At 62.8% G+C, this 56,190-nt stretch carries 51 protein-coding genes; 27 read left to right on the forward strand and 24 right to left on the reverse strand.

Annotated elements, in window-relative coordinates; genetic code table 11:
- Positions 1-122: 122 nt before the first annotated feature.
- Together ACQ4V8_RS13415 and ACQ4V8_RS13420 are read right to left on the reverse strand one after the other, a co-directional pair.
- Entirely contained in the window at positions 123-527 is a 405-nt protein-coding gene (locus ACQ4V8_RS13415; protein ID WP_010397010.1) for a hypothetical protein, read from the reverse strand.
- Positions 528-611: 84 nt separating this feature from the next.
- Complete coding sequence (locus ACQ4V8_RS13420) at positions 612-839, reverse strand: hypothetical protein (protein ID WP_010397012.1); 228 nt, start codon at positions 837-839, stop codon at positions 612-614.
- Positions 840-860: 21 nt separating this feature from the next.
- On the opposite strand from ACQ4V8_RS13420, the gene ACQ4V8_RS13425 reads away from it, so the two are divergent.
- Entirely contained in the window at positions 861-1,016 is a 156-nt protein-coding gene (locus ACQ4V8_RS13425; RefSeq protein WP_157998716.1) for a hypothetical protein, read from the forward strand.
- Here the strand turns inward: ACQ4V8_RS13425 and ACQ4V8_RS13430 are convergent.
- The 7 genes from ACQ4V8_RS13430 to ACQ4V8_RS13460 all read right to left on the reverse strand — a co-directional run bounded on the left by ACQ4V8_RS13430 (position 1,013) and on the right by ACQ4V8_RS13460 (position 10,008).
- Complete coding sequence (locus ACQ4V8_RS13430; protein ID WP_010397014.1) at positions 1,013-1,921, reverse strand: LysR family transcriptional regulator; 909 nt, start codon at positions 1,919-1,921, stop codon at positions 1,013-1,015. The genes ACQ4V8_RS13425 and ACQ4V8_RS13430 overlap by 4 nt on opposite strands.
- 198 nt (positions 1,922-2,119) lie before the next feature.
- Positions 2,120-2,647 carry a 4'-phosphopantetheinyl transferase family protein gene (locus tag ACQ4V8_RS13435; protein WP_128089317.1) on the reverse strand — a complete coding sequence of 176 codons (528 nt, stop codon included), beginning with the start codon at positions 2,645-2,647 and terminating at the stop codon, positions 2,120-2,122.
- Positions 2,647-6,702: a Pls/PosA family non-ribosomal peptide synthetase gene (locus tag ACQ4V8_RS13440; RefSeq protein ID WP_070346987.1), complete on the reverse strand. Its 4,056-nt coding sequence runs from the start codon at positions 6,700-6,702 to the stop codon at positions 2,647-2,649. The genes ACQ4V8_RS13435 and ACQ4V8_RS13440 overlap by 1 nt, the downstream gene beginning before the upstream one ends.
- 148 nt (positions 6,703-6,850) lie before the next feature.
- Positions 6,851-7,558 carry an anaerobic ribonucleoside-triphosphate reductase activating protein gene (locus tag ACQ4V8_RS13445; RefSeq protein ID WP_436571698.1) on the reverse strand — a complete coding sequence of 236 codons (708 nt, stop codon included), beginning with the start codon at positions 7,556-7,558 and terminating at the stop codon, positions 6,851-6,853.
- Entirely contained in the window at positions 7,548-7,748 is a 201-nt protein-coding gene (gene nrdD, locus ACQ4V8_RS13450; RefSeq protein ID WP_070346986.1) for an anaerobic ribonucleoside-triphosphate reductase, read from the reverse strand. Before nrdD ends, ACQ4V8_RS13445 begins: the two co-directional genes overlap by 11 nt.
- Positions 7,745-9,493 (reverse strand): ribonucleoside triphosphate reductase, encoded by a 1,749-nt coding sequence (locus ACQ4V8_RS13455; RefSeq protein WP_436571642.1) that lies wholly within the window; start codon positions 9,491-9,493, stop codon positions 7,745-7,747. The genes nrdD and ACQ4V8_RS13455 overlap by 4 nt, the downstream gene beginning before the upstream one ends.
- A 287-nt stretch (positions 9,494-9,780) precedes the next feature.
- A complete protein-coding gene (locus ACQ4V8_RS13460; protein ID WP_436571643.1) occupies positions 9,781-10,008 on the reverse strand; it encodes a hypothetical protein in 228 nt (75 codons plus the stop codon).
- 160 nt (positions 10,009-10,168) lie between these two features.
- Between ACQ4V8_RS13460 and ubiU the strand changes: the two genes are divergently transcribed.
- From ubiU to ubiT, 3 genes are all read left to right on the forward strand, one after another.
- Positions 10,169-11,206 carry a ubiquinone anaerobic biosynthesis protein UbiU gene (gene ubiU, locus ACQ4V8_RS13465; RefSeq protein WP_436571644.1) on the forward strand — a complete coding sequence of 346 codons (1,038 nt, stop codon included), beginning with the start codon at positions 10,169-10,171 and terminating at the stop codon, positions 11,204-11,206.
- A gap of 115 nt (positions 11,207-11,321) precedes the next feature.
- On the forward strand, positions 11,322-12,218 hold the full coding sequence (ubiV, locus tag ACQ4V8_RS13470; RefSeq protein WP_010397031.1) for a ubiquinone anaerobic biosynthesis protein UbiV: 897 nt from the start codon (positions 11,322-11,324) through the stop codon (positions 12,216-12,218).
- 20 nt (positions 12,219-12,238) lie between these two features.
- A complete protein-coding gene (gene ubiT, locus ACQ4V8_RS13475) occupies positions 12,239-12,787 on the forward strand; it encodes a ubiquinone anaerobic biosynthesis accessory factor UbiT (protein ID WP_436571645.1) in 549 nt (182 codons plus the stop codon).
- 44 nt (positions 12,788-12,831) lie between these two features.
- On the opposite strand, the gene ACQ4V8_RS13480 is transcribed toward ubiT, so the two are convergent.
- Positions 12,832-13,095, reverse strand: a complete 264-nt coding sequence (locus tag ACQ4V8_RS13480) for a heavy-metal-associated domain-containing protein (protein ID WP_010397035.1) — start codon at positions 13,093-13,095, stop codon at positions 12,832-12,834.
- A gap of 301 nt (positions 13,096-13,396) precedes the next feature.
- Between ACQ4V8_RS13480 and ACQ4V8_RS13485 the strand changes: the two genes are divergently transcribed.
- From ACQ4V8_RS13485 to ACQ4V8_RS13535, 11 genes are all read left to right on the forward strand, one after another.
- Entirely contained in the window at positions 13,397-14,809 is a 1,413-nt protein-coding gene (locus ACQ4V8_RS13485) for a TolC family protein (RefSeq protein WP_436571646.1), read from the forward strand.
- Positions 14,809-15,795 carry an HlyD family secretion protein gene (locus ACQ4V8_RS13490; RefSeq protein WP_436571647.1) on the forward strand — a complete coding sequence of 329 codons (987 nt, stop codon included), beginning with the start codon at positions 14,809-14,811 and terminating at the stop codon, positions 15,793-15,795. The genes ACQ4V8_RS13485 and ACQ4V8_RS13490 overlap by 1 nt, the downstream gene beginning before the upstream one ends.
- 3 nt (positions 15,796-15,798) lie before the next feature.
- A complete protein-coding gene (locus tag ACQ4V8_RS13495) occupies positions 15,799-16,980 on the forward strand; it encodes an ABC transporter permease (protein WP_436571648.1) in 1,182 nt (393 codons plus the stop codon).
- A complete protein-coding gene (locus ACQ4V8_RS13500) occupies positions 16,977-18,134 on the forward strand; it encodes an ABC transporter permease (protein ID WP_070347045.1) in 1,158 nt (385 codons plus the stop codon). Before ACQ4V8_RS13495 ends, ACQ4V8_RS13500 begins: the two co-directional genes overlap by 4 nt.
- Before the next feature lie 169 nt (positions 18,135-18,303).
- On the forward strand, positions 18,304-19,884 hold the full coding sequence (locus tag ACQ4V8_RS13505; protein ID WP_436571649.1) for an AAA family ATPase: 1,581 nt from the start codon (positions 18,304-18,306) through the stop codon (positions 19,882-19,884).
- Positions 19,881-20,366, forward strand: a complete 486-nt coding sequence (locus ACQ4V8_RS13510) for a hypothetical protein (RefSeq protein ID WP_070346981.1) — start codon at positions 19,881-19,883, stop codon at positions 20,364-20,366. The genes ACQ4V8_RS13505 and ACQ4V8_RS13510 overlap by 4 nt, the downstream gene beginning before the upstream one ends.
- Before the next feature lie 9 nt (positions 20,367-20,375).
- The gene (locus ACQ4V8_RS13515) at positions 20,376-21,347 is read left to right on the forward strand and encodes a hypothetical protein (protein ID WP_436571650.1); all 972 of its coding nucleotides are present in this window, start codon (positions 20,376-20,378) and stop codon (positions 21,345-21,347) included.
- Complete coding sequence (locus tag ACQ4V8_RS13520) at positions 21,344-23,125, forward strand: VWA domain-containing protein (RefSeq protein ID WP_436571651.1); 1,782 nt, start codon at positions 21,344-21,346, stop codon at positions 23,123-23,125. The genes ACQ4V8_RS13515 and ACQ4V8_RS13520 overlap by 4 nt, the downstream gene beginning before the upstream one ends.
- 87 nt (positions 23,126-23,212) lie before the next feature.
- Positions 23,213-23,806 (forward strand): hypothetical protein, encoded by a 594-nt coding sequence (locus ACQ4V8_RS13525; protein WP_436571652.1) that lies wholly within the window; start codon positions 23,213-23,215, stop codon positions 23,804-23,806.
- On the forward strand, positions 23,803-25,182 hold the full coding sequence (locus ACQ4V8_RS13530; RefSeq protein ID WP_436571653.1) for a capsule biosynthesis protein CapK: 1,380 nt from the start codon (positions 23,803-23,805) through the stop codon (positions 25,180-25,182). The genes ACQ4V8_RS13525 and ACQ4V8_RS13530 overlap by 4 nt, the downstream gene beginning before the upstream one ends.
- A complete protein-coding gene (locus ACQ4V8_RS13535) occupies positions 25,179-26,213 on the forward strand; it encodes an AAA family ATPase (protein WP_436571654.1) in 1,035 nt (344 codons plus the stop codon). The genes ACQ4V8_RS13530 and ACQ4V8_RS13535 overlap by 4 nt, the downstream gene beginning before the upstream one ends.
- Positions 26,214-26,404: 191 nt before the next feature.
- Here ACQ4V8_RS13535 and ACQ4V8_RS13540 read toward each other — a convergent pair whose 3' ends face one another.
- The 10 genes from ACQ4V8_RS13540 to ACQ4V8_RS13585 form a co-directional block, all read right to left on the reverse strand.
- Positions 26,405-27,691, reverse strand: coding sequence for an O-acetylhomoserine aminocarboxypropyltransferase/cysteine synthase family protein (locus ACQ4V8_RS13540; protein ID WP_010397062.1), 1,287 nt, complete (start codon positions 27,689-27,691; stop codon positions 26,405-26,407).
- A 94-nt stretch (positions 27,692-27,785) separates the two neighbouring features.
- Positions 27,786-28,697 (reverse strand): carbohydrate kinase family protein, encoded by a 912-nt coding sequence (locus ACQ4V8_RS13545; protein WP_436571655.1) that lies wholly within the window; start codon positions 28,695-28,697, stop codon positions 27,786-27,788.
- Positions 28,694-30,337, reverse strand: coding sequence for an alpha-amylase family glycosyl hydrolase (locus tag ACQ4V8_RS13550; RefSeq protein WP_436571656.1), 1,644 nt, complete (start codon positions 30,335-30,337; stop codon positions 28,694-28,696). Before ACQ4V8_RS13550 ends, ACQ4V8_RS13545 begins: the two co-directional genes overlap by 4 nt.
- Before the next feature lie 2 nt (positions 30,338-30,339).
- On the reverse strand, positions 30,340-31,230 hold the full coding sequence (gene malG, locus ACQ4V8_RS13555) for a maltose ABC transporter permease MalG (protein WP_010397069.1): 891 nt from the start codon (positions 31,228-31,230) through the stop codon (positions 30,340-30,342).
- A 9-nt stretch (positions 31,231-31,239) separates the two neighbouring features.
- Entirely contained in the window at positions 31,240-32,751 is a 1,512-nt protein-coding gene (gene malF, locus ACQ4V8_RS13560; protein ID WP_082261107.1) for a maltose ABC transporter permease MalF, read from the reverse strand.
- A gap of 128 nt (positions 32,752-32,879) precedes the next feature.
- Entirely contained in the window at positions 32,880-34,100 is a 1,221-nt protein-coding gene (gene malE, locus ACQ4V8_RS13565; RefSeq protein ID WP_010397072.1) for a maltose/maltodextrin ABC transporter substrate-binding protein MalE, read from the reverse strand.
- Between the two features lie 109 nt (positions 34,101-34,209).
- Positions 34,210-35,295, reverse strand: coding sequence for an ABC transporter ATP-binding protein (locus ACQ4V8_RS13570; protein ID WP_010397075.1), 1,086 nt, complete (start codon positions 35,293-35,295; stop codon positions 34,210-34,212).
- 84 nt (positions 35,296-35,379) lie between these two features.
- The gene (locus tag ACQ4V8_RS13575) at positions 35,380-37,017 is read right to left on the reverse strand and encodes an alpha-amylase family glycosyl hydrolase (protein ID WP_010397077.1); all 1,638 of its coding nucleotides are present in this window, start codon (positions 37,015-37,017) and stop codon (positions 35,380-35,382) included.
- Between the two features lie 280 nt (positions 37,018-37,297).
- Positions 37,298-38,311 (reverse strand): substrate-binding domain-containing protein, encoded by a 1,014-nt coding sequence (locus ACQ4V8_RS13580; protein ID WP_010397078.1) that lies wholly within the window; start codon positions 38,309-38,311, stop codon positions 37,298-37,300.
- 286 nt (positions 38,312-38,597) lie between these two features.
- Positions 38,598-39,818: a maltoporin gene (locus ACQ4V8_RS13585; RefSeq protein ID WP_196856043.1), complete on the reverse strand. Its 1,221-nt coding sequence runs from the start codon at positions 39,816-39,818 to the stop codon at positions 38,598-38,600.
- A gap of 790 nt (positions 39,819-40,608) precedes the next feature.
- Between ACQ4V8_RS13585 and ACQ4V8_RS13590 the strand changes: the two genes are divergently transcribed.
- The 8 genes from ACQ4V8_RS13590 to phaP all read left to right on the forward strand — a co-directional run bounded on the left by ACQ4V8_RS13590 (position 40,609) and on the right by phaP (position 48,305).
- Complete coding sequence (locus ACQ4V8_RS13590) at positions 40,609-41,709, forward strand: patatin-like phospholipase family protein (protein WP_010397081.1); 1,101 nt, start codon at positions 40,609-40,611, stop codon at positions 41,707-41,709.
- A gap of 88 nt (positions 41,710-41,797) precedes the next feature.
- Positions 41,798-43,444, forward strand: coding sequence for a methyl-accepting chemotaxis protein (locus tag ACQ4V8_RS13595; protein WP_010397083.1), 1,647 nt, complete (start codon positions 41,798-41,800; stop codon positions 43,442-43,444).
- A gap of 172 nt (positions 43,445-43,616) precedes the next feature.
- Entirely contained in the window at positions 43,617-44,084 is a 468-nt protein-coding gene (locus ACQ4V8_RS13600; RefSeq protein WP_010397085.1) for an SRPBCC family protein, read from the forward strand.
- A 158-nt stretch (positions 44,085-44,242) separates the two neighbouring features.
- On the forward strand, positions 44,243-45,154 hold the full coding sequence (locus ACQ4V8_RS13605; protein ID WP_436571657.1) for a creatininase family protein: 912 nt from the start codon (positions 44,243-44,245) through the stop codon (positions 45,152-45,154).
- A gap of 55 nt (positions 45,155-45,209) precedes the next feature.
- Positions 45,210-46,481: a YncE family protein gene (locus ACQ4V8_RS13610; RefSeq protein WP_010397089.1), complete on the forward strand. Its 1,272-nt coding sequence runs from the start codon at positions 45,210-45,212 to the stop codon at positions 46,479-46,481.
- A 146-nt stretch (positions 46,482-46,627) separates the two neighbouring features.
- Entirely contained in the window at positions 46,628-46,999 is a 372-nt protein-coding gene (locus ACQ4V8_RS13615; protein WP_222838461.1) for a VOC family protein, read from the forward strand.
- 27 nt (positions 47,000-47,026) lie between these two features.
- Positions 47,027-47,368, forward strand: coding sequence for a hypothetical protein (locus ACQ4V8_RS13620; RefSeq protein WP_436571658.1), 342 nt, complete (start codon positions 47,027-47,029; stop codon positions 47,366-47,368).
- 274 nt (positions 47,369-47,642) lie between these two features.
- The gene (gene phaP / locus ACQ4V8_RS13625; RefSeq protein ID WP_070346971.1) at positions 47,643-48,305 is read left to right on the forward strand and encodes a TIGR01841 family phasin; all 663 of its coding nucleotides are present in this window, start codon (positions 47,643-47,645) and stop codon (positions 48,303-48,305) included.
- 128 nt (positions 48,306-48,433) lie between these two features.
- On the opposite strand, the gene ACQ4V8_RS13630 is transcribed toward phaP, so the two are convergent.
- Both ACQ4V8_RS13630 and ACQ4V8_RS13635 read right to left on the reverse strand, forming a co-directional pair.
- Positions 48,434-49,453, reverse strand: a complete 1,020-nt coding sequence (locus ACQ4V8_RS13630) for an alpha/beta hydrolase (protein ID WP_196856038.1) — start codon at positions 49,451-49,453, stop codon at positions 48,434-48,436.
- Positions 49,454-49,558: 105 nt separating this feature from the next.
- Positions 49,559-50,449: a LysR family transcriptional regulator ArgP gene (locus tag ACQ4V8_RS13635; RefSeq protein ID WP_010397096.1), complete on the reverse strand. Its 891-nt coding sequence runs from the start codon at positions 50,447-50,449 to the stop codon at positions 49,559-49,561.
- A gap of 204 nt (positions 50,450-50,653) precedes the next feature.
- Here ACQ4V8_RS13635 and ACQ4V8_RS13640 point away from each other — a divergent pair, with 204 nt between their 5' ends.
- Positions 50,654-51,259, forward strand: a complete 606-nt coding sequence (locus ACQ4V8_RS13640) for a LysE/ArgO family amino acid transporter (protein ID WP_010397097.1) — start codon at positions 50,654-50,656, stop codon at positions 51,257-51,259.
- A gap of 18 nt (positions 51,260-51,277) precedes the next feature.
- On the opposite strand, the gene ACQ4V8_RS13645 is transcribed toward ACQ4V8_RS13640, so the two are convergent.
- Positions 51,278-52,720 carry a coniferyl aldehyde dehydrogenase gene (locus ACQ4V8_RS13645; RefSeq protein ID WP_436571659.1) on the reverse strand — a complete coding sequence of 481 codons (1,443 nt, stop codon included), beginning with the start codon at positions 52,718-52,720 and terminating at the stop codon, positions 51,278-51,280.
- Between the two features lie 147 nt (positions 52,721-52,867).
- On the opposite strand from ACQ4V8_RS13645, the gene trxC reads away from it, so the two are divergent.
- Together trxC and ACQ4V8_RS13655 are read left to right on the forward strand one after the other, a co-directional pair.
- Positions 52,868-53,320: a thioredoxin TrxC gene (trxC, locus tag ACQ4V8_RS13650; protein ID WP_070346969.1), complete on the forward strand. Its 453-nt coding sequence runs from the start codon at positions 52,868-52,870 to the stop codon at positions 53,318-53,320.
- Between the two features lie 225 nt (positions 53,321-53,545).
- Positions 53,546-53,860, forward strand: a complete 315-nt coding sequence (locus ACQ4V8_RS13655; RefSeq protein WP_436571660.1) for a hypothetical protein — start codon at positions 53,546-53,548, stop codon at positions 53,858-53,860.
- 13 nt (positions 53,861-53,873) lie between these two features.
- Here the strand turns inward: ACQ4V8_RS13655 and ACQ4V8_RS13660 are convergent, their stop codons facing one another.
- On the reverse strand, positions 53,874-55,043 hold the full coding sequence (locus ACQ4V8_RS13660; protein ID WP_029496322.1) for a multidrug effflux MFS transporter: 1,170 nt from the start codon (positions 55,041-55,043) through the stop codon (positions 53,874-53,876).
- Positions 55,044-55,234: 191 nt separating this feature from the next.
- Between ACQ4V8_RS13660 and epsC the strand changes: the two genes are divergently transcribed.
- Positions 55,235-56,173 carry a serine O-acetyltransferase EpsC gene (gene epsC, locus ACQ4V8_RS13665; RefSeq protein ID WP_280720850.1) on the forward strand — a complete coding sequence of 313 codons (939 nt, stop codon included), beginning with the start codon at positions 55,235-55,237 and terminating at the stop codon, positions 56,171-56,173.
- Positions 56,174-56,190 lie beyond the last annotated feature (17 nt).

The raw sequence follows: 56,190 nt of genomic DNA on the forward strand, positions 1-56,190 counted from the left end.
AGCTGATCATCGGCGCCATGATGCGCAAGCTGGTGCACGTGGCATTCGGCGTGCTCAGGTCAGGAAAAATATTTGATCCGACCTTGCACGCCGCTTGACGGGGATAACAGTATCTACTCGGCTCACACTGCGCCCAGCAAATCGTTTTCATTCAAGATCGCAAACGCGATTTGCGGATGCGCGGCCAGGCAGCGGCGCACCGCTGCCGGAATGGCGGCGCGCGTCTTGCGGCACAGGCCGGGCCGCTCCAGCAGGCGGATCTGGAAGCCGCGCACGGTGCGCACTTCGCCGCTGCCCGGCGTGATTTGTAATTCCACGCCCAAGTTGCTCTTCAACAGCAACTGCAGCTTTTGCAGCTGCGCATGGGTGGCGATGCCCTCGATGTGCGCCAGCAGGCGTTTTTCTTCCGTCAGGTTCAGGCGCAGGATGGCAAGGTCTGCCTGCGCATCGTCGAGCAGGCGCTGGCGTTCGCAGTCGCACAGCTGCGGCGGACACTCTTTGCGGACTTCAAAATCGACGCTACGCATGCGGGTGTTCCAGTGACATTCCAGTGATATTCCATAGGCGATGGCGGATGAATCAAGTATCGTCCGCCATTTGGCGCGTGTCAATCAGCGCGGGCTGACGATCAGGCGCCAGCGGATAGCACCTTGCTCGCTGCTGTGCTGGTGATGGTTTTGCGGCGGCATGACGTGGCCTTGCGTCGACACGATTTCATGCGCGCAGCCATCGCAGCGGTAAATGCCTGAATACGGTACGGCATCGCCTGGCGAGGTCAGTTCATCGAAGCGCGGGTGCATCGAGCGGGCCACGTAGCTGGGGTTTTTGTAGTCGGCCATGGTATCGCCTGGAAGTGGGTAATGGTCCATTCTGGCACACAATCGCGCGCGGCCTTGAGCGCGCGTCTTGGCGTGCTTGCCAGTCCGCGTCCCGTTTTCCTGGCCGGCAGCATCGATGCTGGCGCTGTGACGAAGGCGCTGCGCAATGTGGATGCGGCGCTGTACGCGCAAGCTTAAGCGACCGTTGTCAAGGCGTTCATCTCGCGCACGAACGCTTGCGTAAATGCAGCGACCATGCCGCTGGCCGCGCGCGGCGAGATCAGGCCCACGGCGCAATGCGATTGCTCATCGGGCAGTGCAATGAATCGCACGCCCGGCGGCGCCAGCAAACGCATGCTGTCGGGGACGATGGCGATGCCCATATCGGCCTCGATCAGGTTTAGCTGCGAGGTCTTGCGCGACAGGGCGCGCGCCGCCTTTGGAAAGAACCCCTGCGCCAGGCACAGGCTCGCCACCAGGTAGCTGAGGCCGCCGCGGTCCTTGTGCGGGATCGAGACGAACGCTTCGTCGCGCAGGGCGGCAATGGTCGTGCGCTCCAGTGTGGCCAGTTTTGAGGCCGCTGACACGGCCACCACCAGCTTTTCCGCATACAGTTCGTGCACGACGATATTTGCATGCTTGCGTAGGGTCGGTAGGCGCACCAGGCCCAGGTCGGCGCGGCCTTCCTCGATATCGGCTGCCTGGTTTTCCGACGAGCCCTTTGAGATATCCAGCGTAAGGCCTGGAAACTGCGCCAGCAGCCGGTTCAGCACCGCGCCTATGGCCGGCGTGAGGGTGACGGAGCTCGAATGGAGCAGGCGGATGATGCCTTGCGCGCCTTGCCCTACATGGCGGGTCTGGCGCACGGTTTCGTCGATCTCGTCGAGAATGCGTCTGGCGCGATCATAAAACACCTGTCCTGCCGGTGTGAGTTCGATATGGCGCGCGTCGCGCGTCAGCAGCAGCGCCTGCACCTCGTTTTCCAGTTCCTTGATTTGCCGGCTCAGGGCAGACTGCGCGATGTACAGTTTTTCCGCTGCGCGCGAGTAGCTGCCCGCATCGACGACTTCGACAAAATAGCGGAACTGTTTAAGGGAAATCAATCGTATGCCTTTTCGAGATCGGTGACTGCCGGATTTGATATTCGCTTTGCGCCGGCGTTCAGGCTACAGTGGATTGCTCTGCTGTCATTGCGAAGGAAAGATCATGCTGGAATTGCTCGGGGTGCTGGGATTACTCGTCAGTATTATCGCAAAACTGATTTTCGTCCAGATCGGCGCGGCGGGAAGTGACAAGGAAGATTAACAGGCCAGGCTTGCCACGTAGGGGGCTGGCACGGGTAAAGCCTGCAAACGGCACGAGGGCGTGGCTCCTTGCCACTCGGCCAGCTCTTGGCCGGAGTATTTGAGCGCCGCTTCGCGCGCCGTCCAAGCCCGTGCCAGCGCTGCCGGGCGCAGGGTGGCGGGGCAGGCGGCCAGTTCCTGCGCCACCTGCGGTCCCAGGTAATCGCGCGCCAGATTCGCCCAGTCGGCAATGTCCTGCACGCGCATCACGTCGATACCGACAGGGCCATGCAGATGGACGGCGGCCAGCGACAGTCCCTCGTCATGGCTGAACGACAGGCCCGCCGTGCGTCCTGCCAGCAGCAAACGGGAAGGGGCTCCTGGCGTTGACTCCACCGAGATCGCCTCGATGTCCATCTTTTGCCACCGCGCCGCCGCTGCGCGCACGGCGGCGCGGATGCGCTGGCGCGCTTCGGCGCGCGGCATGACGGCGGCGATGCCGATCACCAGCACGCCGTCGCCCGGCCAGAGCAGCGTTGAATCCATCAGCTGCGCAGGGGTGCGGCCGGGCAACCGGCCCAGTTGCTGCCAGCGGGGATGTGTTCGCCCTTCATCACCAGGGTCAAGGGACCCAGGCGCGCATTGTCGCCCACTTTGGCGCTGTACAGCACGGAGCTGCGCGGGCCCATGTAGACGCGCTCGCCGATTTCCACGTGGTCGATCTTCATCACGCGGTCTTCAAACAAATGCGTTTGTGGGCAGGTGAGGGCGTTCAATTCGCTGTAGTGGCCGATGTGCACGCAGTCGAATTCCGTGATGTCGGTCGTGTCCATGTAGACGCCACGGCCGATCTTGCAGCCGAACAGGCGGAAAGCCAGCGGCAGCCATGGCGTGCCGCGCAGGTAGCGCATGAAGTTGGGCACGGCGATGCCTTCATACAGGTTGGTCACGCCTTCTGAAATCCACACGAAGGGCGTCCACATGGGCGCCGCGTGCTTGCGGTAGCGTCCCAGCAGTAGCCATTTGAACAGCACCACGACCAGGAAATTGCCGATGCCATAGGCCAGGCCGGCGATGGTCAGGTCGCCCACCACTTCGCCCCAGCGTCCGGCGCCCGCAATCGGCATCACGTCCAGTACCAGGGTATAGCCGACGGCGATCACCACCGCGTGCGGCGCGACGATACGGAACGCTTCGATCAGGCTGCGGCCCAGGCGGCGCAGCATGGACGGCTTGAACGTCAGGTGTTCCGCATAGCCGGCGACCTGTTCGCGCGCGGGCAGGTGCATCGGAGGAGAACCGAGCCAGGTATCGCCGCTATGCATCTGCGCATTGCGCGGCGCATGCGTGTGCACGCCGATCAGCACGTGCTCGGGCAAGGTGGTGCCGTCCGGGATATAACTGCCGTTGCCAACAAAGCTGCGGTGCGAGATGACGGTGGGGCGCATGGTCATCCAGCCGCCATCGATCTGCTCGTCGCCCAGCATGACGGCGTCGGCGATGAAGGTATCGTCGCCCAGGGTCAGCATGTCGGGCACCACGCCCAGCGCCGTGGAAATCTCGGCGCCCTTGCCCACCTTGGCGCCCAGCAGGCGGTACCAGTACGGGGCGTACACGGTGGCGTAGATGCCGTGCAGCACATTCAGACTCGACTCCTGGATATGGCTGACCAGCCACTTGGCACAATAGATATTGCTGTGCACGGGCGAGCTGCCCGGCTTCAAACGGGGCAGCGCGCCCCAGCGGATGGCGGCCGACAGCAAGGCCGTCAGCACGATCAGCACGGCGCTGGCGGGGAAGGCCAGCAGGAAGTAGCGCGCCAGTTGGGTCGTCACGTCGCGTCCCTGCAACCACGGCATCATTTCGCGTTCGTCGAACCAGTCGATCAGCACGAAGCTGGGGAAGACAGGCATGAAGAACAGCACTGCGATCAAGACCATGCCAAAGCAGAAGAACAGGGTTTCGCCCGTCAGGCGCAGGCGCGAGACGGCGGGGCGCGGCGGCTGGCTGGCAGGATCGTAGGGCCCGATGTCGCGCGCGGGCGAACCCGTATAGATACGGCCGTCGGGCACGCAGGCGCCATCGGCCAGCGCTGATTGACCCTCCAGGTGGCCGAAGGCGCCCACCGTGGTATTGCCTTCCAAAATCGCATAGGAACTGATGCAGGCGTCGTCGCCGATGCGGATGCGGCCCAGCAGCAAGCGGCCCCGTTCGACGCGGGCGTTTTCAAAGTTGACGGCATTGCCCACGCTGACGTTGTCGCCGATATCGAGCAAGTCGGGCGCGCGCAGGGTCATCGAGCCGATGACCACTTCCTTGCCCACTTTCGCGCCCAGCGCGCGCAGCCACCAGCTGTTCAGCGACGAACCGCTGAGTAGATACGCGGGCGCCGATTCGACCAGGCGGTCGGCCAGCCACCAGCGGTAATACGTGACGCCCCATAGCGGATAGCTGCCCGGTTTCAGACGCCCGGCGATCAGCCACTTGCCGGCAATCGCAATGACAAATTCGGCCAAAGTCGCCAGCAGGAATACGCCGATGGAGGCGGCGATGGCGCGCGGCACGGTGTCTCCCGTGTCACCGGTGAAGAAGTGATAAGTGAAAAACGGTGCCATCCACTGCGCCATGCGCAAGGTGACCAGGCCCGGCACGGCTGCCGCCTGCGCCGCGCCGCAGATCCAGCGCTTCCATGTCGACGGCGGCGTCCAGTCCGCTTCCGGCGTGGCCAATGCGGGCACCTCATTGAGCGCGGCGGCGATCTTGCCGATTTGCCGGTTCTGGTAAATGTCGCGCACCGTCATGTGGGCGTAGGCCGGATCGGCGCGCAGGGCGGACGCCAGGCGGGCGGCCAGGAAGGAATGGCCACCGAGGTCGCTGAAGAAGTCCAGCTGGCGCAAAATTGCCTGGCCCGGGAAGAGCTTGGCCAGGGCCGCAAACAGGGCCACTTCGGCCGGTGTTTCCGGCGCGTCCGATGCACTCACTTCAGCTGTCGGCGGTGCGGACAATGGCATAGTTTTCAAGGCTTTGCGGTCGATTTTGCCGGAAGTGAGGCGCGGCATCAGCGCCAGCAGCTCGAAGCGGCCCGGCACCATATATGGCGGCAAATGCAGGTTCAAGGCCGCGCGCAGGGTTTTCGCCGCCAGCGCGTCGTCGGGGGCATCGTCGCTGCCGACGATGTAGGCCACCAGCTGGTCGATGCCATCATCCTTGCGCAGCAACACGGCCACCGTGCCCACGCCCGCCTGCTGCGCCAGCACGGCTTCGATTTCGCCCAGCTCCACGCGAAAGCCGCGTATTTTGACCTGGTCGTCGGCGCGGCCCAGGCACAGCACCTGGCCATCGGCATCGATGCGCGCTAGGTCGCCCGTGCGGTACAGGCGCGCGTCATCTGCGTTGGTCGCCCATGGATTGGGCAGAAATTTTTCCACTGTCAGGTCGGGCCGGCCCAGGTAACCCTCGGCCAGGCCGGGGCCGATGATGCACAGCTCTCCCGTTTCGCCGCGCGCCAGCAGGGCCAAGCGACGGTTTTCACCGGGCTCGGCCACCTGCAGCACCAGCAAGCCATAGTTGGGCAGCGGCGTGCCGATGGTGACGGGTTCGCCGGGGCGCAGGCGCGCCAGGCTGCACGATACGGTTGCCTCGGTGGGGCCGTAGGTATTGAACATGGCGCGGCCCGGGCGCGACCAGCGCTCGACCAAGGACTCGGGGCACATCTCGCCGCCCAGGTTGATCAAGCGCAAACTGGGCACGTCCTCGGCGAACAGGGCCAGCAATGTCGGCACGGCGTGCAGCACGGTGACCTTGTTTTCGGCCAGGGCGCGCGGCAAGGCTTCCGGGTCACCCGAGATATCCTTGGGCCCCAGCCACAGGGTGGCGCCCACCAGGTAGGCGATCCAGATTTCTTCGAAGGACATGTCGAAGGCGACGGAAAAGCCCTGGTAGACGGTGTCGGCTTGCGTCACTTCCAGCACGGCGTTTTCGCTGCGCAGGAAGTGGCAGATGCTGCGCTGATTGATCAATATGCCCTTGGGCTTGCCCGTCGAGCCGGACGTGTAGATCACATAGGCCGGGTGTTCGGGCAGGACGCTGCCGCGCGTGGGCAGATGTTCGCCCGGCATGATGGGCGCCAGCAGGCTTTCCGCCGTCCACACGGGACGCTGGACGCCAGCATCAAACAGGCGCGGCGCGAACTGCGCGCAGCTGATGACGCCAACGCCATTGGCATCGTCCAGGCATACTTGCAGGCGCTCGACTGGCGTGTCTTCGTCGACGGGCAGCCAGGCGGCGCCCGCCTTGGCGATGGCCGCCTGCATCAGCAGCAAATGGGGGCCGCGCGGCAGCCACAGGCCCACGATGTCGCCGGGCTTGACGCCAGCGGTCACCAGGCGCGACGCGGCCAGGCCGGCCTGTGCATCGAGTTCGGCGTAGCTGATGCGGCGCTCGCCGGCGATCAGGGCGATCTGTGCGGGGCAGCGGCGGGCCGTCGCCTCGAGCAGGTCGGCCAGCACTTCCTCGCGCAGCAGATCCGGTCGCGGCGGGCCGTACAGAATGTCGGCGTGGGTGGAAGGGATGCCTGGCTGGACTGCGGTGAACTCGTTCATGGATGACGCTTATCTGTGATGCGGTGTAAAGAATCTGACGCGCTACGCGTGGTGCGCAGCACAGTTGATACCTTACAGTACGCCAGGCATTTTGGTGTTGTGTAAAGCATAATTTTGCCGGACTTTGCAAAATTATGTGCTTATCGGCTCAACTGCCATGATGACGGAATGTAAATCGCGCAAACATGGCGCCGATGTGCGCCAAAGTGCTCGCCGCCGGATAGCCGTGCAGGGGGCGGCTGGCCAGCGACGCGTCCGCACAGCCTTCGGCGCGAAACTGCTGCAGCACGTAGTTGTCGACGCCTCTGGCGGCCAGGGTGGTGGCCAGGGCCAGCAACTGTGCATCGGGCAGCAAGTCCGGGTGGGCGGTGGTGCGGCATTCGTAAGCGACGCCGCTGGCAAGGATGGCGTCCAGGCAGGCGCGCGCCGGATCACCGCTGCCCGCTACGCCCGTCACAAGACGATAGTGGGCAAACGGCGTCTTGATGTCGAAGCCCACCCAATCGAGCAGGGGCAGCACTTCCTGCAGGCGCTGCGGATAAATGCAGGCCGTGTGCAGGCCGATGTTGAAACCGAGCGCCTTGACGTCACGCATGGCGCGCGCCAGGCCCGGGTCCATGCACGCTTCGCCGCCGCTGAAGACGACGGCGTCGAGCAGGCCGACGCGGCGGCGCAGCCAAGCCAGCACGTCGCGCCAGGACATGGCGCCCTCGGGCGTGCGCCGCTGCAAATGGGGATTGTGGCAATAGCGGCAACGCCAGGGGCAGCCCTGCACGAAGACCACGGCCGCCAGCTTGCCCGGATAGTCGGTGGCGGAAAAGGGCGTGAGGCCCCCCACTTTCAGTTCAACTGCCATCGCGGGCGGGCTGGTCAAGCCGGGCGCTTGCTTGCGTAAAATACTGGCGCTCATGGAATTCGCCCTGCTTGCCGATGTTGAACGAGGCGACGGGGCGGTGATAGCCCATCACCCGGGTCCAGATTTCGCAGCGCTGGCGTTCGCTGTCGAGCAGGCTGATGGCGGGAGTGAAGTCGGGACGTGTATTCATGGCGTTTCCTCGAGTGATGCAGCAGGGTGGGCTTGCTTGCGGGCGATCAGCTCCGCGTCGCAGGTGGGGCAGAATGTATGTTTGCCGGCCAGGTAGCCGTGGCGTGGGCAGATGGAAAACGTGGGCGTGAGCGTGATGTAGGGCAGCGAAAAGCGGCTCAGGGCGCGCTTTACCAGCTCGCGGCAGGCGTTGGCGTCCGAGAGCGCTTCCGTCATGTACAGGTGCAGTACCGTGCCGCCCGTATATTTGCGCTGCAGTGTGTCCTGCATGGCCAAAGCCTCGAACGGGTCGTCCGTGTAGCCCACGGGCAGCTGCGACGAGTTCGTGTAATACGGCTGCTCGGGCGTGCCCGCCTGCACGATGGCCGGATAGCGTTTGCGGTCTTCGCGGGCAAAGCGGTACGTGGTGCCCTCGGCCGGTGTCGCTTCCAGGTTGTACATGTGGCCCGTCTCTTCCTGGAATGCCACCATGCGGGCGCGCACATGGTCGAGCAGGCGTACGGCCAGCGCATGGCCTTGCGGCGTCGTGATGTCATACGCGTCGCTGCTGAAATTGCGGATCATCTCGTTGATGCCATTGACCCCCAGCGTGGAAAAGTGGTTGCGCAGGGTGCCCAGGTAGCGCTGCGTGTAGGGGAACAAGCCTTGCTGCATCAGGTCCTCGATGGTGCGGCGCTTGATTTCCAGGCTGACTTTGCCCAGTTCCAGCAGGCGGTCCAGGTCAGCCAGCAGCGCCACTTCATCGCCGCGCCACAGGTGGCCCAGGCGCGCGCAGTTGATGGTCACCACGCCCAGGGAACCGGTCTGCTCGGCGGAGCCGAACAGGCCATTGCCCCGCTTAAGCAGCTCGCGCAAGTCCAGTTGCAATCGGCAGCACATGGAGCGGATCATGTTCGGCTTGAGTTCCGAATTGATGAAATTCTGGAAGTAGGGCAAGCCGTAGCGTGCCGTCATCTCGAACAGCCGTTCGGCATTCTCGCTATGCCAGTCGAAGTCCTCGGTAATGTTATAGGTGGGGATGGGAAAGGTGAAGACGCGGCCCTTGGCGTCGCCCGCCATCATGATCTCGATATACGCGCGGTTGATCATGTCCATCTCCGCCTGCAGCTCGCCATAGCTGAAGTCCATCTCCTGGCCGGCGATGACGGGAATCTGCTGGCGCAGGTCGTCCGGGCAAACCCAGTCAAAAGTGAGGTTGGTAAACGGCGTCTGCGTGCCCCAGCGCGATGGCACGTTGAGGTTGAAGATCAGCTCCTGCATGCATTGGCGCACGTCTTCGTAGCGCAGGCTGTCCTTGCGGATGTAGGGCGCCATATAGGTGTCGAAGGAGCTGAACGCCTGCGCGCCGGCCCATTCGTTTTGCAGGGTGCCGAGGAAATTGACGATCTGGCCGACAGCGCTCGACATGTGTTTCGGCGGGCCTGACTCAACTTTTCCTGGTACACCGTTCAAGCCTTCATGCAGCAGTGTACGCAGCGACCAGCCGGCGCAATAGCCGGCCAGCATGTCGAGGTCGTGGATGTGCAGCGCCGCTTCGCGGTGCGCCGCGCCCACTTCCGGCGGATACACCTGGTCCAGCCAGTAGTTGGCGATGACCTTGCCCGACACATTGAGGATCAGGCCACCGAGGGAGTATCCCTGGTTAGCGTTGGCGTTGACGCGCCAGTCGCGCCGCTCCAGGTATTCATTGATGGACGCGGCGACATCGACCTGGCCGCGTGTGGGGGAAACTGCATTTGTCACCATGGAACCTCCAATAAACACAACATACGGTGTTTTTTGAAGACTATCGACTAAATGTAGTGATGTCAAAGGTGGCGTGCAAGCGCTGTGCGTATCCTTGATCCAGGTGAAAAAACCACCTCAGGCGGTAATGCCGTTCAGTTAAGGATTTTGGCGTGATTTATGAGCGCCAGTAAATTCGCTAACCCCAGAGGCAAAGAGCTGGGGTCGGACCCTCAGGGTCCGACCCCTGTCCTGGTTCTTGGGCTAAAAATAGCATCACTAACACACTAACTGAACGGCATTACGCCTCAGGCGGTTTTGTTCCAGCGCGTTTCGCGCAGGACCAGCCAGCTCGCGCAAAAGAAGGCGGCGATGCTGGTGACAGAGGTGGGCAGCACCCGGGCGCAGATTTCCAGCGGCGTATAGGTGCTCCAGCTGGCCATGCGCGCCTCGAAGATGGCGACCTGCTGCAACTGCGGCCGTTGGCGGCGCGCGAACACGGTCAGCAGGAAAATCAGCAGCGCTTTGCGGGGCATGGTGGGCCTTCAAACAGGAGGAAAGATGGGCATTTTACAGCCAGGTCAAGCAAGTTGAAGGTGCGCCAGCCATGCATGTATTCCTTCACCTGCATCAACGACTGGGCAGCATGGGCGGGGCTATAGTGTGCACCTGAGCCGATACAGGACTGAGAACAGCATGATGCTTGAAGCAACCACCGCCCCCTGCGTAGCCGGACCATTGGAACTGGTTTGCCCTGCCGGCAGCTTGCCCGCCCTGAAAGCGGCCGTCGATAATGGCGCCGACACCGTTTATCTGGGCTTTCGCGACGCCACCAATGCGCGCAATTTCGCCGGCCTCAACTTCGACGAGAAGGCCATCGCCGAGGGGGTGCGCTACGCCCACCAGTACGGACGCAAGGTGCTGCTGGCACTAAATACCTATCCGCAGGCGCATAACTGGGCCGTGTGGCGCAGCGCCATCGACCGCGCCGCCGCGTCGGGCATCGACGCCATAATCGTCGCCGATCCAGGTCTGATGGCCTACGCCGCCCAGCACCAGCCGCAGCTGCGCCTGCACCTGTCGGTGCAGGGCTCGGCCACGAATTATGAAGCCATCAACTTCTATCACGAACACTTCGGCATCTCCCGCGCCGTGCTGCCGCGCGTGCTGTCGATGGCGCAGGTGGAACAACTGATCAGCAAGACCGCGGTGGAGATCGAGGTGTTCGGCTTCGGCAGCTTGTGCGTCATGGTCGAAGGGCGCTGCGCACTGTCGTCGTATGCGACGGGCGAGGCGCCGAACACCCACGGCGTATGCTCGCCAGCGAAGGCCGTGCGCTGGCTGGAAACACCGAACGGTCTGGAGTCGCGCTTGAACGGCGTGCTGATCGAGCGCTACGCACCGGCTGAAAACGCCAGCTATCCGACTCTGTGCAAGGGGCGTTTCGACGTCAATGGCGAAGTGTATTACGCGATCGAGGAGCCGGCCAGCTTGAATACCCTGGCGCTGCTGCCGCAACTGATCGCCATGGGCGTGCGTGCCGTGAAAATCGAAGGGCGCCAGCGCAGTCCCGCCTACGTGGCGCAGGTGACGCGCGTGTGGCGTGAAGCGATTGACGCCTGCCGAGAAGGTCATCCGCGCTACGCCGTCAAGCCGGCCTGGATGGCGGCCATGGACAAGCTGGCCGAGGGTCAGCAGCACACTCTGGGCGCTTACCATCGCTCCTGGAAATAGCAAAACCTGCCGCGCATCCCGGGGCGCGGCCCCGTGCTCAAGCACGGCTGCGCTTCTCGGCCTCGCTGCGAGCCGCTCGCTACGGTTTTGTAACTTAAAAGATACTGGAAAAGGCATGCTGAAACTCTCTTTGGGCCCTTTGCTGTACTACTGGCCGCGCGCCACCGTCTTCGAGTTTTACCAACAGATCGCCGGCAGCGCCGTCGATATCGTGTATCTGGGCGAAACCGTATGCTCGCGCAGGCACGAGCTGCGCCTGGCCGACTGGCTCGATATCGCCGACATGCTTGCTGCAAGCGGCAAGGAAGTGGTGTTGTCGACGCAAGCGCTGATCGAGGCGGGCAGCGAACTGGCGATCCTGCGCCGCATCACGGGCAATGGCCGCTATGCGGTCGAGGCGAATGACATGGGCGCTGTGCACTGCATGCAAAAGGATGTCTCCTTTGTCGCTGGCCCTCACCTGAACCTGTTCAATGGCCCCAGCCTGCAACTGCTGGCGCGCTTGGGTGCGCGGCGCTGGGTGATGCCGCTGGAAATGGGACGGGTGGCACTGGCCGAGATGCAGCGCCAGAAACCGCAAGGGCTGGAGACGGAAGTATTCGCCTACGGCCGCATGCCGCTGGCGTTTTCCGCGCGCTGCTTCACGGCGCGTAACCGCAACCTGCCGAAGGACGATTGCGGTTATAGCTGCCTGGAAGAGCCGGACGGGCTGCTGCTGCGCACGCGCGATGAGGTGCCATTCCTCGTGCTCAATGGCACGCAGACGCAGTCGGCGCTGGTCTATAACCTGGTGCGCGAACTCGACGTCATGCGCGACATGGGCGTGGCGGTGGTGCGCATCAGCCCACAGGCCATGCATACGCAACAAGTCATCGCCATTTTCGACCGGGCGCGCCGCGGCCAGGTCAGCGGCGTCGGCGCCCAGGCCCAGCTGGCTGCCTGCCAGCCGGCCGCCGCCTGCGACGGCTATTGGCACGGTCAGCCCGGCATGGAACTACACGCCGCTCATTGAACGCATCGAAAGGAAGCACCATGCAAGATCAACTGGAAAGGTTGCCGGTCCCGGTTCCGGTCCCTGCCAAGCCCGTGACGAGCAAGCCTGCCGCCGCGTACCCCGCGTACCGGCTGCCCGAACCGCTGGCCGAATTGCTGTCCAAGCTACCGCCGTATCCCGCCTCCTGGCTGTTCGTGCAAGGGTTGAATCGCTTGCTGGCACCGCAATTGCCCGACGACGTGCGGCGCAGCCTGGAAGGGCGCAGCCTGCGCCTGCGCTTGCTCGATGCGGGCATCGCCTTCGATTTCGAGTGGCAGGGCACAGTGTTCGTGGCCGAACGTTATGCCGACGTGCCGCACTTGTGCATCGCCGCCAGCGTGCATGACCTGATGCTGCTGGCACGGCGCCAGGAAGATCCGGACACCCTGTTCTTCAGCCGTCGCTTGAGCCTGGAAGGCGATACCGAACTGGGCCTGCTGTTCAAGAACACGCTCGACGCCATCGCGCTGCCGCCGTTCGACTTGCAGGCGCTGAAACCGCGCCGCGTGCTGGCGTATCTGTGCGACCTGGCGGCACGGGAAGGCTGAGCGTAGAAGGGGGCAGGCGCGCGCAGAAAGGCTGGACTCGGCGTTCAGTGACGGCATTGGCCGCAGGCGCCGCTGCAGGACGGCAGTTGTTTCTCATCGGAGGCCTCGGCCATGAAGCCGGCGTCATTAATGGCCACCAGCAGGCGTTCTTGCGTGGCTTGCCGTTCGTCAAATTGTACCGTGGCGCCTTGGCGCGCCAGCGAGACGCACACGGTGGCCACGCCCGTGACCGCTTCGAGCGCGCCCGTCAGCCTGTCGGCGCAGCCTTCGTGATCCATACCAATAATATTCAAGCGCGCTGTCTGCATGGCTTCCTCTTGTTTTTAAATAAATAAACAGCGTAGGCGAGGACTGCACATGCCGTCCAGAGCCGCACGCAAGATTTATAATCTTTTTGCGTTTTTATTGAGCTTGATTAATTGACGCCTTCTCGCGCAGCCTGAAAAATATTGCCTTTTATGCACGCTTGCGCTACTCGATGCGATTTGCGTGCCAGCCACATCAGGCAATAGTGCAGGCTGCAATAGACATCCGTGGATATAATTGTTATTGTGAAAGTATAAACATGGCAAGCCCGTGCTTTCCCCTCATTCACTGACTGGACGCTACATGGGTATATTGCAAGGGCATTTATTATTATTGCTGGCCAGCGCGCTGGGTGCGGCGATGCCCGCGCAGGCACAGCTGCCAGCGGGCGCACCGTTGAGCTTTGACGAAGCGCTGCAGCAAGCAGCAAAGGTTTCGGGCACCGTGCAGGGCGCGGCGCTCGACGTGCGCGCGAAAACATTAAAGGCCGAAGCGCTGTCCAATATCGACGGCCCCTCCGTCGATTTGACGGCATTTCGCGGTCGCTTGTCGACGGACTTCAATATTGATACCAGCGGCTTGGTGGGCGGCATCGAAGCGGTGCTGCCGCCAATGCCCGGCTTGCCCACGCCGCATATCCCCAATTCCCTCAACCGCGCAGTGGTGACGGATCTGACCTCGTTCGGCTTGCTGGGCATGTGGCCCATCTACACTGGCGGGCGCCTCGATGCCGTCAAGGGCCTCGCTTCCAGCCAGACGCTGGCCGCGCAAGCGGAGCGCACGGAAGCGGAAGAACAGTTGGCCACCCTGGTGGCGCAGCGCTATTTCCAGTTGCTGCTGGCCAAGCGGGTGGTGGCCGTGCGGGCCGAAGTGACGGTCGGCGTGACGCAACACCAGCGTGACGCGGCCAGGCTGGAAAAGGGCGGCCTGATTTCGCGCGCGCAACGCCTGCGCGCCGACGTGGCCTTGGACAGCGCTCGCAGCGATGAAGCGCAGGCGCGCAGCGACGCGGAAATCGCGCAAGTAGCGCTAGCCCGTTTGCTCGCCGTCAACACGCTAGTGCGGCCCAGTACGCCGTTGTTCGTCAACAGCTTGCCGGTCGGGAGCTTGCAATCGTTCATTAGCACGGGCATGCGCGAAAATGCGAACTGGAAAAAAATCGACAGCAAGCGCGTGCAGGCTGAGCAAGCCTTGAAGCTGCACGGCAAGGAGTACGCGCCCACCGTGTTTGCCATCGGTAACTACAATCTAAATCGCGGCCAGATGGTGCGCTCGAACTGGGCCATCGGCCTGGCCGTATCCGTGCCGCTGGTGCACCGCATCAATACGGGCAAGATGACCGCCGCCGCCAAGCTCGACCAGGAGCGGGTGGAAGTGGTGGCGCGCCAGGCCGAGCGCGACATTCCCACCCTGATCGAGAAAAACTGGCGCGCGCTGGAAAACGCGCGTATCCAATACCTGTCCACGGCCTCGTCGGTGGAGCTGGCGCGCGAAAATATCCGTTTGCAAACAGTAGCGTTCCAACAAGGACAAGTGACGTCGCTGGAAGTGGTCGACGCGCGCCTGAACCTGGCCAAGGTGGAAACTCAACGCGCGCAGACGGCCTATCACTATGTGATGGGGCTGGCGCAATTGCTCGAAGCGACGGGCGAGACGCAGCGCCTGGGCAGCCTGGCCGCCGCGGCCGATATCCAATTACCTGTGGACAAAGAATAATGAGTACCTCCAAAAAACCATGGGCCTTCGGCACCGCCGCCCTCCTCATTCTCATCCTGGCCTTCGTGGGCTGGGGGCTGTACCAGGCTTTCCAGCCGCAGCGCCTGCCTTTGCAGGGGCAGATGGATGCGCAGGAAGTCAATGTCTCGTCGAAAGTGCCGGGCAGGGTGGGCGAACTGTATGTCACGCTGGGCCAGACGGTGCCGAAAGGCGAACTGCTGTTTCAGCTGACGAGCCCGGAAGTCGATGCGAAGATCGCGCAAGCGACGGCCGCCACGCAGGCAGCCGACGCCGTGGCAAAGAAGGCGCAAGCGGGTGCGCGTCCCGAGGAAGTGCGCGCCGCCAAAGCCAACTGGGAGCGGGCGCAAACGGGGGCGACCATCGCCAAGACTACCTTTAGCCGCGTCAGCAATATGTTCGAGCAAGGCGTGATCGCCGAGCAGAAACGTGACGAGGCGCAGGCGCAATGGCGCGCCGCCGACCAGCTGGCGCAAGCGGCACGCGCGCAATATGACATGGCGCAACAGGGTGCCCGTGCGGAAGACAAGACGGCCGCTGCCGCCCAGGCGCGCCAGGTGGGGGCGGTGCTGACGGAAGCGCAAATCGCGCTGGCGGAAACGAAGATCGCCGCACCGGTGGCCGGGCAAGTGAGCAAGATCCAGATACAGCCGGGCGAACTGGCGCCGCAAGGTTTTCCTGTCATCACCTTGGTGAACCTGGACGATGCCTGGGCCGTGCTGCAGGTGCGCGAAGATGACATGGCGGCGTTTGCCATGGGCAGCACGCATGCGGCCAGCGTGCCAGCCTTGCAGCAGCAAGTCAGTTTCAACGTCAGCTCGGTGGCCGTGCTGCCCGATTTTGCCACCTGGCGCGCTGCCCGTCCGGGCGGTACGGACTTGCGCACCTTCGAGATACGCTTGCGTCCCGCCATCAAGGTCGAGGGCTTGCGTCCGGGCATGTCGGTCGTGTTTCCCCCGCTCCGATAGCCGATGAGCGAGCCTGACAAAGAGCGGCCGACGGCGCTGGCACGCGAATGGGGACGCTTGCGCGGCGACTTCTGGGATGTCGGCATGCTCAGCTGGATTCCCGTGTTGCTATGCGCCATCTTGTGGTTGGTGTTTTCTGCCGGCATCGCGCGCGACTTGCCCATCGTCGTCATCGATAACGATAACTCTGCCTTGTCGCGCCAGCTCACGCGCTGGCTCGACGCTTCGCCCGGCATTGAAGTCACGGCGAAAGTGGCGTCCAGCGATGAAGCCCTGCACCGCCTGCGCGAACGCACGGCGTTCGGCTATCTGCTGATCCCGAATGATTTTGAACAGAAATTGCTGGGTGGCCGCCAAGCCACCGTACAGTGGTTGTACAACGCGCAGTTTTCCTCGCACGCGGGCGCCTTGCTGCGTGATGTGCGCACGGTCAGCACGACCTTGTCAGCCGGCATCGAGATGACGGCGAGGATGAAAAAGGGCATGTCGCCCGTACAGGCGGCGGCCCAGTTCGAACCGATACGCACCACGCTGAATAGTTTGTACAATGAAAATGTCAGCTATGAAGCGTTTTTGACCCTGGCCCTGATGCCAGCGATGCTGCAGATTTTCATCGTCGTCGCCGTCGTCACCTCCATCGGACGCGAGTTGCGCGACGCCACGGTGCCGCAATGGCTGGCCTCGGCCAACGGTAGCTGGCTGGGCGCCGTCGGCGCCAAGCTGCTGTTTCCCCTCATCGCCTACAGCGCGCTGGCGCTGCTGTACTTGCTATTTTTCAGCCTGGCGCGGGACTGGGCCGTAGCGGGCAGCTTGCCGGCCTTGCTGCTGAGCATGTTGTTGCTGGTGCTCGCCTATTGCGCCCTGGCGACCCTGCTGATAGCGGCCACCTTGTCCCTGCGTCTGGCCCTGTCGGGCGCGGCCTTCATCACGGCACCGGCTTTCGCGTTTGCGGGCCAGGCCTTTCCCTTGATGGCCATGCCGGCGCCGGCTCGTGCCTGGGCGCAAGCGTTGCCGCTCACGCATTATCTGCAGCTGCAAACGAAGTACTGGCTGGCCGGCGCGCCGTGGCGCTATGGGGTGCAGGAAATGCTGATACTGGCCGCTATCACCATCGGCTGCGGCGTGCTGGGTGTATTTCTGCTGGCGCGTCGCGCCAATAGCCCGCAAGCATGGGGGCGCACATGAGTAGCTGCTGGTCAGCCTTTCTTGCCACCTGGCGCGCCATGCTGACGGACAAGGGCGCGCTGACGTTGCTGTTTGTCGGCGGCATTATTTACTCTTTCTTCTATCCGCTGCCATACGCGACGGAAATCGTCCAGCGCGTGCCCGTGGTGATCGTCGACCAGGACCGCAGCGCCATGTCGCGCCAGTTGACGCGCTTTGCCATGGCCCATCCGTCGCTGCAGGTGCTGGCCGTCACGCCGGAATTGCCCATCGCGCAAGATTTATTGTGGAGCGACAAGGTCATGGGCGTGTTGATCCTGCCCGATGGCTTGCAGGCAGACGTGCTGGCCGGCCGCACCGCCCACGCGCAGGTGGCCGGCAATGGCTTGTATTTGATGCTCAACAAGGTCGCCTTGAACGGCCTGGCCGAAGTGGTGGGGACCGTGTCGGCCGGTATAGAGCTCAAGCGTTTGGGCGCGGGCACACCGTCCGCCATCGAGGCCAAGCAGCAGCGCTCGCCCATCGTCTTGGCCGCCGTGCCCCTGTTTAACGTCAAGGAAGGTTATGGTGCCTATGTCGTGCCCGGTGTAGCGACATTGATCGTGCAGCAAACCTTGCTGATCGGCATGACCATGCTGTTCGGCACCTGGTTTCAGCACCAGCGTTTTCCCCTCGCGGGCCGACGCACGGCAGGCGGCTACGCAGGCATGCTGCTGGCGTTTGCCTGCGTGGCATTCATCAACTGCTGCTATTTCTTCGGTTTCGTTTTCTGGTTCCAGGATTACCCGCGCGGCGGCAACTTCGGCGGCATGCTCTTGCTGCTGGTGCTGTTCTCGCTGGCGCAAGCGGCTTTCGGCATGCTGCTGGGCATGCTGTTTCGCACGCGCGAACGGGGTACGCAGTTGATGATCGCCACCTCGATGCCCGTGCTATTCCTGGCCGGCCTGACCTGGCCCGTCTCGTCCATGCCCATGGTGCTGCAATGGCTGCGCTGGCTGCTGCCATCGACGGCCGGCATCCAGGGCTTTGTCGCGCTCAATCAAATGGGCGCCTCGCTGTATGACATCGGCCATGAAGTGGCCGGCTTGCTGTGCTTGCTGGTGGCATGCGTGGCGCTGGGCTGGTGGCGCTGGCGCAAGCAGGAGGAAGCCGTTGTTGATTTGAACAAGGCGTAGTGGGAACGATATGCAATAATTTCGTTTCCACATTAAATAACAACGCCTGACAAAACCGTAGCGAGCGGAAGGGAGTTGCGGCCGAGAAGCGCAACTGTACGAATGTACAGTGAGCATCGCAGGCCGTAAATACCGACGCGCAGTAGGTTTTGACAGGCGTTAGCCAATCATGTCCGCCTTTAACTTGTTCCAGCGCCTGTCGCAAGCCCCCACCAAGCCCAAGGCCGCGCCCGCCGCGCGGCAGTTCGACGTGGCGGACCTGTACCAGGGGCCCATCGCGCTGGGAGCGGAAGGCGAGGCGCAAGCGCGGCCTTTCGATGAAAAGCTGCGCCAGGCCTATTTCTGGATCGTCAACCACGCCATCATCAGCCCCCATTACGATATCGAGTACAACGATGGCCCGTCGCAGACGTACTCCGTGGGCGACAGCCGCCGCACCCTGAACTTGCCGTCGGCGCAAAGCTATTCCAGTTTCATCTTGCTGCCGCTGCTGACGTTCGCCACGCGCCGCAAATGCCTGTTCGTCGGCGGGCCGGGGCGGGGCAAGACGGCCAGCGCGCTGCTGATGGGCGTGCTGGCCGGTTCCACCGTCAAGGAGGTGAAACGCGCCATGCAGCACGGCCACCCGCAGATGACGGTGGCCGATTTGCTGGGCAATCCGCTGCCGGCGGACCTGGTCAACGCGCAAAGCATGGACGATATCCGCATCGCCTGGCGCGCCTGGCTGGGCATGCGCGTGAAAATCGTCGATGAATACAACCGCATCCCCACGCGCACGCAAAGCGCGCTGCTCACCGTCATGGGCGACAATTACGCGGAAGTGCTGAACCATATTTACGAATGCCCGGAAGCGGCCTGGTATTTGACGGCCAACGACGACCAGGGCGGCGGTACGTACCAGGTGATCGAAGCGCTGCGCGACCGGGTCGACGTGACGGAGCAGGCGCTGGCTTTCAATCCGCGCTTCCTGAATGAACTGCTGCTGCGCGTGGAAGAAAACGTGCGGCCCGAAGAACTGGTACCGCCCGATATCATCTTCACGGAAGGCGAGGTGGATCAAATTGGCGAATCTATCCGCCAGGTGGGCATACCCGACGCCGTGCGGCGCCGCCTGGAATTTTTCGCCAGCCAGTTCGAGCTGTTCGAGACGGCCGGCGGCCAGTTCGAATACATGACCAAGGATACGGCGCGTCTGGCTGGCGCCGACCGTGGCGCCGCGCAGGCGGCCGACAATGGGCGCGACCGCCTGAAGGACCTGGGCTGCCAGACCTTGAATGGCATCTCCGTGCGCACCCTGATGGCGCTGCTGATCTACGCCAAGGCCATGGCCTACTTCCGCGGTAACGGCGAGGTGGAGCTGGAAGACTTGCGCCAGGTGCTGCCCTTCGTCCTGCATAACAAGCTGCAGCCGGACCCGGACGCGCCCTTTTTCGCGCTGCCGGAAAACGCCGCCTACCGCAGCGACAGGCTGGGCTGGTTGCGTCGCCTGTTCGACTTGTCGAACGATGAATTCAACCGCCTGGACCTGGACCGCGATGATCCGGTGGGCGTGCTGTCGGCCGAATTCGACCTGGGCCTCGATGGCGTCAGCGAGCGCGAGACCCTGGCGCGCCTGAACCGCATCGAAAAGCTGATCGGCGAACGCACCAAGGGGCGCAAACTGTATGGTCCCCTGTATGACGATCTGCTCAAGCTCAAATACCTGCACCAGCGCTATACGAATTACCGTAGCTGGCTGCGTTCGCAATGATTTACGCTCTGAATATGGATCACTGCCGAGGATATCTCTGCGCGCTTGAGAGGCTGAACAGCGAGGCCAGCGACCTGTGCGCAAGCTACGAGCTGCAGCGCCTGCCGGACGCGCCCGACCTGCTCACGGCGCTGGGCATGCGCGTGGAAGAGCATGCCTTGCACGTCATCGAGCCCGCGCGCGACTTGCCGGCGCCCCTGTGGCACCTCAAGGTGGCGCCGTGCGGGCGCGCACAACTGGAGCAGGTATGCCAGCGCTGGTTCTTCTCGTCGGCCCACATGCAGACGGCGCCGCCGGGCCGTTTTCGCGCCTGCCTCGTCGACGCATTCCTCGAAGCGCTGGACATGTCGCTGGCCGGATTCACAGTGCATGTCGTGAAGATGGCGCCGCCACCTGGTTTCTGGTACGCGATCCACTGGGACGAGATCGCGTTCGAACTGGGGGATGAACGCTATCTGCTGCACTTCTCGCACAGCGATTGAGGAGCGGCGATGATCTCTCCTGCCTTTGCCTCGATACTCGCCGGCGGCCGCGCCCAGTTCAACGGCCGCGCTGCGGAAGCGCGCCGGCGTTTTCCATCGCTCGACATGGCCGCCTTCGGCGCTTTCCTGCACGATGGCGTCGATCCGCTGGTAGTGGCCGTAGCCGACGCTGCGCCTGAGCGCGCAGGCGGCGTCACCCTGGCCGCCTACGACATGGCTCTGGAGCTGGTGGGCCACGGCTTGGCGGGGCCGACGGCGAAAAATTTCTTCCTCAACACCGTCTGGCGCGAACTGGCACCGCAATTTTCCCCTCTGCTGGCGACGGCGCCCGTCGAGGTGCTGGGCATGCTCAGCAACGCCGCCATCCATATAGCCTCCGTGGCGGGCGCGCGTCCCGCGCAGTGGCAGCGCGAGCTGGCCGCCCTGGCAGCGCAGATCGCCACGCTGGCGCAGCTGCGCGCCGTTGGCCAGGTGCTGGCCTGGCGCGCCGGTGTCGCGCATTTCCGCCTGGGCGCGCTGGCCGCCGCCGATACCTTGCCGCCAGCCTTGGCGCTGGCCGCCTTTGGCGAGCCCGGTGCGCAGTGGCCGCAGGTGCATGCGCAGTTGCTGGCGAATCCCTGGCGCGGCAATGCCGAGGGCAGGGATTTTGGCAGCTTCAGCGGCCTCGGTGGTGCTTTCGGCACGCCGCCGCAAGTGCGAGCGACAAAGGACGGTTTTGTCGTGCGCAGCGCCGAGCGCCACTACCTGCTGGTGGCCGATGCCTGCGGCGCCGTGCTGCACAGTGCCACGGCGCAGGAGTTCGAGCAGGCGCCAAACGAGCTGCCATCGTCCGTGCGCGTCGATGGTGCGAGCCTGCATATCGGCGCGCGCAGCATCGCGCTCGACCTACCCGCCGGCGACATCGCGCTTGCCGCCAATGCGCATACAGTTGCCATCACGTCGCCGTGGACGCACGCGATCCGCTTGCTGCCGCTCGCATGAAGAAGGACGCTGAACCCGCCCTGATCGACGCCTGGCAGGCTGCCTGGCCCGAGGCCCTTGCCGTGTGGAGCAAATTTACGCGCTTGCGCGACCCGAGCCTGTGCGCCAGCCGCGTCGAGGCCAGCAAGAAGGGGCTGTCCGGCAGCTTCGCCATGATCCGTTTGCTGGACCAGACCATCGTGGTGGACTTGCCGCTGGTGACGGAGCTGGGGCTGGACGACTATGCGCTGGAAGTGCTTGCGCATGAAATCGGCCACCATATCCTCGCGCCGGGCAGCGCCAGTGACCAGTTCCGCCTGCTGGCGCGCATGCGCCGCGCCTTGCCCACTTTGGAACAGCACGCGCCCATGGTGGCCAACCTGTACACGGACCTGTTCATCAACGACCGGCTGCAGCGCCAGGCAAATTTGCGCATGGCCGACATTTATCGCAAGCTGCAACAGGGCCGCGAGCCTTCGCCGGACGGCAAGGCCAGGGCCAGCGGCGGCGTGTGGACCCTGTACATGCGCATCTATGAAAACCTGTGGCAGCTGGAAAAGGGCGAGCTGGGTGGCGCCAATGTGGATGAGCGCCTCGATACGGACGCCTGGCTGGGCGCGCGCCTGATACGCGTGTATGTGAATGACTGGATGCTGGCGGCGGGGCGCTTTGCCACCTTGCTGTTGCCGTACCTGGTGGACGACACGGATGCCTTGGGTGGCAGTCTTGACCCCAGCCGCTACCTGCAGGACACACGCGACGCGGCCCGTGGCTGCCAGACGTATGGCGCGCAGCAGATCGAGGATGACGAAGAGGGCGGCGCCATCCATCCCGTGCACGACAAGCGCATCTCCGGCCTCGATGGCGAGGAGCCGCAAGCCGAGGCGCCGGCCAGGCCGGGTAGCGGCCAGTTGCGCGAGCCGTTCGAGCTGGGCGACATTTTGAAGGCCTCGGGCATCAACCTGAGCGACCATGAGATCGCTATCCGCTACTACCGCGAGCGCGCCTTGCCGCACCTGGTGGCGTTTCCCAGCCGCCCCGCGCCCGAGTCGCAGGAGCCGCAGATGGAAGGGCTGGAAGCGTGGGAAATCGGCGACCCTTTGGAAGACATCGACTGGCTGCAATCGGTGATGCAGTCGCCGCGCCCCGTGCCCGGCGTGACCACCATGCGCCGCGTGGTTGGCCGCGAACCGGCGCGCGCCATCGACGCCGTGCCCGTCGACCTGGACATGTACGTGGACAGTTCCGGCTCCATGCCCAACCCGCAGGCGCACACCTCGTTCCTGACCCTGGCTGGCGCCGTCATCGCCTTGTCCGCCCTGCGCGCTGGCGCGAAGGTGCAGGTGACCTTGTGGAGCGGCAAGAATGAGGTGATGCAGACGCCAGGTTTCGTGCGCGACGAAGACATGATCCTGGGCGTGCTGACGGAATTTTTTGGCGGCGCCACCTGTTTCCCCATCCACTGTCTGCGCAAGACCTTTGCGGGCAAGCGCGAACGGCAAGCGCATATTCTGATGATTTCCGACGATGGCATCACCACCATGTTCGACGACGATGAACTGGGCAACAGCGGCTGGGATATTTCCGCCAAGGCGCTGGCGCAGGGCGGCGCGGGTGGCACCATGGCCCTGAACCTGGAGCGCGGCTGGGATGGCGCGGCCAGCCACACGTGGCTGCAGCAGACCTATGAAACCCTGAAACGCGCGCGCCGCGAACAGGGCTGGGATATCCACGCCGTCGAGCGCTACGAGGACTTGCTGGACTTTGCGCGTGCGTTCAGCCGCAGGCATTATGTATAAATTACCCCAACGTCTAAACCTGGGGTCGGACCCTCAGGGTCCGACCCCGGCACTTGCATTGTGGGGTTGGAATTTCAAAGCAAAACGATGAATACTCCTGGCCCATTGCTCGAAACCCTGACCCACCGCCTGGCCGACACCCCCGTCGAGTTCCTCGCCGAGCCCCGCATCGCCGGCGTCGCCAACGCGCAGGCGGTGGCGGTTGCTGCACTGGTCAACGACATTTTGCTGCTGCATGGCACCCGCGCGCCGGCCGCGTCACTGCAGGGTTTTATCGGCGCGCAAGTGAAGGCGGACCGCAATCGCCTGGCGCTGGCCATGATCTTGTGCTGGCTGCTGGCCGACGAGTGGTTCATCGGCCAGCAATTGCGGCAGCAGGATTTGCTGCAGGTACTGGGCGAGACGGCACGCGAACTGGCCGCCGCCACGCCAGCCCACCAGTTCACGCACGACCCGGAGCGGCGCGAGGAGCTGGCGCGCATCGTGCTGGCGCGCCTGGCCTTTCGGCCCCGTGACGAAAGCGTGGCGCAGGCGACGGACAGATTGTCCGCCATCAGCGGCACGCAGCGCCGCCGCCTGCTCGAAGCGAGCCGGCTAGCCGAACAGCGCGCGCGGGAGATCCGCGAGGCGCTGGCGAAGAAGGCGGCCGAGGAATCGGCCGACAAGTGGTCGCGCGAATGACGCTCGCTGGCAAACCTGATGTCAATCTGCCGGGCGGCGCCTGGGAATCGGACCGCGACTACTGTCCCACGCTGACGCAAGCGGGTGCGCGCATGCTGGAAAAACTGCGCAGCCATCCTTGCGCGCCCCAGTACCGCAACCGCAGCGGCAACAAGCTGCTGGCCGGGGAGGTTGAAGCGCTGCGCGCCTATGAGCAGGAAGTCATGCAGGCGGTAGTCGCTTGGAGCGCGGCCGCGCCGCCATCCTGGCTGCCGGATTTTCTCAGGGCGACTTATGCCACGGTGCCCTACTATTGTGCCTGCGGTTCGCCACCGGCGCGTCTCATCGATGCAACGCCCATCAGCCGCGCCGAATTGGCGCACGATATCGCCGCCTTCGTGCCCGACAATGCGGACTTGGCGCGCATGATCAATTTCCAGACCACGGGCACCACGGGCCACCCGTTGCTGATCGCTTCGCACCCGCTGGTGGCGGGGCGCTACCTGGCCTTCCACAAGCGCGCGCTGCGGCGTTTTGGCGTGACCTTGCGCCATGGTGCGGGACAGGTGGGCGTCATGCTGCTGGGGCATCAGCGCCGCTGCTTCACCTATGTCTCCGTCACGCCCACGATGGACGAATCGGGCCTGGCGAAGATCAACCTGCACGTGGACGACTGGCGCGAGCCGGATAACCGCGCGCGCTACCTGGACGCCATGGCGCCCGAATTGATCGCGGGCGACCCTATTTCGTTTGCCGAGCTGCTGACCTTGTCCATGACGCACAAGCCGGCCGCGCTGCTGTCCGTGTCGATGATGCTGTTGCCCGGCATGCGGGCGCGCCTGGAAGAACGTTTCGGCTGCCCCGTGCTCGACATCTATTCGCTCAATGAAGTGGGTCCCGTGGCCGTCTACGACGAACAGGCGGGCGGCCACGTGCTGCTGCAGCACCGGCTGTACGTGGAAATCCTCGACAGGGAAGGGCGGCCCGTGGCCGACGGGGAGCGCGGCGAAATCACCGTGACGGGCGGTTTTAACTTTTGCCTGCCCCTGGTGCGCTACCGCACGGGCGATTACGCGTCGCTGACGCATGGACCACACGGTCCCGTGCTGGTGGGCCTGGCGGGGCGCAGCCCTTTGCGCTACAGGATGATCAACGGCGAATGGATCAACAATATCGACATCACGCACGCCCTGAAGCCGCTGGCCATCGCCCTGTTCGGCGTGCACCAGCAGGGCGACGGCAGTGTCGTACTGCGCCTGGCGCCGGGCGCCATGCCGCAAGCCGATCGGGCGCGCACCTTGCTCGCGCCCTTTTTCGGCGCCATTACGGTCGAGACTTTGCAGGCGCAAGACAAGATCATTCAATACACCTCGGATTTGCAGGACGCAATGGCATGAACCTTTATAAACGCGGCCTCGTGGTAGGCAAATTCTGCCCGCTGCACAAGGGCCACGAACTGTTGATCAATCGTGCGCAGGAGGCCTGCGAAGAGCTGCTGGTGCTTAGCTACACCAAACCCGAATTTCCCGGCCTGGACCCGGCGCGCCGGGAACGGTGGCTGCGCGCGCAGTTCCCGCAGGCGCATATCGTCGTGCTGGACGATGCGCGCCTGGCCGCCCTGTGCGCGGTGCGCTGCGTGCCTGCGCGTTCGCTGCCGCACAATGACGACGAGGGCGACGAGCATCGCCACTTCATGGGCTGGCTGTGCTGGACGGTGCTGGCGCTACCCGTCGATGCCGTGTTCAGCAGCGAAGACTATGGTCCCGGCTTTGCGGGCGTGCTGGAACGGCATTACGCGATGGGAGCGGTAGCGCATGTCAGCGTGGACCCGGCGAGAACGCTGGTGCCCGTGTCAGGCACCTTGGTGCGACAAGACCCGCAGGCGCGCAGCGCCTTCCTGTCACCCATTGTGCGCGCCGATTTGGTTACGCGCGTGTGCGTGCTCGGAGGCGAATCGAGCGGCAAGACGACCCTGACGCAGGCGCTGGCGCGGCATTTCGAGACGGAATGGGTGGCCGAATATGGCCGCGAACTGTGGGAAAGCCAGGATGGCGTGCTGGGCTATGATGATCTGCTGAAGATCGGCCGGGAACAGCTGCGCCGCGAAGCGCAGACGCTATTGGCTGCGCGGCGCTGGCTGTTTTGCGATACCTCGCCCCTGACCACCTATTTTTACTGCATCGAGATGTTCGGCAAGGCCGAGCTGGAGCTGGCGCAACTGGCCGAGCATGGCTACGACCTGGTGCTGCTGTGCGCGCCCGATTTCCCCTTCATTCAGGACGGCACCCGCCGCGACGGGAATTTCCGCGCGCGCCAGCATGCGTGGTATCAGGCCGAGTTGGCGCGGCGGGGGATCGCCTTTGTCAATGTGTCAGGTTCGGTGGATGAGAGGATCAGGCAGGTGGCGCAGTTGCTGGCGCCGCGATAGCCGGAAATATGGCGCTTGCCAGCGTCAGTGTGGGAAACGAAAGGCGGCATCATCAAGGGCGTCGGTCGCCACCCTGAACAAGCTTGATGCGACGCTGCCCACTGAACTGCGGTGCGCGGGCAGCCCAGGCAGCGGAAGGGAGCGACATGCCGCCGGTGATGGCATGCACAGCCCTCCGGACTACATGTTTCTTAGGCCGCGCTCAAGGCCTGTTCCAGGTCTTCGCGCAAGTCGTCGATATGCTCGATGCCGACCGACAGGCGCAGCATGTCTTCGGACACGCCCGCCTTGGCCAGTTCTTCGGCATTGAGCTGGCGGTGCGTGGTCGACGCCGGGTGGGTGGCCAGCGACTTGGCGTCGCCGATGTTGACCAGGCGCGTGAACAACTGCAGGGCGTCGAGCACGCGGGCGCCGGCCGCGCGCGGATCTTCGCCAGCGGCCAGTTTCAGGCCGAAGGACAAAATGCCCGAGGCGCGGCCTTGCATGTATTTTTTCACCAGCGCGTGGTCCGGGTGGTCTTCCAGGCCCGCGTAGTTGACCCAGGCGACTTTCGGATGCTGCTTCAGGTGCTTGGCCAGGGCCAGCGTGTTATCGCAGATGCGGTCCATGCGCAGGGCCAGCGTTTCGATGCCCTGGATCAGCTGGAAGGCGCTCAAGGGCGAAATCGCCGCGCCCATGTTACGCAGCGGGACCACGCGCGCGCGGCCGATGAAGGCTGCCGGGCCGAATGCTTGCGTGTAGACGACGCCGTGATACGACACATCGGGTTCGTTCAGGCGCTTAAAGCGCTCCTTGTGCTCGGCCCACGGAAATTTGCCGCTGTCGACGATGGCGCCGCCCACGGTGGTGCCGTGGCCACCCAAGTATTTGGTCAGTGAATGGACGACGATATCGGCGCCATGTTCGATGGGGCGGAACAGATACGGGCTGGGCACGGTGTTGTCGACGATCAGCGGGATACCGTGTGCATGCGCGATTTCGGCCAGTTTCGCCACGTCCGTGACATTGCCCAGCGGGTTGCCGATCGATTCGCAGAAGATGGCCTTGGTGCGGCTGTCGATCAGGGCGGCGAAGGTCTCGGGCTGGCGCGCGTCGGCGAAGCGCACTTCGATGCCGATCTGCGGCAGGGTGTGGGCAAACAGATTGTAGGTGCCGCCATATAGTTGGCTGGCGGAGATGAAATTGTCGCCCGCTTCCGTGATGGTCTGGATCGCATAAGTGATGGCTGCCATGCCTGAAGCGACGGCCAGCGCGGCGACGCCGCCTTCCAGCGCAGCAACCCTCTTTTCCAGCACGTCCTGCGTGGGATTCATGATGCGCGTGTAGATATTGCCAGCCACTTTCAAGTCGAACAGGTCGGCGCCATGCTGGGCATTGTCGAAGGCATAGGCCACTGTCTGGTAGATGGGGACGGCGGCGGCCTTGGTGGTCGGGTCGGGGGTGTAGCCGGCGTGCACGGCCAGGGTTTCGATTCTCATGTGGTCTCCGGTGTCGATGGTGTGCGGTGGTGAAATCCGCAGCCATTGTGCCATGCGCACCTTAACTCATTGCAACGCTTGATAGAATATTAAGTCATAAGCTAGTGCTGTCTTGATATAAGTCATGCAGTTCTGCCAGCGCGATGAAACGTTCATGCGTGCCATGCTGCGCGCAGGCAAACGCGCCGCCGATAGCGCCGCGGCGCATGGCCTCGTCCAGCGGTCGTCCATCGAGCCAGGCATGCAAAAAGGCGGCCACAAACGAGTCGCCCGCGCCATTCGTGTCCACCACGGGCAGCTTCAATCGCGCCGCCGGAGTGTGGCGCACGGACGCGCTGCCCCGTTCCAGCACATACGCACCCTGCGCGCCGGCCATGGCGATGACAGCCTGTGCGCGTCCCTGCGCGACTATCGTGCGCATGACCGATTCCGTGCGCTCGCCCAGCGCGGCCGTACTGAGAAAGACCAGGTCGGCGCGCAGCGCAAAGACCTTGTGGTGCGCGTTGATTCCATCCCAGTCGTGCAAATCGGTCGATACCGTCGTGCCGCACGCTTGCGCGTCGTCAAACAGTTCGGCCACCCAGCCCATGATGGAAAAGTGCGCGTGGCGCGCCGGTCCCAGGTAGGGAAGATAAAAGGCGGCCGGCATGCGTACGTCTTGCCGATGGCGGCCGTCGTACAGCGACAGCCGGCGCCCTTGCGGGTCGACCAGGTTGACGCTGCGCCGCGTGCCAGACGGTTCGACGATGTGTGAAAAATCGAGCTTTGCCTCTTTATAGCGTTGCAGGATGGCCGCGCCTTGCGCGTCGTCGCCGATGAAGTCGATGAACTTGCAGCGCAAGCCCAGCGCATGGCAGCCGAGCGCCACGCCATTGCCCGTGTGCGCCACGTAGTCGTGGATGGGGGGCACGTGCACGGAATCGGCGACGGGCAATTGCAGGTCGGGGACGCGCACGATGGTGTCGATGCCGGCGCCGCCGACCACTACTATGTCATAGGTACTCATGGTGCAGCTTTCTCCAGCAGGACGGTGCCGGCCGCGTTCACGGCGACGGCGCCATCTTTGACGATATAGGTTTGATTGGCGTAGGCGTCGCGCAGCAGGGCGCCATCGGCGAACACGCCGTGCACCTTCAGGTCGAGCGCGCCTTGCGCTTCGGGCACGGCGATGACGGCGTCGTCCTTCATCACGCGGGCAAACGCATACGGTTTCTCGTCGATCAGGCGATGCTCGCCGCGCGCCAGGGCAGGGTGGCGCAGACGGAACTGGCCCAGCTTGCGCGCATGCGCCAGTATGGCCGCATCCATGGTTGTCCAGTTCATGTCGGAGCGCGTGGCCTGCTGTTCGTCGCCGATGGGTGCCGCGCCAGGCTGGCGACCGCTTTCATCGCCGTAGAACAGCTGCACGCCACCGGGTGCCAGCAACAGGGCGGACAAGCCATGTTTCAGTTCCTTGCGCGGGAACAGGCTGGTATCGTGCGAAGAGATATACGACAGGATGTCGTAGCGGGGACTCTTATTCAGCAAGCCCGCGTACCGGCGGTAGACGCCATCGATGCTTGCCCAGTCGCCGCCGGCGCGGTGTTGAAAGTCGAAATTGATCATCGAGTCGAAGCCGGCATCGAACCAGCTGCTGCGTTCGGGGCCATGGCCCCACGCTTCGCCCGTCATCCAGAACGGCGCGTCATCAATCTTTTGCTGCGGATGGCGCGCCTTCCAATCCCTGAGGGCATCGGTGGCCGCCGCGCGCAGGGCCAGCCAGCTGGCCGGCTCCACGTGCTTGACGGTGTCGGCCCTGAAACCGTCGACGCCGAATTCGCGCACCCAGTCGGCCAGCCAATGAACAAGGTAAGAACGTACTGTCGCATCGGGCAGGGCCACGGCGCGCGTGTCGCTTTTACGCTGCAGTATTGGTGGCAAGCCCACGGCTTTGCCGCTCTCCGTGCGGAAGTCGGGCAGATAGGCCAGTTGCATGGTGACATCATCCTGGCCGCCCTCGCGATAGCCGGGCAAGCCCGCGCGCACCCAGTCCGGCCCCCACCACTGCGCGAATGCGAAGTTGTTGTAGTCGATGAAGCTGTGATAATCACGCAAGCCGGCCTTCTCGTGGCCGGGCCACAGCACGGGCACCTTGTATTGCGCCAGGGTGCGCAAGTCCGCGTAGCCGGGGTGGTTCAGCACCACGTCGAACAGCACGCGGATGCCTTGTGCGTGCGCCGTGTTGATCATCTCGCGCAATTGTTCGCGCGTGCCCATGTTGGCGTCCATGGTGGTGTAATCGAGCGCCCAGTAGCCGTGGTAGGCGTAGTGCTGGAATTGCTGCTTGCCGCCCACCACCCAGCCGTGTATCTGCTCGTACGGCGCCGTGATCCACAGGGCGTTGACGCCCAGGTCTTGAAAATAGCCGGCTTTCAGCTGTTGCGTGATGCCGGCGATGTCGCCGCCGTGAAAGCTGCCCACATCGCCGCCTTGCGGGTCGGCCGCGCGGTCATAACTATGGTCGTTGCCGGGATTGCCGTTGGCGTAACGGTCCGTTACGACGAAGTAGACGATGGGGTTGTCGGAGAATTTTTCCGAACCCTCGCTCCCTGCGTGCGCCGAAGCGCACAGGAGCAGGGCGGTCAGCGTCGTCAGGGAGCGTCGCATGGTCAGCCCTTTACGCCGCCAGCCGTCAGGCCCGAGATCATCCATTTTTGCGCCAGCAGGAACACGGCCGTGATGGGCAGGCCGGACAAAATGGCCGCCGCGGCGAAGTCGCCCCATAGGTATTTTTGCTCGTACAGGAACAGCTTCGAACCGACGGCCAGGGTCAGGTTGTTCTGTTCATGCAGCAGTACGGAGGCGATCGGATATTCGATGATGGCGCCGATGAAGGACAGCAGGAAGACCACCATCAGGATCGGTACCGTCATCGGCAGCAGCACGTAGATGAACGCCTGCCATTGCGTGGCGCCATCGACCTTGGCCGCTTCCTCGATTTCGATGGGGATGGTTTGATAGTAGCCCTTGATGGTCCAGATATGCAGGGCGATGCCGCCCGTGTAAGCGAGCACCAGGCTGCCGTGGTGGTCGATGCCCAGCCATGGCACGTAATTACCCAGCACATCGAAGATGGCGTAGATGGCCACCAGTGCCAGCACGGCGGGGAACATCTGCAGCAGCATCAGTGCCGACAGGGTTTGCGACTTGAAGCGGAACTGCATGCGCGCGAACGCATATGCGCAGGTGGTCGACAGCAGCACGGTGACGGTGGCGCTCATGCTGGCCACCTTGATGGAATTCCACAGCCACAGCAGCACGGGGAAGTCCGGCTCGACCAGGGTGCCGTTGGGCGCCTGGTAAGACATGCCCAGCGCCAATCGCCAGTGCTCTAAGCTGATCTCGGGCGGGATCAAACTGCCCGAGGCGAAGTTACCGGGCCGCAATGAGATCGACAAGATCATCAGGAAGGGAAACATCACCAGCGCGATCAGCGCGATCACGGCGACGTGGGCCGCCAGGATGCGCCAGCGGTTGGAACGGTCGACAACGATAGCCATTACTGTCCTTTATGCTTTGTTCATGCGCGTCAGGCGCATGTTGACCAGCGAAATCGCGGCCACGAGGAAGAAAATCAGGGTCGAGATGGCGGCGGCCAGGCCAAAGTTCTGTCCGGAATCCTCGAACGCGATGCGGTAGGTATAGGACACGAGCAAGTCCGTCGTGCCGGCCGGTAAGGTGGTGTCGAGGAAATCGGGACGCCCGCCCGTCAGCAAGCTGATCAGCACGAAATTGTTGAAGTTGAAACCCAGGCTGGCCACCATCAAGGGCGTCAGCGGCTTGATGATCAACGGCAGGGTGATCTTGAAGAAATTCGTCAGCGGTCCCGCGCCGGCCAGGGCCGAGGCTTCGTACAGGTCCGACGGGATCGCCTTGATCAAGCCCATGCACACGACCATCATGTAGGGGTAGCCGAGCCAGGTGTTGACGATCAAAATCATGGCCTTGGCCAGCGTGGTGTCCGAGAACCAGGCGGGCTTGATGCCGAACAGGGCGTCGAGCACGAGGTTGATTTCACCAAAGTTATTGTTGAACAGCCCCTTGAAGACCAGGATGGAAATGAAACCGGGCACGGCGTACGGCAGGAACAGCAGGGTGCGGTACAGGCCGCGGAAGCGCAGCGCATCCCAGTTCAATAGCACGGCCAGCACCATGCCCAGGCCCGTCGTGGTGGCCACGCTGATCAAGGCGAAAACGATGGTCCAGACGAAAATGCGCAGGAAGGGGCCGCGGAACGCTTCGTCGGAAAAGATCTTCACGAAGTTGGCGAAGCCCACGTTGACCTTGAAGCCCGGTTCCAGTTTCGTGCCATCGGGCATTTCATAAAAGCCTGTTTTGAAGTTCGGTTTGACCAGTTCGCCCGTGGCGATTTTTTTCAGGGTTTTGTCGGGCAGTTGCTTGTAGACATGCGCGACGGGGCCGAATTCGCGCAAACCGACCATGCGCAGCTCGATTTTGTTCGGCATGACGAGGGTGAGCTGTTTCAAATCCTTTTGCAGCGCGATGATGTCCTTGATGGGCAGCGGCGGGGCCAGCACGGGCGCCTGCACGGGGTCGGCCGGCGCCACCTCCACGGTCAAAGGTACGGCGCGCTTCAGGGCCAGCGGCTCGGACAGCAGCACGTCGCCCGTGTCCGGGCTTTCCAGGCGTAAGCGATATTGCTTGTTGTCCTGGTGCACGGTCAGCGCGTAGCCCGTGCTTTCCACGCGCTGCGTCTCGTCGAGCAAATATTGCGTGGCCCGCTCATAGGTGAGCAGGTTGCGCGAACTGAAATTGGTAAAGCCGATCGACACCGTGTACACCATCGGCAGCACCACGAAGACGATGACCGCCGTGATGCCGGGAAACAGATAACGGTAGGCATAGGCGCGCGGCGACGTGAAGACAAACGTCGTCAGGGTCAGCAAGCCGAGGAAAACGGCGGCCAGCATGGTCTGGCCGGAAATGTACAACATGAAGAGCAGATACAGACCCAGCGCCATGCTGATGGTCAATACCGTAGGGCCGATAAACTTGCGCACGATGGATACCTGTAATGATACGTAGGTCGGATTAGGCCCAAAGGGCCGTAATCCGACAACATTGTTGGCGGCACATGTCGGATTACGCGCTACACGCTAATCCGACCTACGCTCAAACAAAATATGGCTTAATTGGCCGTCGTAATCCGCTTCGCCGCCGCGTCCAGGCCATCCTTGGTGGACTGGCGGCCTTGCGTGATGTTTTCCAGCGCCGATTGCATCGATGACCAGAAGCGGCCCATTTCCGGGTTGTTCGGCATCGGGCGGCCCGCTTGCGCGCTTTCCATCGTCGCCTGGATGTTCGGATTGGTTTTCAATTCGGCGAACAGCACCTTGTTCGCTGGCGTGCCCAGCGGGACGTCGGCGTTGATGGTTTTCAGACCATTGAGCTGCAGCACCTGGTTTTCCAAAAATTCTGTCGCCAGGTCCTTGTTCGGGCTGGCTTTCGACACCATCGCGCCCAGCACGCCCACGAATGGGGTGGCCGTCTTGCCGGCCACGGTAGGAATCGTTGCCACACCGTAATTAATTTTCGATTTGCGCGCGTTGTCCCACGACCATGGGCCGTTGATCATCATGGCGATCTTGCCCTGGTTGAAGCCCGCTTCCATCTCGGCATAGCCGGCGCCCTTCGGCATGGCGCCGCTGTTGATCAGGGTCATCAGCGCGTTCACGCCCGCCTGCGAACCGGCATTGTTGACACCCGTCTTGGCCGCATCGTAGCGGCCGTCGCTCTTGACTTCAAACGGGAAGCCGCCGCCCGCGCCCAGCAAAGGCCAGGTGAAATAGGTATTCGTGTAATCCCACAGGATGGCTTTCTTGCCTTGTGCCGACAGTTTTTTGTCCAGCGCGGCGATTTCCTCGAACGTCTTGGGCGGATTCGGCACCAGATCCTTGTTGTAGACGAGGGCCACGGCTTCGATGGAGATCGGATAGCCCCAGGTCTTGCCGCCCACGGTAAAGGCGTTCCATGCCAGCGGCAGGATGGCGGCGCGCGCTTCCTTGCTTGGCGTCACTGGTTGCAGCAAGCCGGCGTCAATCCAGCCGCCGATGCGGTCATGCGGCCAGATCCAGATGTCCGGGCCCTTGCCGGCGGCCGCTGCCTGCTGAAATTTGTTCGGCGCATCTTCCGGGTGTTCGACGACGACCTTGATGCCCGTCTTCTTGGTGAATTCCTCGCCGACCTTGGCCAGGCCCTTGTAGCCTTTGTCGCCATTGATCCAGATCAAGAGGGTACCTGCTTCGGCCGCGTTTGCCATGCTGGCGGCGGCCAGGTTGCCGATGCCGGCCAGGGCGGCGGCGATCAGGGTGGTCTTGATGAAGCTGCGTTTCGCGTGTGTGACGGACATGTCAATCTCCAGTATCTTTTTTTATGCTAAGTTTATGTTGAGTATCAAGGCTGAAACGATGCAACCAGGCCAGGCGGCGCCTGTAGCGCCTGGCCCCTTAAGTTCGCAATCAGGTACGGGTCTGGCCGTGTTCGTCGAACACGTGGACGCGCGCGGGCGCTACCTGCAGCGCCACGCATTGGCCTATGGCCCAGTTTGTATCGGCATCGGCGCGCACCACGAGCGGCTCGTCGCTGCCCGCTACCTGTACATACAAATAGCTGATGTCGCCCAATTTTTCCACCGCCTGCACGGTGGCCGTGATGGCGCTCGCCACACCGGGCGCGCACGCCTGCACGTGTTCGGGGCGCGCGCCGATGGTGACTTGTGTGCCGGTGGCCAATGGCTGTGTCAACGCCGCCTGCAGCATGCCGCCCGCATTCGTGGCGATGCTGGCCACGCCGTCGACGACACTGTGGATATTGCCTTTGAGAAAGTTCATGCGGGGCGAACCGAGGAAGCCGGCCACGAACAGGTTGGCGGGGTGGTGGTACAACTCGAGCGGCGCGCCCACCTGTTCGATGCGGCCCGCGTTGAGCACGACGATGCGGTCGGCCAGGGTCATCGCTTCGACCTGGTCATGCGTGACGTAAATCATGGTCGAGCGCAATTCGCGGTGCAGATTTGCCAGTTCGATGCGCATCTGCACGCGCAGCGAGGCGTCCAGGTTCGACAGCGGTTCGTCGAACAGGAAAACGTCGGGTTTGCGCACGATGGCGCGGCCGATGGCCACGCGCTGGCGCTGGCCGCCCGACAGGTCTTTTGGTTTGCGTTCGAGCAAAGGTTCGATGCGCAGGATTTGCGCGGCGCGCTGCACGGCGTCGGCGATTTGCACGCGGCTCTGTCCGGCCAGCTTCAGGCCAAACGCCATGTTTTGCGCCACGCTCATGTGCGGGTACAGGGCGTAGCTCTGGAACACCATGGCGATGCCGCGTTTGGCGGGCGGCACGTCGTTCATGCGCGTCTTGCCAATATATAAGTCGCCGCCGCTGATTTCTTCCAGGCCGCAGATACTGCGCAGCAAGGTCGATTTGCCGCAACCCGACGGTCCCACGAAGACCATGAATTCGCCATCGGCGATCTCCAGGTCGATGCCGTGCAGGGTTTGCACGTCGCCATACGCCTTCTTCAGCCCTGCTAATTTCAGTCCCGCCATGTCGTCCTCACTGTGTCAAGCCGTCCCCGCTGATGCGCGGGGCTCGTTATTGTAATTGGCGGCACGGCCGCCAAAGCCTGCGATTTACGCCAGGGTGCCGAACCAGCCGCCATGCGCTGGCAGACTGATTTGCTGGCCTTCTTTGCTGCCTGGCAAGCCGTGACCGGCCAGGTCGGCCGCTGGCGCCGCATCGGGCCAGGCGAACGTGAGCGCTTGCGTGCCCAGGTTGAAGGCGGCCAGCACGGACGGTTGGCCGGGCAAGTCGCGGCGCAGGGCCAGCACGGGTTCGGGCGCATCGAAGAAGACGATGTCGCCGCCCAGCAATTGCGGTACGGTGCGGCGCCAGGCGAGGATGTTGTGCGCAAAGGTCAAGGGCGAGGCGCTATCGCGCTCTTCGACGTCAACGGCGCGCGCCAGATGCTCGGGCGGCACGGGCAGCCAGGGTTTTGCCGAACTGAAGCCGCCATGCGGCGCGTCAGCCACCCACGGCATCGGCGTGCGGCAGCCGTCGCGTCCCTTGAACTGTGGCCAGAACGGGATGCCGTACGGGTCTTGCAGCGCCTCGAAAGGAATGTCCGCTTCGGTCAGGGCCAGCTCGTCACCCTGGTACAGGCACGGCGTGCCTTTCAGCGCCGCTTGCACGGCCAGCACCACCTTGGCCAGCGATGGCGACGGGTGTTGGCCGCCCCAGCGCGTCATGACGCGCACGCTGTCGTGGTTGCCCACGGACCAGGACGCCCAGCCGTCGGCCACTTGCGCTTCGAATTCTTCCACCTGCGTGCGGATGTGCGCGGCGGAAAACTCCGCCGTCAGCAAGTTGAAACTGTAAGCCATGTGCAGCTTGTCGGCGCCCGTGTAGGCAGCCATGGTGGCCAGCGCATTGTCGTCGCCCACTTCGCCGATGGAAATGGCCTGATATTCGTCAAGCACGGCGCGCACGCGCTGCAGGTAGGCGATGTTTTCTGGCTGCGTCTTGTCGTACACGTGCGCTTGCATGCCGTACGGGTTGATGGCCGACACGCTGCTGGCGTCGCGCTGCGCGGCCGGCGGATTGTCGCGCAGCAATTGGTCATGATACGGGAAGTTGCAGGAATCGAAGCGGAAGCCATCGACACCGCGTTCCAGCCAGAAACGCAGGTTGTCCAGCTGCGTTTGCTGCACGGCCGGGTTATGGAAATTCAGGTCGGGCTGGCTGGCGAGGAAATCGTGCAGGTAGTACTGGCCGCGGCGCGGCTCCCATTGCCAGGCGGAACCGCCGAACACGGACAGCCAGTTATTGGGCGCCGTGCCATCGGGTTTCTGGTCGGCCCAGACATACCAGTCGGCCTTGGCATTGTCGCGGCTGGAGCGGCTTTCCACGAACCACGGGTGGACATCGGACGAGTGCGACAGCACCTGGTCGATCATCACTTTTAAGCCCAGTTCATGGGCGCGCGCCACCAGGCGGTCGAAATCGGCCAGGCTGCCGAACATGGGATCGACGTCGCAGAAGTTGGCCACGTCATAGCCGAAGTCTTTCATCGGCGACGTAAAGAAGGGCGAGATCCAGACGATGTCGGCGCCCAAGGCGGCGATGTAATCGAGCTTGGAGGTAATGCCGGGCAAGTCGCCAATGCCGTCGCCATTGCTGTCGAGGAAGCTGCGTGGATAAACCTGGTAAATGACGGCGCTGCGCCACCAGTCGGCGGGCAGGTGGGCGAGATTGTTCTGGATGGTCGGCATGAATGATTTCTTAAAAGTTGCCTGTAGCCTCGGCTATCAGGACAGCGCTGCTGGTTGGTAGGCGAACGTCTTATTTTAAAATTCAAAGCGCTTTGGGTATGAAATGAGTATAGTTCAAAGCGCTTTGAAAAGTAAAGCGATACGCGCGCCAGACATACGATTTTTTTATGAGGGTGATTCAGGACAACAAGATGGGTCCGACCCGCCGGGGGAATGCGTCCCAGTGGGACGCATTCCGATCACGCAGTGACCGGCCCCAGCAGTTGGCTCCAGGGGTAAATCAGGCGTGTATTACCGGTCCGGTTGACTCGCCCGGCAATAGTTCGCACGGCCACAGCTCTTGCAAGTCGGCGACGGGCGTGCCATCCATCAGGGCCAGCAGCATGTGGATCATCTTCGCGCCGGCGCCGCGCGGGTCGGGCTGGACGACGGTGGTGACGTTGTGGCCGGCCAGGGAATCTTCCATCACGCCCCAGACGATCAGCGACATCTCGCTGCCGATGGCGATGCCCGCGTCGAGCAGGGCGCGCACGGCGCCCACGCCCGACATGTGATTGTCGACGATGACGGCGGTGGGGCGGGGCGAGCGGGCCAGCAGGCGCTGCATCGCCTGGTAGCCGGCGCGGCGGTCGTGCGCATGGTCGACCAGATTGTCCGGATCGACGGCCAGGCCGCCGGCCTGCATGGCGTGCTGGAAACTCTCGACGCGCTGGCGCACGAAGTTCAGGTCTGGCGTGGCGCTGATCAGGCCGATGCGCTGGTGGCCCAGCTGCGCCAGGCGCTCGACGGCCAGGCGCATGCCCGCCTCGTTGTCGTAGTCGAACCAGGCGTGCGGCTGGTTCAGCTGCGTGCGGCCATGCGCGACAAACGGCATGCCTTGCTGCGCCAGGTAGGCGATGCGTTCGTCGTACGGTTTCGTGCGTCCGACGATCAGGCCATCGATGCGACGGCCCTTGACCATGCGTTGATAGGTGTGGAATTCATTGGTGGCCGAGGCGGGCGCGATCATCATGTCCATCTGCTGCGCTTCCAGCGCCTCCGACATGCCGCCGACGATGTCGATGAACATGGGGTCGGCCAGGTCGTTCGGCATCAGCGGGTAGATGATGCCGACGATATTCGTGCGTCCCACGGCCAGGCTGCGCGCCATGGGGTTGGGGCGGTAGCCGGCGGCCTGCGCGGCGGCCAGCACCCGCTCGCGCGTGCGTTCACTCACTTCCGGATAGCCATTCAAGGCGCGGCTGACGGTGGTTTCGGATATTCCTAGCGTTTTGGCGAGATTTTTGAGGTTCATGGATGCTGCGTCTGGGATGGGTCGGGAGCGATGCAGGGTAGTTTATCTGATAAATGCCGGAATGATCAGGGGGATGACCCGCGGCGCCAGCGCCCAAAAAAATACGCGGGCAAACCCAGGGGCGCCCGCGCTAAAAGAGGATACTGCTGAAAACACTACAGTGTAGCTGCCGGCCATCGCGTGCAGCGGCGAAATGGTGGGTCCGGATATTGCCTGCCCCTCGGTGAGCGGGCGGTGTTGCTGCCAGTGGCAGGCGCCTTGCGGCATCAGCCAATGTTGGATGCTATTACCACCAGGATTCCACCTGGAAACCCAGCGAACTGCCGTTCGTCTTGCCACCGAACACACCCGTCGTCGACAACGCCGATTCGGCAACGGCGGCCGACTGGGCTGCCTTGTTCCATTTGGCGTAGGTGTAGAAGGCGCGCAGCACGGGGCGCGACCAGAAGCTGTTGCCGGCCGACAGTTGAGGGGCAATGGTCAGCTTGGTCAGGTTGCGGCTTTCGCCGCCTTCCGGCTTGACGATGTCGTGGCCCAGTTCCACCGCCAGGCTGTAGTTGTCCGTAAAGTGGTAGACGGGACGCGCGCCGATCGAGGTCCATTTGCTGCTGACGCCCGCCGTTTCCTTGTCTTCGTAGACGAAGGTGCCCATGCCCGACCAGGCGCCTTTGGGCTGGATCATGACCTGTTCCGTCAGGCGCACGACCTTGTCATCCTTGCCGGCGCCCAGGCTGAAGCCGCCCGTGTTGGCGGCGCTGCCTTTGCCATACTGCAATGCCACCTTGTTGAAGCCGCCCAGCAGATTGCCCTGCGTATGCATGATGGTCAGCAAGTGGCCGCCGGCGATGGGGGCCGCGCCTTGCGCGTTGCGTTTCTGATTCAATTGCAGGCCCAGCGTCAGTTCACCGTCCGGGTTGACCTTGATGCCGGAAAAGCGCAAGTCGTGGGACAGGCCCATACGCTTGCTGTCGCCGTCGTCGGCCGTGCGCACGATGGCGTAGGCCAACTTGGCGGCGCCCAGGTCGATGTTTTCTAGGCCGGCGCCAGGGCCGCTGTTATTCCAGAAGTAGTAATCGGTGATGTGCACGTCCTGGCGGTCGTAGTAGCGTTTGCCGACCCAGGCGCGCGCTTCGGCGAAGGCGCCCGTGCCGATCTTGTCGGCCACCACGTTCATTTCGCGCCATGACGGGTTCGACTGCTCCCAGTCCTGATTCTGGTTGACGGAAAACGCCACCAGGGTGTTGATGCGGAAGGTGGTGCCGTTGGCTGCCTTGAAGGCTTCGCCGCCGAATTTCAGCTCGCCGTAGGTTTCGCACTCATTGCCCAGACGATACTTGGACGAGGCGCCGGCCAGGCCGAAACAGGCTTCCTTGCCGCCTTCGCTGCTGGTGCCAAAGCCCGAGCGGATGTAGCCGCCGAAGTCGATCGGCAACGCCGCCTGGGCAGCCGAAGCGCTCAAGGCCAACGCCACGGCGGCAGGCAAAGTTTTCAAGAAATGTTTGTTCATTGCGTCTCCAGTATTTTTATAGGTGTGGGATCGGTGCGCATAACTTCGCACAGCCAAAGCGCTTTAGTTATGGTTCAAAGCGCTTTGAGTATAGTTCAAAGCGCTTTGATCAGTAAACTAGTTTTGCTCTTTGAATTCTTCTTCAACTGTTGAGCTGTTGCGGAGAAACATCGAAGGCGGGTGGCGCTGCCCAATATGAACAGGCTTCCTAGGCTGATCCGTACGACCTCGGTGATGCAGAAAGGCAATCGTCGCACCGCGTCATGGCGCCGCGCGGCAGGCGTGGTCTCGGCCTGCCCGTGATCGGCTAGCGCATCATCTTGCCTTGCTGGCCCAGTGCCTGCTGTAATCGTGCAACCGTTCGTTGCTGTGGCCGTCGGGCCGCCACCGGCGGCGCAAAAATCGCGTCTTTGTGACGCATTTGCGTGCCCACCTGTATGCTCCCGCGCCATCGCGAGTCCGTCGAACAGTCTGGCGGCCGCGATGGCGGGAGTTGAGCGATATTCTGACATCAGGAATTTTTTCCCCAACATTGCAGAATATATATTTGCTGCGATGCACTACGCCACGCCGCGTATTGTCAACTTATGTCTTTTCTGAATACCCATCATGCGTCAAGTAAATTGCAAAAAAGAATTGATCTATGTTAATTTCATATCTGTTTGTGTCAGATTGCAATAGTTTCCTATTGCTACAACATGGGCATACATCAGCGTATTAAGCGTGTAGTCACCAATAATGAGGGCGCGAGCCCGGTTCCGTTCAGGGAGTGTGCATGAAGACAGCAAGCATGACGCCGCCATATCGGGCACCCGCCAAGAAACCTGCCCGCAAGACGGGCTTGCTGCTTGGTGGCGGTGCACCAAATTCCACCTTGATTGCGGGCGCGCTAGCCGCGTTTCTCGATGCAGGCATCGAATTCGATGTCATTTCGGCCTCCGGCGCCGGTGTGTTGATGGGCTTGCTTTACACCACGCCGCATCAGGCTACGCCGCGCCAAGCCTTGCAAAACTGGGCCGATACAGGCGTGGCCGACAGCATTTACAAGATGATTCCGATCAACTACAAGGTGTTCCAGAAGCCGGGCATGCACGCGAGCACCTTTCGAGACGCTTTCCAGGCGCCGGCCAACAATCCTTTTTACCAGGCATTCCAGCAAAGCTTTGCGGGCGTGCCCACTGCCTGGTCGGACTGGGGCAAGCTGATGCTGTCGTCGCTGTCGCCATCGGACCTGTCGGCGAAGAGTCTGGGATTGTGCGCGCATTTGCCTTTCCTGGAATCAGCCGTGGATTTTTCGGGCGTGGCGCATATGCGTCCCGATTTTTACATCAATGCCTATAATCTCAGCGAGCACCGCATGCAAATCTGGGGCAAGCACGAGATCGCACCGATCCACGTGCGCGCAGCCCTGTCGTTTCCTTTCTTGTATGCCCCCACGACCATCGATGGTGACGATTACATCGAAGGTGCTGCGCTCGACACGCTCAATTTCGAGCCCTTTATCGAAGGCAAGGGGGAACACCATGACGCCGACACCCTGGTCATCCTCGACATCCTCGGTGACGAACGCCTGCTGCGCAGGCCGCGCAACCTGTACGACGCCTGGGTGCGCTCCATCATCACGCCGCTGGTGAAAATTTCCAAGAGCGAATTGCGCCTGTTTGAACTCGAGCACAACACCGACGCGCGCACGGGCCAGCCCAAGCGGCGTTTGCTGAAACTCGACTTGATGGGCGGCATCCCCGAACAGCACTGGCCCGACACCCTGGACTGGTCCAGTTCGAACATGCAACTGCTGTTTGACGTGGGCCATAAGGCGGGCCTGGCATTTTGCCGCCAGCATGGCGACTTGCTGCGCCGCAAGCCTGATGCTTCCCCCCTGGCGGCCTGACGTCGCCAGTAACACGTCCCCGGCCACCTGATCGGCAGCTACTTATCCTGCCTGGCTCCCCAGGCTGTTTTCCTGACTGTGAAACATCATGAATATCACCAAACAATTAATTGTGACTCTTACCATCGCCTTGCTGGCTCTGCTGCTGCTGGGCGCCGGCGGCGCCATTCAGTTGCAGCGCGCCCAGCAGCGTTTCGATACCGTGCAAAACCGCATCATTCCCAGCATCCAGGGTTTAAATGCGGCCAAGGGTTTCCTGGCCGATGCGCGCCTGGCTGGCTACCGCCTGTCCGTGTTCGCCAACCTGGCCGACAAGACGGCGCTGGACAAGGCCGTGGTCGACGCCAACACCAATTTTGACAAGCTCATCGCCACTTACCGCGCCGAGCGCCTGTACGACGCCACGGACAGCAAGATGCTCGACGCCGACCAGGCCGCCATGGAAGCCTACCGCCGCGCGCTGGTGCCATTTTTCGCTGCCGCCTACGCTGGCGACATGGATGGCGTGCGCGCCACCTTGCTCGCCGGAACGCCACTGGCCCTCACGGCCGCTGCCGCGAAAAAGAGCATAGATGAGCATATTGCCTACAATAATAAGCTGGTCGACGACGTGAAGGCCGAGAGCCTCGCCGCCTACGATACGGCGTTTACCACCATGCTGGCCGTGCTGGGCGTGGCCGTGCTGCTGACGGGCGCTCTAGCGTGGCATATCTACCGCACCATCAGTGGCGGCCTGGGTAATATCGAGCATACCCTGGAGCGCGTCAGCGCCTCGCTGGACTTGTCGTCGGCCATGCCCGTCGAACGCATGGATGAAGTGGGCCGCACGGCCACCGCCTTCAACAAGTTTTTGGAGCGCATCGTCGACGTGATCGCCACCGTGCGCACCTCGGCCGATACGGTTAGCGTGGCAGCTGCGCAAATTTCCGCCGGTAACGCGGACTTGTCCGTACGCACCGAGCAGCAGGCGTCTTCGCTGGAAGAAACGGCTTCCAGCCTGGAAGAGCTGACCTCGGCCGTGCGGCAGAATACGGACAATGCGCGCCAAGCCAATACCCTGGCCGTGTCCGCCTCGGACGTGGCGCGCAAGGGCGGCGCCGTGGTGGCGCAAGTGGTGGGCACGATGGGTTCGATCAATGAATCGGCGAAGAAGATTGCCGACATTATCGGTGTGATCGACGGCATTGCCTTCCAAACCAATATTCTGGCCTTGAATGCGGCCGTCGAAGCGGCCCGCGCGGGCGAGCAGGGCCGCGGTTTTGCCGTGGTGGCCACGGAAGTGCGCAACCTGGCGCAGCGTTCGGCAGCGGCGGCCAAGGAAATCAAGGGTTTGATTGAGGATTCCGTGGATAAAGTCAACACCGGCAGCGCGCTGGTCGATCAGGCGGGCGCGACGATGGAAGAGATCGTCGCCAGCATCGGTCGCGTGACGGACATCATGGGCGACATCGCCAATGCCAGCCACGAGCAAAGCGCCGGCATCGAACAAGTGAACCAGGCCATTTCGCAAATGGACCAGGTGACCCAGCAAAATGCAGCCCTGGTGGAAGAGGCGGCCGCTGCTGCAGTGTCGCTGCAAGAGCGCGCCGTCGAGCTGGTCGACGTAGTGGCCGTGTTCCGCTTGCGTGGCGATGCGCAGGCCACATCGTTGAAAACGGCGGCTGGCTTGCCGGCCAGGGCGACGCCTGCCGCCAGCCGGCGCATGACGCTGCCCAGTCGCAGCGCCCGCAGTTGAACCTTGTGACGACCCCGGTACGCCGGGGTTTTTCTTCGGTGATATGATAGTTGTTCAAGCAAGCGTTGCGTTCTGTCCCTGTGGCGACGGTGAACCAAGTTGACGAGAGACACGGCGCGGGGCCCGATAAAAGACCCGCTGACTTTCATCAACATGATGGGGAGATCAAAAATTGAGGCAGATCGAAGCAAGCATCCACATTGCAGTCCCGCCCACGCTCATCGATCAAATCTGGAGCGAAGTCGACCGATGGCATGCGTGGGACCCCGATACACGGCAAGCGTGCCTCAACGGGCCATTCGAAGTTGGCACAAAGGGCAGGATAGTTCCCAGCAAAGGGATGGGTATTGCGATGCTGATCACCGAGCGCTCTGCCGGCCGATCGTTTACTGTCGAGGGGCATATTCCGCTATTCCGACTACATTTTGAGCACACGGTTGTTGCCGCAGATGGCGGATCGGAAGTCATTCACCGCGTATGGTTCTCTGGCGCGCTTGCTTTTCTGTTCGGGCCAGGCGTTGCCAAACAAGTCCGCCAAGGTCTGCCCAAAACGATGCGTTCGCTCAAGGCCTATGCCGAAAAACGCAACGCTGCTATCCATGATGGCGAGGTGGATGGGGCCAAGGCGACAACAGTCTGACGGATAGTTTCCCATCGTCAATTCCTGGCAAGGCAGCGTAGCGTCGCAAATTAACGTGCCGTTCCCGTCATGATGGAATACAATTCTCGCGTGGCAGCCAGCGTGCCTGGCAAGGCCAGGTACGGCGCCATGCCTTGAACTTGGAAAGATGGTGGCTTATGACTCCGCAGTTCCCCCAGCAAACGGCGCCTTGCGCGCCACCCACGCGGCGCATCTCACGCCAGCCCCTCGTTTCCCGCTTCGTCCTGATATGTTGCTGTCTGCTGGTCACGGCACCGGTCATGGCCGCCACGCCTGCCACGCCTGCCACGCCTGCCAACAGCAGCGTCATGCTGGAAGAGCTGACCAGTACCGAGTTGCGCAGCCGTATCGAGCACGGCGCCACCACCGTGCTGGTGCCGATTGGCGGCGTCGAGCAGAGCGGGCCATATATTGCGCTGGGTAAACACAATGTGCGTGCCGGGCTGCTGGCGCGCCAGATTGCGCAAAAGCTGGGCAACACCATGGTTGCGCCCGTCGTTTCCTATGTGCCGGAAGGCAGTATTGCGCCCCCGGCCGGGCACATGCGCTATGCCGGCACGATTTCGATTCCGCCCGCCGTTTTCGAAGCCGTACTCGAAGCGATAGCTGCCAGCCTGCGCCAGCATGGTTTCCGCGACATCATCTTCCTCGGTGATCACGGTGGTTACCAAAAGAACGAGCAGAATGTGGCGAATAAACTCAACCTTGCCTGGGCAAAAGCATCCGCGCTGCACGATGCACGTGCGTATGCCTTGTCCGGCTATTATGACATTACGCAATCGACCTATATTGCCGAACTGCATAAGCGTGGCTATAGCAGCGCCGAGATCGGCCTGCACGCGGGCATGGCCGACGCGGCGCTGATGCTGGCGACGCAGCCGTCGATGGTGCGCAGCGATGCCATGGCCCACGGGTCCAAGCCCGGCGTGGCCGACGGCGTGCGCGGCGACGCCACGCGCGCCACGGCGGAACTGGGCCAGATCGGCATCAAGCTGCAGGTCGATAGCTCGGTGGCCGCCATCAGGCAGCTGCTGCAACGTAATCAATAACATCCGCCGGGGTGCTGAACTTCCGGCTTTTGCAACGAAAATGACGCGAAATAACATGAAAAAATCTCAACGACGTCACATCGTCACCTTGTCCGTCCTGGCTGCCGCACTGGCAGCCTTGGGCGTGGCCAGCCAGGTCATCGGCGCCAGCACAGCGGCCCCTGCCGCCGCTGCACCCGCTGCCATCTATTCTCCGCTGCCGGGCATGCCGCCGCTGGTGGACCCGAAAAACGTGTATGGCAGCACTGCCAGCAGCAATATGAGTGCCGTCGTCAAGGATCACTTGCGCCGCATCTATGTGCCCAATCTGCGCTCGAACGATGTCTACGTGATCGACCAGGATAGCCTGAAGGTAGTCGACAAGTTCAAGGTCGGCAGCGGTCCGCAGCACGTCGTGCCGTCGTGGGACTTGCGCACTCTGTGGGTAGCGAACAATGCCGAACGCACGGACAAGGGCAGTCTGACGCCGGTCGACCCTTTGAGCGGCAAGCCGGGCAAGGAAGTGCCGGTCGATGATCCTTATAATATGTACTTCACACCGGACGGCAAGTCGGCCATCGTCGTGGCCGAGGCGCGCCGCCGCCTAGATTTCCGCGATCCGAAGACCATGGCGGTACAGTATGCGATCGACACGCCCCAGTGCGGCGGCATCAACCATGCCGATTTTTCAAATGACGGGCGCTACGCCATCTTCACCTGCGAGTTCGACGGCACCATCGCCAAGATCGACCTTGTGGGGCGCAAGGTTGAGAGCTACCTGAAATTGCAAATGCCGGCCAAGCGTTTTGCCGAGTCCGACCCCGTGGGCGGCCCGGCAAATGAAATCTGCAGCGTCAAGAAGGGCATGCCGCAAGATATACGTATCTCGCCCGATGGCAAGAAATTCTATATCGCCGACATGGACGCCGATGGCGTGCACATCGTCGATGGCGCCACCCTGAAGCAAATCGGCTTCATCCAGACCGGCGTGGGCGCGCATGGCTTGTACCCTAGCCGTGACGGCAAGAAACTATACGTGGCCAACCGCGGCACGCACCGCATCCACGGCAAGCCGAAGGGCAAGGGCAGCGTCAGCGTGATCGATTTCGCCACCGAAAAAGTGGTGTCGCAGTGGCCGATTCCCGGTGGCGGTAGCCCCGACATGGGCAATGTGAGTGCCGATGGCAAATATCTATGGCTGTCCGGCCGTTTTGATGATGTCGTGTATCGCATCGATACGCACAGTGGCGACGTCTCCAAAGTGAAAGTCGGCCAGGAACCGCACGGCCTGACCGTGTGGCCGCAGCCGGGCCGCTATTCGCTGGGCCATACGGGCAACCTGCGCTGAGCGAGGCAGGCGCCAGGCGATCACTCCATCAGCCCCACTACTGTGCGGACATCTTCCGCCGCGCAGTAGTGCTTTTAAATATTGCCCATAATGCAATGTCGGTACATACTGCGTTTTCCGTGCCACATTCTGCTAGGAGTGCCCTCATGATTCTTGATCATATCGGTTTGAATGTCAGCGACGCACAGGCCAGCAAGGCTTTCTTTTCTGCTGCCCTGGCACCCCTGGGCGTATCGGTGGTGATGGAAGTGCATGGCTGGGTTGGCCTGGGGAAAGATGGCAAGCCTGATTTCTGGTTCGGCGTGGGCGGTACGCCGCATGCCGGCATGCATCTCGCCTTCGTGGCAGACAACCGCGCCCAGGTGGATGCGTTTTACCAGGCCGCGCTGGCAGCAGGCGGCAAGGATAACGGCGCCCCTGGCATCCGCGCCATCTACCACCCGAATTACTATGGCGCCTTCGTGCTGGGCCCGGACGGTCACAATGTCGAAGCCGTCTGCCACCGTCCCGAGCCGTGACGCCGAGCATGACCTGAGGAGAGCAATATGCAGCACAGCGCCACCCTGTTTGCCGACGATGCCGGCCGCTATGCCTACGTGAGAGCGGGATTTTCCTGGTCAGCCCTGTTTCTGGGCTGGCTCTGGGCCGTGGCCAAGCGCCGCTGGTGGCTGTTGCTGCTGATGCTGGCGATGGATGTCTGCCTGTGGTTTGGCAGCCAACTGGCCAGCGAACTGCGCCTCGCTCCGATGCTGCTGCTGATGGCTGTCGCGGAGCTCAGTTACCTGCTGGCGCGCGGCTGGTATGCCAACCGCTGGCTGGAAGCGTCGCTGCGCAGCCATGGTTACAAGCCCGTCGCGCCGGGTGCCAGTACCGGCGACGCTCGTTGAGCGTGCTTGACACGGATTGTCCGCTGCGTCATCGATGTTTGGCCAGGGCCTGTCGCTGAGCCAAAAATTTCTGCGCAGCCTGGCGCACATTTGATCCTGATCATCCCCCACCTGCGGTACTCACGTAGCCTTGGGACTCGCGTTGCAAAGCATCTCTCCACCAATCGGATATGTTTTTTCGCGTTTCGTGGCGTAGCCCGGCCGTCTGCGTAAGCGTGCGACAGCCGCTGGTGGCGCCGTGTGTCTACCCAATCGCTATTTAGTGAGGAACTTCATGTATTCCTATTCTTTTCGTGTTACCCCTGCCGCCGAAAACCACCTGGAAGCGCAACTGGCCTTTTTTAATGGTTTGTCAAAGTCGCTGTTTCAGTTGCTGCAGCACTTCAATGAGCTGAACATACAGCTGGCGCAAGGCTTGCTTGAACAAAGCACCGCCACCAGCCATAGCCTGCTGACGCTCGAACGCGCTGAAGATGTATTCCAGGTGGCTGCCGTAGCGGGCCAGCCAGCGGCCGAGCAACTGCGCAAATACCAGCAACAGCTGTCGCGCCTGGCGGCCGATACGCAGCTTGAACTGGCCAATGTGGCAGAGCGGCATGTGAATGAAACGAGCCGTACGGCCAAGGCCCTGGCCGAAGAAGTGGCCCGCACGGCTTCAGAAGAAACGGAGAAAAACGCGCGCAAGCAGCAAGAAGCCATGCAGCGCATCGCCGAACCGTTTCAGGCCTTTCATCAAAATGGTGCCAACCGCGACCAGCAGCGCGGCATGCAAAGCCGTGACGGCCAAAGCCTCCAAAACGTCAACCAGCAGAGTAACCAGCAGAGTAACCAGCAGGGTAGCCAGCAGTCGGCCGGCAGCGAAAGCTCGGCCGGCGGCAGCGCTTCGCATGCGGGCTCCACCCAAGGAAAAAGCGGCAGCGCCAGCCGTAAAGAATAAACGGCTGTCGGCTGACGGCTGAGCGGTCGCTGAACCCGTATCGCGCGGGCCTAGCCTTGCGCTGCGCTGAGTTTAGCTGGTGCAGCGTCGTGCGGCCGGGCAGAGCGGTCTTTTCAGAGCGTCCTTCTTTAAGGGGCGGACGTTTTGTCGTGGGTGCGCGCCGCGGCCGTCTGCGTGGTGGCGCTTTGCGCCGTTGCGGCAGGTAAGGGCGTGGCGGGGATTTGCCGCGCGTGCGTGCCCGCGCCCGTGTCAGCTGTCAGCACGCTATCGACCTTGCTGTTGGCGTCGATAAAGGCGCTCACGGCGTCCAGCGTGGGCGCCAGCATGCGCAAGGGACTGGCCAGGGAGGCGACCAAGGTGGTGTGGCTGACCTTGGCAAAATACGTTTCCGTCACGGGCCGGTGCAAAGCCCGCAAGGCCTTGGCCAGTCCTGCCGTGTTGCGTTGCGGATTGACCAGTTTATCCTGTCCGGGCAGGGGAGCGATCAGCAGGGCGGGCGGCGCTTCGGCAGTCACGTGGTAGATGGGCTGCGAAGAGGCGGGCGTGTCCGGGTAAAAGAAGACGGGCTGGGCGGTGGTATTTTCGATCGGCAGGAAATCATACGGACCGGCCAAGCCTATCCAGCCCTGCAAATCGTGCGGGCGCATGCCGTGGCGCGCCAGCAGGCTGGCATCGAGCGCTACCATCGCTGCATTGTAGGCGCCGGCGCTATGGCCCATGACGAACAAGCGGGCGGGGTCGCCGCCATGGCGGCCAGACTCCATCGCGGCCCAGGCCACGGCGCGGGCCGCATCCTGCAAGATTTCGGGGTAGTGCGCGTGTGGATATAGCCGGTAGTCGGCGATCACGGCCAGGTAGCCGCGCGCAGCGAGCGCGTGGCCAACGAAGGCATAGTCGGCGCGCTCGCCCGTCGTCCAGTTGCCACCATAAAAGAACACCACCACGGGCACGGGGCCGGTGCGCATTTTTGGAGCGTAGACGTCGAGTTTTTGCCGTGGCAGGGGGCCGTAGGGCAGGCCCAGCGTCACTTGCGAGGCGCTGCCGGACGACAAGGCATTGATGGCACCCAAGGGTGAACAGGCGACCAGGCTGGCAGCGAGCGGGATGGCCGCCAGCACGCCGAGCATGGTGGTGCGCAGGATCGTCATGTTGGCTCCTGATGCTTGTGAATGATGCTTGCAGTGTAGGCCATGCAGGGCAGGGCAGGCGAGGGGAAGTTGCTGTCTGTCATAGATAACGATTGCATGCGTCGCTCAATTCTGCAACAGCCATTTGCGTGCCGTGGCGATGACGGCGTCCGACAAGGTGCGCGTCAGGGGCGTCTGGATATCCCAGGCATGCCAAGTCAGTGGCACGTCGAGCGCCTGCCCGGCTGCCACGTCGACCAGCCGGCCGGCGGCCAGCGCCGTTTCCGCCTGTAGCAGCGGTACCATGCCATAGGCATAGCCTGCTTCGATGAAGCGCACGAAGTCGCGCGCCGAGCCCAGTACATGGTGCGGATAGCGGCCCGTGTAGCCGAGGCGGTGCTGCAGATAGCGCTCGTGCAGGGCATCCTTGCTACCAAACGTGATGGCCGGCGCCTGGCTGACAGCTTCTACCGTAAAACCGTGAGGAAACCATTGCTGCGCGAACGCGGGCGACGCTACGCACAGGTAGCGCATGCCGCCCAGCGGCGTGGCCGTGGTGCCGGCCACCAGGTCGTCGGCACTGGTAACACAGGCAAATACGCGGCCTTCGCGCAACTGGCTCAGGGTGTGGTCCTGGTCGTCGAGGCGGATATCGAGCAGGCAGGACGGCGGCGACAGCAGCGGCCCCAGCGCTTCCGGGATCCAGGTGGCCGCGCTGTCGGCGTTGACGGCGATGGCCAGCTCCGGCAATTGCGTGGTGGGGCCAGGCTGAGCGTCGAGCGCCGCTTCGAGCAGCTTGACTTGGCGGTAGTGGGCGATCAGGCGTTGCCCCGCTTGCGTGGGCAGGGGCGGGTGGCTGCGGATGATCAACAGGGTGCCTTCCAGGTTTTCCAGTGTGCGGATGCGCTGCGACACAGCCGGCTGGCTGATCGCCAGCGCTTGCGCGGCCTTTTCAAAACTGCCCAGGCCGATCACGGCGTCGAGGGCGGCCAATCCACGGTAATCGACGACTCGCATAAGATTCTCTTATATATGTTTAGAATCATTAATTATACTTATATTTACTTTTTCTTTACACTGTTGAAATAGGGTAACAACTCCACTCTCCCGCGCGGTCCTCCTGGTTCCGCTACACCCTCTACCTACCTCTGATGACTTTGCCGTTGCCGGCAGAGCGTGGGCGACCGTGCGCGTGATGGAAAGCAATATAAAGGATGCAATATGGACAGCGCAATTTTCTTGAAAGGCATGGGGCTCGGAGCGAGCCTGATCGTGGCCATCGGCACGCAAAACGCATTCTTGCTCAAGCAGGGCTTAAGGCGTCATTACGTGCTCACCTGCATACTCGTGTGCCTGCTGTGCGACGCCATCCTGATCACGGCCGGCGTGGCCGGCATGGGTACGTTTATTGCCGACAATCCCAATTTCCTGCTGTGGGCCAAGGCCGGCGGCGCCACCTTCCTGATCGCGTATGGCTTGCGTGCTGCCAAGTCGGCCTGGCGTCCCACGGCCATGGCGGTGTCGGCCGCCAAGGCCCCCGAAGGCTATTGGGCCGTGATCGGCGCGGCACTGGCGTTCAGCCTGCTCAATCCGCACGCCTTCCTCGATACGGTCATCCTGCTTGGCTCGATCGGCGGCCAGCATGAAGGCGTGGGACGCTTTTACTTCGCCGGCGGCGCCATCATGGCTTCGGCCCTGTGGTTCTTCCTGCTCGGTTTTGGCGCCCGCTATCTGGCGCCCGTGTTTGCCAAGCCCATGGCTTGGCGCGTGCTCGACGGCATCATCGCCTTTGTCATGTGGGCCATTGCCGCCTCGCTGTTCCTGTAAAACATCAGCTGTAAAGCATCAACGTGTCAGGAAGGCCAGCACGCGGCTGGCCAGTTTGCCATACGGCGGCCACAGCAGTGTCAAAGCGCTGTAGCGCGCCTGGTAAAACACCGGGCGCAGCTTGCTGAAGGTGTGGAAGCCTTCCACGCCATGATAGTGACCCATGCCCGATTCGCCCACGCCGCCAAAGGGCAGATCGTGCTGGCCCACGTGGTACAGGGCATCGTTGACGGACACGCCGCCCGACATCACGCGCTCGATCAGGCGCTGCACGGTGTCTGCGTCGTTGCTGAACGGATAGATCGCCAGTGGGCGTGGCCCCGCGTTGATGCTGTCGATCACGGTGTCAAGCTTGGTATAGCCGCGCAGCGGCAGGATGGGGCCAAAGATTTCCCTCTGCAGCAGCAGGCTGTCCTCGGGCGCATCGAGCACGATGTGCGGCGCGATCTTGCGCGTGGCCCGGTCGTAGCTTGGCCCCGGCAACAGCGAAATCACTTGCGCACCGCGGTCGCGCGCGTCGTCCAGCGCCAGCAGCAAGCGCTCAAAAGCGGCCTCGTCGATGATGGAAGTGTAGTCGGGCGTGTCCAGCCGCGGGTAGCGCTTGGGCATGATGGTGCGCGCGTGCGCGACGAAGGCGGCGATGCTGGCCTCGGGCAGCCAGGCGTGGTCGACGCTGGTGCAGATTTGCCCTGCGTTCAGATACTTGACGAACAAGATGCGCTCGGTTGCCATGCGCAAGTCGACATCGGCGCAGACGATGGCCGGTGCCTTGCCGCCCAGTTCCAGGGTGACCGGGCATAGATTGCGCGCTGCTGCGGCCATGACGGCGCGCCCCGTCTGGCCGGAGCCGGTAAACAGCAGGTGGTCGAACGGCAGTTGCGAGAAAGCCACGCCCACGCCGCCTGTCTCTTCAAAAAACTGCAATTTTTCCGGCGGAAAGTAGGCGGGCATCTTGTCGATCAGCAGCCGGCTCAGATGGCGCGAGTTCTCGCTCATCTTGACCATGGCACGGTTGCCGGCGGCAAAGATGTAGGTCAACGGCACCAGGCTCAGGTTCACGGGAAAATTCCACGGCACGATGACGCCCACCACCCCCAGTGGCTGGGGCAGCACGCGGTTGCGGGCGCCCAGGAAATTGCGCCTATCGACGCTGCGGCGCTGCGGCTGCATCCACTTTTTTAAGTGTTTCAGTACATGGGCGATGCCGTCGATGGCGGGAAAGATCTCCGCGAGCAAGGTTTCGTGCCGCGAGCGGTTGCCATAATCGGCACTGATCGCCTCGCAGAGCGCTTCTTTATGCTCGCCGATGAAGCGCTGCAGGGTTTGCAGGTCGCGCTTGCGCTCGGCAAGCGTGGGTACGGGGTGGAGCAAGTAGGCGGCACGTTGCAAGGCCAGGGCGGCATCGAGTTCTGCGTGCGCCGGCTTGCTGCTCAAATCCATGTTTTTTGCGACATCAGGCATTGTTTTCCTTGGCTGGGCGGGCAAGATGCGCGCCGTTCCAGCACACTATAGTGGAGTATTGACGCAGGCGCTGCCAGCGTGCCGACAGCGCTGCACGATACGCCGTAAAATATCGCTCAACTTTACGCTACGTTCCCCAGGAATGCCATGACCTCGACCACGCCAGACTGCCTGCACATCGTTTGCCCCCATTGTGATGCCGTCAACCGCCTGCCGCACGACCGGCTCAACGCGCAACCGACCTGCGGCAAGTGCCAGAAGGATTTATTCATGGGCCAGCCCGTGGACCTGGCCAGCGCCCGTTTCCTCAAGCATATCGAGCGCAGCGACATTCCCGTACTGGTCGATTTCTGGGCGCCGTGGTGCGGTCCGTGCCGCAGCATGGCACCATTCTATGTCCAGGCCGCCAAAACCCTGGAGCCGGCGTTTCGCGTCGTCAAGGTCAATACGCAAGCGTCGCCGGACCTGGGCAGCCGTTTCAATATCCGCAGCATTCCCACGCTGGCCCTGTTCGTGCGCGGCGTGGAAGTGGCGCGCCAGCCGGGCGCCATCGATGCCCATGCCATCATCGCCTGGGCCAGGGGCCAGGCGCGTCGCTAGGCGCGTGGGGAAACGCGTCAGCTTTCCCGTCTTACATTGACCATGACGCCATGCAGCAGGGCGTCCGATGCACAAGCCCGGGCAGAAATATCTGGCCATGCGGGGCGACGTGCAGCGCCGCGGGTTTGCGCAAGCTACCCGCATCACTGAGTGTTCGTTCGCTAACAGACGCCTCCCTGTTCTCTGCGTAGTCTTGCCCCATGATGTATCACACAGGGAGCAGCCATGCAGGGATATAGCGGGCAAGACGTCGGGAAGACGGGCGAACAAGGTAAACAAGGTGAAGAAGGTGAACATGCGCGCCGTGAATTCATTGCCGAACTGTGGCGGCGCTTTGAAACCTTGCAGGAATGGGCAGTCCATCACTGGCCGGATCAGCAACATCCGCTCAGTTCGGCTGACTTCGTCGAGGCGCGCAAGGAACTGTTAAGTTTGCGTTCGCCGGCCGGGCCGTTGAAGCAGCCGTTGCAGCAGAATGAAGCGGAACCGGAGCAGGGCGGCGCGCAATATTTGGACGTCACGCCTGCGCCCTGGCCGTAATCGGACCTGCGCGTCAGCGCTTACCCTGCGCAAATACCCAGCACAACAGCGCCACCAGCAATCCCGCCATCACGCCATACGCCAGGTTCAGGGCGCTGTCGAACAGCAGCGGCGCCACCAAGCCCGATACCAGCGCGAACAGCAGCATCTGGATGAACGACTGCATCGACGAGGCCAGGCCGCTGTTGTTGGGGAAGTGGTTCAGGGCCATCAGCGTCATCGGCGGCATGGCAAGGGACAGGGCGAACGAATAGAAGAACAGGGGCAGCACGGCCCATGGCACTTCGGCGGCGAAGACAACGTTGTAGCCGATGTTGGCCAGCGCTGCCAGCAGCATCAGGATGAAGCCGGCCCAGATCATCTGGCGCTGGCTGATGCGATGGGCGATTTTCGCCGACAGGGCCGAGCCGAACACCATGCCGCCAATTAAGGGAATGAACAGCCAGGCGAATGCCGTTTCGGGCAAATGCAGGATGTTGATGATGAAGTAGGCGGCCGAGCCGATATACAGGGCGAAGCCGCCAAAGGCGGCGCCGATGGCCGTCGACAGCAGCAGGAACTGGCGGTGGCACAGCACTTTCCAGTAATTGACGGCGATGTCGCCCAAGTGGAAGGCATGGCGCTGCTGCTTCGGCAGGCTTTCCGGCAGCGCGCGCCAGACGACGAGGAACATCAGTACGCCGAAGGCCGTGAGGAACCAGAAGATCGCCCGCCAGCCCAGCGACACTTGCAGCCAGCCACCCAGCACGGGGGCGATGGCCGGCGCCAGGGCGAATACCATCATGATGTGCGAGAGGATTTTTTGCGCAGCGGCGCCCGAATAGCGGTCTTGCACGATGGCGCGGCCGATCACGGAGCCGGCGCCCGCCGACAGGCCCTGCAGCACGCGCCAGGCCAGCAGCCAGCCCAGCGACGGCGCCAGCGCGGCGCCCACGGAGGCGATCACATACATTACCAGCGAGACGAGAATCACGGGACGGCGGCCGAACGAATCGGACAGGGTGCCGTAGAACAGCATCATGAAGGCGAAGGTGAACAGGAAAAAACTCAGGGTTTGCTGCACCAGCAGGGGGCTGGCATTGAAATCGTGCGCGATGGCGGGAAAAGACGGCAGGTAGGTATCAATTGCAAGCGGTCCGACCATCGCCAGGCCCGCTAAAATCCAGGTTAATAATTTAGTCATGTTGAAGATTTGTTTTGTTAGCCCATCATTTTACGCTAGTCACTGGAATCGGGTCAGGCGCGCGCCTTGCTGGTCAACGATATGCGTTTTCCGCATATCTAAGCGCACAATCCTTCGTTGGCTTCGCCCCTCGCCGCCATTATGCTAGGGCGACCCGGCTTGTTGGCCGTTTTTTTTGGAAGTGACACGCCATGCACAGCATTGATCCCGCAGCGCCCGCCGACGACACGCCCCAGTGGAACCTGGGGCCCGTGATCCAGGCGCTACGCATCTCGCGCGAAGACAAGCACAAGATCCGCCATAACGGCAGGGTGCGCGAACTGCCGTCGCGCGAAGCGCTCACTAGCATCGTCAACGGCTTGTCGGCAGCGCTGTTCCCCACGCATTACGGGCGGCCCAACCTGACGGACGAAAGCATCGACTACTTTGTCGGCGACACACTCAATACCACCCTGAACCGGCTCAGCGAGCAGGTGCGCCGTGGCCTGTTATTTTCCGGACCGCCCGGCGATGAGGGCGCAGACGCCAGCGACGATGTGGCCCTGGCGCTGCAGGCGCGCGATATCACGCGCGCCTTTGCCGCCAGCTTGCCCGATATCCGCGCCCTGCTGGTGTCGGACGTGCAAGCCGCCTACGCCGGCGACCCGGCCGCCACCTCGGTGGCCGAGATCATGCTGTGCTACCCGGGCACCATCGCCATCTTGTACCACCGCCTGGCGCACCGCCTGCACGCGCTCGGTGCTCCGTTCCTGGCGCGCCTGATCGCCGACATCGCGCACAGCCTGACGGGCATCGACATTCACCCGGGCGCGCACATCGGCGCGTCTTTCTTCATCGATCACGGCACCGGCGTGGTGATCGGCGAGACGGCCATTATCGGCCAGCGCGTGCGCCTGTACCAGGCCGTCACCCTGGGCGCCAAGCGTTTTCCTGCCGATGCTTCCGGCGCCCTGATCAAGGGTACGCCGCGCCATCCCATCGTCGCAGATGACGTGGTCATTTACGCGGGCGCGACCGTGCTGGGGCGTATTACCATCGGCGCGGGATCGACCATCGGGGGCAATGTATGGCTGACGCAGAGCGTGCCAGCGAACAGCAATGTATCGCAGGCGCAGATGCGCAACGATTGAAGCGATTCCGAGAAAAC

It is taken from the genome of Janthinobacterium paucivorans, assembly GCF_051380805.1.
GTDB classification, from domain to species: Bacteria; Pseudomonadota; Gammaproteobacteria; order Burkholderiales; family Burkholderiaceae_D; genus Janthinobacterium; species Janthinobacterium lividum_D.

What these genes read in the sequence shown, in the direction of transcription:
- ACQ4V8_RS13655 (WP_436571660.1), top strand. Translation starts at nt 53,546, where the DNA reads ATGCAGGGATATAGCGGGCAAGACGTCGGGAAGACGGGCGAACAAGGT.
- ACQ4V8_RS13545 (WP_436571655.1), bottom strand. Translation starts at nt 28,697, where the DNA reads ATGAGTACCTATGACATAGTAGTGGTCGGCGGCGCCGGCATCGACACC.
- ACQ4V8_RS13500 (WP_070347045.1), top strand. Translation starts at nt 16,977, where the DNA reads ATGAGTAGCTGCTGGTCAGCCTTTCTTGCCACCTGGCGCGCCATGCTG.
- ACQ4V8_RS13530 (WP_436571653.1), top strand. Translation starts at nt 23,803, where the DNA reads ATGACGCTCGCTGGCAAACCTGATGTCAATCTGCCGGGCGGCGCCTGG.
- ACQ4V8_RS13425 (WP_157998716.1), top strand. Translation starts at nt 861, where the DNA reads ATGGTCCATTCTGGCACACAATCGCGCGCGGCCTTGAGCGCGCGTCTT.
- trxC (WP_070346969.1), top strand. Translation starts at nt 52,868, where the DNA reads ATGACCTCGACCACGCCAGACTGCCTGCACATCGTTTGCCCCCATTGT.
- malG (WP_010397069.1), bottom strand. Translation starts at nt 31,230, where the DNA reads ATGGCTATCGTTGTCGACCGTTCCAACCGCTGGCGCATCCTGGCGGCC.
- ACQ4V8_RS13420 (WP_010397012.1), bottom strand. Translation starts at nt 839, where the DNA reads ATGGCCGACTACAAAAACCCCAGCTACGTGGCCCGCTCGATGCACCCG.
- ACQ4V8_RS13645 (WP_436571659.1), bottom strand. Translation starts at nt 52,720, where the DNA reads ATGCCTGATGTCGCAAAAAACATGGATTTGAGCAGCAAGCCGGCGCAC.
- phaP (WP_070346971.1), top strand. Translation starts at nt 47,643, where the DNA reads ATGTATTCCTATTCTTTTCGTGTTACCCCTGCCGCCGAAAACCACCTG.
- ACQ4V8_RS13495 (WP_436571648.1), top strand. Translation starts at nt 15,799, where the DNA reads ATGAGCGAGCCTGACAAAGAGCGGCCGACGGCGCTGGCACGCGAATGG.
- ACQ4V8_RS13630 (WP_196856038.1), bottom strand. Translation starts at nt 49,453, where the DNA reads ATGACGATCCTGCGCACCACCATGCTCGGCGTGCTGGCGGCCATCCCG.
- ACQ4V8_RS13435 (WP_128089317.1), bottom strand. Translation starts at nt 2,647, where the DNA reads ATGGATTCAACGCTGCTCTGGCCGGGCGACGGCGTGCTGGTGATCGGC.
- ACQ4V8_RS13535 (WP_436571654.1), top strand. Translation starts at nt 25,179, where the DNA reads ATGAACCTTTATAAACGCGGCCTCGTGGTAGGCAAATTCTGCCCGCTG.
- ACQ4V8_RS13510 (WP_070346981.1), top strand. Translation starts at nt 19,881, where the DNA reads ATGATTTACGCTCTGAATATGGATCACTGCCGAGGATATCTCTGCGCG.
- ACQ4V8_RS13595 (WP_010397083.1), top strand. Translation starts at nt 41,798, where the DNA reads ATGAATATCACCAAACAATTAATTGTGACTCTTACCATCGCCTTGCTG.
- ubiT (WP_436571645.1), top strand. Translation starts at nt 12,239, where the DNA reads ATGCAAGATCAACTGGAAAGGTTGCCGGTCCCGGTTCCGGTCCCTGCC.
- ACQ4V8_RS13605 (WP_436571657.1), top strand. Translation starts at nt 44,243, where the DNA reads ATGACTCCGCAGTTCCCCCAGCAAACGGCGCCTTGCGCGCCACCCACG.
- ACQ4V8_RS13505 (WP_436571649.1), top strand. Translation starts at nt 18,304, where the DNA reads ATGTCCGCCTTTAACTTGTTCCAGCGCCTGTCGCAAGCCCCCACCAAG.
- ACQ4V8_RS13540 (WP_010397062.1), bottom strand. Translation starts at nt 27,691, where the DNA reads ATGAGAATCGAAACCCTGGCCGTGCACGCCGGCTACACCCCCGACCCG.
- ACQ4V8_RS13525 (WP_436571652.1), top strand. Translation starts at nt 23,213, where the DNA reads ATGAATACTCCTGGCCCATTGCTCGAAACCCTGACCCACCGCCTGGCC.
- ubiU (WP_436571644.1), top strand. Translation starts at nt 10,169, where the DNA reads ATGATGCTTGAAGCAACCACCGCCCCCTGCGTAGCCGGACCATTGGAA.
- ACQ4V8_RS13585 (WP_196856043.1), bottom strand. Translation starts at nt 39,818, where the DNA reads ATGAACAAACATTTCTTGAAAACTTTGCCTGCCGCCGTGGCGTTGGCC.
- ACQ4V8_RS13445 (WP_436571698.1), bottom strand. Translation starts at nt 7,558, where the DNA reads ATGGCAGTTGAACTGAAAGTGGGGGGCCTCACGCCCTTTTCCGCCACC.
- ACQ4V8_RS13615 (WP_222838461.1), top strand. Translation starts at nt 46,628, where the DNA reads ATGATTCTTGATCATATCGGTTTGAATGTCAGCGACGCACAGGCCAGC.
- ACQ4V8_RS13640 (WP_010397097.1), top strand. Translation starts at nt 50,654, where the DNA reads ATGGACAGCGCAATTTTCTTGAAAGGCATGGGGCTCGGAGCGAGCCTG.
- ACQ4V8_RS13570 (WP_010397075.1), bottom strand. Translation starts at nt 35,295, where the DNA reads ATGGCGGGACTGAAATTAGCAGGGCTGAAGAAGGCGTATGGCGACGTG.
- ACQ4V8_RS13480 (WP_010397035.1), bottom strand. Translation starts at nt 13,095, where the DNA reads ATGCAGACAGCGCGCTTGAATATTATTGGTATGGATCACGAAGGCTGC.
- ACQ4V8_RS13455 (WP_436571642.1), bottom strand. Translation starts at nt 9,493, where the DNA reads ATGGTGACAAATGCAGTTTCCCCCACACGCGGCCAGGTCGATGTCGCC.
- nrdD (WP_070346986.1), bottom strand. Translation starts at nt 7,748, where the DNA reads ATGAATACACGTCCCGACTTCACTCCCGCCATCAGCCTGCTCGACAGC.
- ACQ4V8_RS13610 (WP_010397089.1), top strand. Translation starts at nt 45,210, where the DNA reads ATGAAAAAATCTCAACGACGTCACATCGTCACCTTGTCCGTCCTGGCT.
- malE (WP_010397072.1), bottom strand. Translation starts at nt 34,100, where the DNA reads ATGTCCGTCACACACGCGAAACGCAGCTTCATCAAGACCACCCTGATC.
- ACQ4V8_RS13635 (WP_010397096.1), bottom strand. Translation starts at nt 50,449, where the DNA reads ATGCGAGTCGTCGATTACCGTGGATTGGCCGCCCTCGACGCCGTGATC.
- ACQ4V8_RS13550 (WP_436571656.1), bottom strand. Translation starts at nt 30,337, where the DNA reads ATGCGACGCTCCCTGACGACGCTGACCGCCCTGCTCCTGTGCGCTTCG.
- ACQ4V8_RS13415 (WP_010397010.1), bottom strand. Translation starts at nt 527, where the DNA reads ATGCGTAGCGTCGATTTTGAAGTCCGCAAAGAGTGTCCGCCGCAGCTG.
- ACQ4V8_RS13490 (WP_436571647.1), top strand. Translation starts at nt 14,809, where the DNA reads ATGAGTACCTCCAAAAAACCATGGGCCTTCGGCACCGCCGCCCTCCTC.
- ACQ4V8_RS13660 (WP_029496322.1), bottom strand. Translation starts at nt 55,043, where the DNA reads ATGACTAAATTATTAACCTGGATTTTAGCGGGCCTGGCGATGGTCGGA.
- ACQ4V8_RS13575 (WP_010397077.1), bottom strand. Translation starts at nt 37,017, where the DNA reads ATGCCGACCATCCAGAACAATCTCGCCCACCTGCCCGCCGACTGGTGG.
- ACQ4V8_RS13520 (WP_436571651.1), top strand. Translation starts at nt 21,344, where the DNA reads ATGAAGAAGGACGCTGAACCCGCCCTGATCGACGCCTGGCAGGCTGCC.
- ACQ4V8_RS13515 (WP_436571650.1), top strand. Translation starts at nt 20,376, where the DNA reads ATGATCTCTCCTGCCTTTGCCTCGATACTCGCCGGCGGCCGCGCCCAG.
- ACQ4V8_RS13620 (WP_436571658.1), top strand. Translation starts at nt 47,027, where the DNA reads ATGCAGCACAGCGCCACCCTGTTTGCCGACGATGCCGGCCGCTATGCC.
- ACQ4V8_RS13460 (WP_436571643.1), bottom strand. Translation starts at nt 10,008, where the DNA reads ATGCCCCGCAAAGCGCTGCTGATTTTCCTGCTGACCGTGTTCGCGCGC.
- ACQ4V8_RS13580 (WP_010397078.1), bottom strand. Translation starts at nt 38,311, where the DNA reads ATGAACCTCAAAAATCTCGCCAAAACGCTAGGAATATCCGAAACCACC.
- epsC (WP_280720850.1), top strand. Translation starts at nt 55,235, where the DNA reads ATGCACAGCATTGATCCCGCAGCGCCCGCCGACGACACGCCCCAGTGG.
- ACQ4V8_RS13485 (WP_436571646.1), top strand. Translation starts at nt 13,397, where the DNA reads ATGGGTATATTGCAAGGGCATTTATTATTATTGCTGGCCAGCGCGCTG.
- ACQ4V8_RS13440 (WP_070346987.1), bottom strand. Translation starts at nt 6,702, where the DNA reads ATGAACGAGTTCACCGCAGTCCAGCCAGGCATCCCTTCCACCCACGCC.
- ACQ4V8_RS13590 (WP_010397081.1), top strand. Translation starts at nt 40,609, where the DNA reads ATGACGCCGCCATATCGGGCACCCGCCAAGAAACCTGCCCGCAAGACG.
- ubiV (WP_010397031.1), top strand. Translation starts at nt 11,322, where the DNA reads ATGCTGAAACTCTCTTTGGGCCCTTTGCTGTACTACTGGCCGCGCGCC.